Below are 56,317 nucleotides of genomic sequence, written 5' to 3' on the forward strand. Positions count from 1 at the left end.
TCAGCAATTTGAGTTTTTTCATCATTGCTTAATTCAATTTCTACAATTTTCTCTATTCCGTTGGCACCTATAATAGCAGGAACTCCCAAACAAATATCGCTTAAATTGTATTCGCCTTCCAGCATGGCTGAACATGGGAACATTTTCTTTTGATCGCAAGCTATAGCATGCACCATGGCACTAACAGCAGCTCCCGGAGCATACCACGCTGAAGTACCTAAAAGTTTGGTAAGTGTCGCACCACCTACCTTGGTATCTTCTTTTACCTGATTTAATCTTTCTTCACTTAAAAACTCTGAAACAGGAACACTGTTTCTTGTTGCCAATCTGGTTAATGGCACCATACCTGTATCACTATGACCGCCAAGCACCATACCGTCAACATCACTAATTGGGGCATCTAAAGCCTCGGCCAATCTGTACTTAAAACGAGCAGAATCTAAGGCACCACCCATACCTATAATTTTATTTTTTGGTAAACCTGTTGCTTTGTGAACAAGATACGCCATTGTATCCATAGGGTTACTCACTACAATAAGTATGGTATTTGGCGAATACTTGATTAAATTAGTTGCTACAGTTTTAACAATCCCGGCATTAATATCAATAAGCTCTTCTCTTGTCATACCCGGTTTTCTTGGAATACCGGAAGTAATAACACAAACGTCGCTATTAGCAGTTTTCAAGTAATCGTTTGTTGAGCCTGAAATTTTAGTATCAAAACCGTTAAGAGAAGCGCATTGCATTAAATCCATGGCCTTACCCTCGGCATAACCTTCTTTAATGTCTAATAATACTACTTCGCTTGCAAAATTTTTAATGGCGATATACTCTGCGCAGCTCGCTCCAACTGCTCCTGCTCCTACTACTGTAACTTTCATATAATTTAATTTAAAATAATTGTTGTACTATGCTTGTTTTGGAGTGCAAAATTACGAATAAATTAGTTATTTTTGAAGTTACTAAAGCGTTATTATTTGATGTTTTAGGTAAAAAAAGTTTATCTAAAGCTTAATGCAATACCTGCGCTAAGTGTGTTGAATTCCTGGAATGAATAATCAGCAAAAATCTTGAAAAAGCCTAAATTAAGTCTTGTACCCAAGGTAGCCCGCATCCCATTAATATCGAAACCTAAATTTAAAGGATCTGAAATACTTTCATTGACTGCTCCAACCACATTACCATTAGAATCTTCAACATCGTATGTTAAGGTGTAATCGCCTTTCATCTTAGCGGTTGTTTTGCCACCATTGTAGCCCAAACTACCATAAAATGTTATGATTTTAAAATCTAAAGAACCAATGGCCTGGATGGTGTACGTGTTTAATCTGAATTCTGCTTCGCCGTTATTGACGGAGACGTTATCTGTAAAATCTTCGTTATTGATAGCATAACTGGCATTTAATGTTGTGAATGCTGCCAACACTGAAATACTCAACGGTAATTTTTCCATTGTACCTAAATATTGGGTTATATCATGTTGGAGTCCGATACCAATTAATCCGCTATCAAAGTCGTCACCGAACGACATATTTGGAACGTATCTAATTTTTAAATCGGTTTTAGTGGGTAAACCCAAACCAAGCTGAACCATTGGCGTAGGCACTGCATTTAAAGGTAAATCAGCACCAATGCCACCGGGCATTGTAAAACTGCCCACTTTAAATGTTCCGTCGCCGTTTGGTATTCTAACATCTACTTCGGTTTCAAAAGTACTTTCACTCATTACAGTTGGAATTGTGGTCTCTCCATTAGGTAATGACAAAAAGTTATAATCGGACGGTATGAAATTAAAAAACTCAGCATTTGAAGGAACTAGCGAGGCATTAGCGCTTATGGTAATATCAAAACCAAATTTTTGATGAACTTTACCGGTTGTATACCAGCCACCATTCATACTGTGCATCAATCCTATCATTGCGGGATTAAGATAATTTTCGGTTAACAAACCAGCATCATCAGCGGCTAATAAGATTGATTCTAGTTCTTGCGATTTGATACTTTGTACCGTAATAATCAATACAAATATTACTATGATCTTTTTCATGACATCTAGATTTGGTGAAACTAAATTAATAAATTCTTTAAATTAAACGCATTTTACCGATATTAATTGCATTTTATCAGGGTGTCAAACAAAAAAACACCCCATAAAGGAGTGTTTTTTTATGATATACTTCTGCATTATGCGTCTATATTCGCATAGATAGCATTCTTCTCGATAAATTCTCGTCTTGGTGGTACTTCATCGCCCATTAGCATTGAGAAAATACGATCGGCTTCTGTTCCATTGTCAATTTGAACCAATCGCAAGGTCCTGAATTCCGGATTCATAGTGGTATCCCAAAGTTGTTCGGCGTTCATTTCACCTAAACCTTTGTATCGTTGAATACTCACATTACCTCCAAAAGATTCTGCAATAACATCTCGCTCTTTATCACTCCATGCGTATTCTTTTTTGTTACCTTTTTTAACCAAGTACAGTGGTGGCGTTGCAATGTATACGTGGCCTTCTTCAACCAGCTCTTTCATATATCTAAAGAAAAAGGTTAAGATTAATGTTGCAATATGGCTTCCATCGATATCGGCATCACACATAATTACTATTTTGTGATATCTCAATTTGGACAGGTTGAGTGCTTTACTGTCTTCCTCGGTTCCTATAGTTACTCCCAAGGCGGTAAAGATGTTTTTAATTTCTTCATTTTCAAACACCTTGTGCACCATAGCCTTTTCAACATTCAGAATTTTACCTCTTAATGGTAAAATAGCCTGAAAATTTCTGTCTCTTCCTGCCTTTGCAGTTCCACCGGCCGAATCACCCTCAACAAGAAACAATTCGCATTTTGCAGGATCTTGTTCTGAACAGTCACTTAATTTACCGGGTAAACCGCCAATACTCATAACGGTTTTTCTCTGCACCATTTCTCTCGCTTTTTGGGCCGCATGTCGCGCCTGAGCAGCAAGAATTACTTTTTGTACTATAATTTTGGCATCATCGGGGTGTTCTTCCAGGTAATCTGTCAACATTTCAGACACCGCCTGACTTACCGATGCTGAAACTTCTCTGTTACCCAACTTGGTTTTGGTTTGCCCTTCAAATTGTGGCTCGGCTACTTTTACTGAAATAATAGCGGTTAGGCCTTCACGAAAGTCGTCTCCGGCAATTTCGAACTTCAATTTGTCGGTTAAGCCTGATGAATCGGCGTATTTTTTCAATGTCATGGTTAAACCACGTCTAAATCCTGCCAAATGTGTACCACCTTCATGCGTATTGATATTATTTACATAAGAATGTAAATTTTCGGCATATGAGGTGTTGTAAATCATAGCGACCTCAACCGGAACGCCATTTTTTTCGCCTTCAAAAGCTATTACATCTTTCATTAAGGGTTCACGATTTCCATCCAAGAACCTGATGAATTCTTTTAATCCTTCATCTGAATGAAACGTTTGTACTTCAAACTCACCTTTCTCGTTTGGCTGTCTTTTATCGGTTAATGTAATGGTGATGCCTTTGTTTAAGAATGACAGTTCGCGTAGTCTGCTTGCCAGTGTATCATAAGTATATTCAACTGTTTGTGTGAAAATCGTGGCATCTGGTTTAAAGGTAACAACGGTACCTCTCTTATCGGTTTCACCAATTTGTTTTACAGGATATAAGGCTTTACCGCGCTCATACTCCTGTTGATATATTTTGCCGTCTCTGTAAACGGTTGCTGTTAAATGTTCAGACAGTGCATTTACACAACTTACACCAACACCGTGTAATCCACCTGAAACCTTATAAGAATCTTTGTCGAATTTACCACCGGCACCAATTTTGGTCATTACCACTTGTAAAGCAGACACGCCTTCTTTTTTATGTAAATCTACCGGAATACCTCTACCGTTATCCTCGGTAGTAATAGAATTATCTTCGTTTATAATTACATGAATGGTGTCACAATGACCGGCCATTGCCTCATCAATTGAGTTATCGACCACTTCATACACCAAATGATGCAAACCTCTTACGCCAACATCTCCAATATACATGGAAGGACGCATACGAACGTGCTCCATTCCTTCAAGCGCTTGAATACTATCAGCTGAGTAGTTGTTTTTATTAATTTCTTCGCTCATAAAATTATTTTAATTGTTAGATTTAGGTCATAAAAAAATGACGCTATTGCATCATTTTCCGATACCCACAAAGATAACAAATATGAATGCAATTTGAAACATTTTCAGATAGACAATGTATAAATTATCAACATTTGTTAAAAACTTAAAAGTGGCTTAAAACGTCTAAAAATGCCCTTAAAATTGATTTTGATTGATTTTTTGTTGTTCTAAAAAGCGGAAAAGTAAAAAAATAGCTTAGAATTGAAATTTTGAAAAACATCTGCTGAAAGAGATCAATTGAAAACAGTGAATTCGGTTCAAACGAGTCCTAATTATTATATCTAAAAATCTTAATTTATCTTTACCAAAAAATTACTAATTTGTGAAAATGAAAAACACTCTACTACTCACAACGTTATTGCTATTCACCTATAGTTGTAATAATATTCAAGAAAAAAATACCGTGACAACTACTGTAAATCCTGTCGATATTTGGGGCGAAAACCCCTGGCCGGACATTAGAAAAAAACGCATTAACACACTTTTACCCGAAGCATTAAAAGCTGCCGCAGTAGATTGTTGGCTGGTTGTTTGCCGGGAAAACAACAACGACCCAATGGCAGAACATATAGGCGGGGAAAATGCCGGTGGAACGGCTGTTTTTATGTTTTATAATGATTCTGATGGATTTCATTCATTGGTGTTTTCGCCCTCGGGTGAAAGTACTGCCTTAGACGAGTTAGATATTCATGATAAGGTAATCTCAGTTGAACGCGGTACTTCTGCCATTGATACGGCCATTGCGTTTATAAAAACAAAAGATTTTAAAAATATTGCTGTTAATATTTCAGAAGAAAATGCTCTTGCAGATGGTTTATCTCATACCCAATACCAGGAATTAGAAACCAAACTGGGTGAGCTTTCAAATTTGTTGGTTCCTTCAACCGAAGTAGTTTATGAATGGTTATCAATTAAACTCCCGGAAGAAGTCGAGATTATGCGCAAAGCCGCACAAATTACCGCAGATTGGCAAATTGAAGCTTACACTCAAGTAATTCCCGGCCAAACAACCGATGCCGATGTTGCCAAATTTCTAAAAGAAAAAATGAAAATTTACGGCGTTACAGATGGCTGGTCACCAGACCAAAATCCCAATGTAAACTCAGGTCCTGATCGCGGTCATTCGCATGCTACCAACAAGGTTATTATGCCTGGCGACGTTATTCAAATTGATTTTGGCATTAAAGTTCACAATCGCTGGGTAACCGATATACAGAGATTTGCCTACGTTTTAAAACCCGGAGAAACAGTGGCACCCGAAGACATTACACACTATTGGAACAGTAGTAAAGCAGGTAATCGTGCTGCCTTGGCTGCTATGAAGCCTGGCGTGAAGGGCGTTGATGTCGACAGAGCGCAACGTGTGTTAATGGAACAAGCCGGCTCTGAATATGTAATGTGGAGTACAGGGCATCCCGTGGGTTATGTGGCACATGATATTGGTCCAAACCTAGGTGGTTCTCAGGCTTCTCATATAAGACCTGCCAGTAACAAAATTCTTAAAGAAGGAATGACCTTTGCATTTGACGGTTTTCATGCCTGGAAATTAGATGACGGACAAATTAAGACCATTTCTGTTGAAGAAATGGCAGTGGTTACAGATGAAGGCGCAGAATATTTAATTTCACCTCAAGAAGATCTTATCTTAATTTCCTCAAAAAAATAAAAAAGACCACGAACATGTAGATTAGATAAAACTAAACTAATGGCTGTAATAATATGAAAAAACCATTTTTAGTTGTGTTCGTGACCTTATCGTTATTTGAATTTGTTTCAGGTCAAGAGGCAAAAAATAAGCCTAATGAAAAGCCGAATTTTATAGGTTTGAGTTTAGACTATGGATTTCTTATTAAACATGCGCCGTCGTTAAGACAGATTGATGATGCTTACCCGTCGGCCATAAGTGTAGATTGGAGTCAATTATTACTAACCCAAAGTGCCTGGGAATTTTGTAACTGCTTCCCCAGAGTTGGCATAGATGTGGCTTTATGGAATTGGGACAACAGAGAGGTTTTGGGTCACGGTGTTTTAGCCATGGGTTATCTGGAACCTTATTTCAATACTCAAAGCCGAACCAATCTTTTTTTTAGGTTAGGCATTGGAGGTGCCTACTTAACTCAACCTTATGATGAAGTCTCTAATATTTTAAACGAATCTTACAGCACCCATTTAAGTTTCGCATTAATGGTTGGTTTTGGCGTGAACTATCGGGTTACAGACTCATGGAATTTGCGTTTAATGGCCAAATACAATCATACCTCAAATGGTGGCGTAAGAACACCTAATAAGGGTCTTAATTTTCCATCATTAAGTTTAGGAGTCAACAAAAGTTTTAAGCCGGTAAGCTATCCAAACCTAGATAAAATAGGTAAGCGACAAGCACCAGAAGACAAACACAAATTTATCGTGGCCCACTTTTCGGGATGGAGCAATGCTGCAGTTGGAGATAAAGATAAATTTTATGTATTTGGATTTATGGGTAAATACAGCCGTTGGATTGGCGGCCGAAGCGCTTTAACAGCAGGAACAGAACTTATTCTTGACTACTCCAGACGCGAACAAATTAATTTAGACGGTGCAAACGCCAATTTTGCACAGGCCGCAGGGCTTTTAGGTCATGAATTTTGGTTTGGAAAAGTAACCTTTAGTCAAGAATTGGGCATATACTATTACAACGATTATCGCATCAATGACGATGTTTATCAGCGTTACGGTTTAACCTACAATTTCAACAAAAAGTTCTTTGCAGGCTTCAACCTAAAAGCGCACCGCCATGTAGCCGATTTTTTTGACCTGAGGGTTGGCTATGTGTTTTAGCAATATTTATTTAAGAGTATGCATCCGTATGGACCTTCGCCACGGCTCTTCCGCTAGGGTCGTTCATGTTTTTGAAAGCTTCATCCCATTCTAATGCTATCTTAGTACTGCAAGCAACACTTGGCTCCTGAGGAACGCATAGGGCCGCTGCATCGCTAGGGAAATGCGATTGAAAAATTGACCTGTAATAATATTCCTCTTTGTTTTGTGGTGTTTGAATTGGAAATCTAAAACGCGCATTTGCCAATTGTTCGTCGGTAACTTCTTTGTTGACTACTTCCTTTAGGGTATCTATCCAACTGTAACCAACACCATCGCTAAATTGTTCTTTTTGACGCCAGGCCACGCTGGCTGGTAATAAATCTTCAAATGCCTTACGCACCACCCATTTTTCCATGCGTTCACCATTAATCATCTTGTCTTGCGGATTGATAGACATGGCTACATCTATAAACTCTTTATCTAAGAATGGCACGCGCCCTTCAATACCCCATGCTGCCAAACTTTTGTTGGCACGCAAACAATCGTACATATGAAGTTTACTCAACTTTCGAACGGTTTCATCATGGAATTCCTGAGCATTTGGTGCTTTATGAAAATATAAATAGCCTCCAAATAATTCATCGGCGCCTTCACCCGACAACACCATTTTGATACCCATCGATTTAATGACCCTAGCCATTAAATACATAGGTGTTGAAGCTCTTACCGTTGTAATGTCATAGGTTTCAAGATTGTAAATTACATCTTTAATGGCATCTAAACCTTCCTGAATGGTGAATTTAATTTCGTGATGTACAGTGCCAATATGATCAGCAACTTTCCTTGCAGCTGCCAAATCGGGAGAACCTTCCAGTCCCACCGAAAACGAGTGTAATTGTGGCCACCATGCGGCTTGGGTATCGTCTGATTCTATACGCTTCTCGGCATACTTTTTTGCAATGGCCGATGTCACCGAAGAGTCTAATCCGCCTGAAAGCAAGACCCCATAGGGTACATCGCTCATAAGTTGGCGGTGAACCGCAGCTTCCAATGCATGCTTAATTTTTGCAATGCTGGTTTCGTTATCTTTCACCGCATCGTACTCTGTCCAATCTCTTTGGTACCATTTAACAAACTTACCGTCTTTACTACTCATATAATGACCCGGAGGAAATAATTCAATTTTAGTGCAGTAGCCTTCCAGTGCCTTTAATTCGGAAGCTACATAAAAGGTTCCATGTTGATCCCAACCAATATATAAGGGAATAATTCCCATATGATCGCGCGCAATAAAATATTCGTCTTTGTCAACATCGTAAATGGCAAATCCAAAAATACCATTCATCTCATCTATAAAATCAACCCCTTTTTCTTGATACAACGCTAAAATAACCTCGCAATCGCTTTGAGTTTGAAAATTGTATTTACCTTCAAATCTCTTTCTCAATTCACGGTGGTTGTAAATTTCGCCGTTTGCTGCCAGAATCAGCTTTTTATCTTCGCTAAATAAGGGTTGTTTACCGGAAGCCGGATCAACAATTGCCAAACGCTCATGAGCCAAAATAGCCTTATCATTGCTGTAAATACCACTCCAGTCCGGACCGCGATGACGAATAATCTTGGCCATCTCTAATATTTGAGGTCTTAAATCTTCAGATTTTTGTTTTAGTTCAAAAGCACAAACAATTCCGCACATAATTCTTTATATAATTAATTAGAATGCAAATGTGAGTTTATAGTTTCAATAATAAAACATAAACTCATATAATAATTACAAATTATAATATTTTATTACTATTTGATATCATTTAAAAAGTTAATAACATATTATTTGTTATTTATATTTACAAAATGAAATTGATAGCATACACATTACTTCTATTTTCTAATCTCTGCTGGTGTCAAAACTGGCAATCTACCAGTCTTTTTAACAATGGTGGCGGACAACGATTTGATGATGTTTTCTTTTTAGATGAGAACACAGGTTGGGCTGCCAACGGTTTTTTCGCAGCAGTATACAAGACAACCGACGGCGGAGAAACATGGCAAACACAATTAACCGAAAGTGATTTAGGAGGTGCTTTTTATTTCAGAAATATCGAATTTTTAGATGATCAAAACGGATTTCTTGGTACGCTCAACAATTTACTGTTAAAAACCACTGATGGCGGAAACACATGGCTCCCGGTTGATAACATTACCCCAAACCCAAATGCCGTTTGCGGATTATCAGCCTTAAACGCCCAAACTATTTTTGGCTGCGGCGCATTTTTCCAACCGGCTTTTATCATAAAATCCATTGATGCCGGACAGACCTGGACTTACACCAATATGTCCGACTTGGCGACTGCTTTGGTTGAAATCAAGTTTATTGACGAAACTACCGGATATGCGGGTGGTCAAAACGCCGGCGGTGCCTGCTTACTTAAAACTACTGACGGAGGTAACACCTGGATTGAAGTATACAACTCAGGTATACCTGGAGAATATGTTTGGAAAATTCAAATTTTAGATAATCCCAATGTAGTTTTTGGCGCTGTTTCTTCAGTAGCACCACATTTAGGAAAACTAATTAAAAGCTTTGACGCCGGAAACAGCTGGCAATCTTTTGATGCACCCGAAACCAATATTCAAGCACTTGGATTTATTTCTGAAACCAAAGGTTGGATGGGTGGTCATACCACCGGTTTTTATGAAACTAACGATGGCGGACAAACATGGACTAACACAGGTATAGGCAATAATTTAAACCGAATTATTGTATTAAACACTGGTTTGGCATATGGATGCGGCACCTCGGTATATAAATACAGCGATACATCTCTATCTATTGTAGATGACGAAATAAAAGGTAAAAATGTACTTGACGTAACACTAAAAGACAATCCGGTTAAATCATCGTTAGAGTTTTCGGTTACATTTGATTCGGCCGATAATTTAGTGATTGAAATTTATGATCTTTCCGGTAAATTTATTCAACAACTTTCAAGAGATATAGTCAATTCTAAGCAAATAAAAAGTTATAGTTTTAATGTTGATCATCTTGCGTCTGGCTCTTATTTTTTAAATTTCCACAGCAATACCGGCAGGCAATCGTTTAAATTTATCAAACAATAAAAAATCTTGATGCCTGACTTGGTTATATTTTAGGCTATTTTAAAGTAAAAAATTGTATTTTTAACACAAATAAAAAAATTATGAAATCAAATATTTTAAAATTGGCTCTAGTAGCCGTTGTATTATTTTCTTCGCAACATATAATATCACAGGAGTTTAGAGGCCTAGATAAAAGTCCGATGGATGCCGCGGCATTTCCAAGTGATTATAGAGTAGCCGATAAACTAGTTAAAATCACTTACAGCAGACCGCAATTAAATGACCGATTGATAAGCGATTTAGCACCAAACGGTAAAGTCTGGAGAACAGGTGCCAATGAGGCTTGCGAAATTACTTTTTATGTTGATATGAAATTAGGTAGCAGCACCGTAAAAGCTGGAACATATACTTTTTACACCATTCCGGGTGAAAAAGAATGGACTGCCATCATTAATAAAGACCTTAATGTTTGGGGCTCTTACTTCTACGACGAATCTAAAGATGTTGCCAGATTATCGGTACCTGTGAGCAACAGTGATGAAGCATTAGATGCATTTTCGATGGTATTTTCAGAAGCTGATAACGGCGTAACCCTTCATATAGGTTGGGGAACTATGCGATTGGCGGTTCCATTTAAAAAATAAATTTCACTCCATAAGACTTAAAGAAGCCCAATTTGATTATTTGGGCTTTTTTTATGGAATGTTTAAATACTTATGCGTTTGAAGTGAAATTCGCCATTTAGGATTTTTCATCACATAATCCACAATTAGCGGCATCATTTTTTCTCTTTTACTCCACTCGGGTTGTAAGTACAAAATACAATTGCCATTTACTTGAGTGGCTTGTTCTTCGGCAAATTGAAAATCGCTGTTATTGTAAACAATCACTTTCAACTCGTGGGCCTTGCTATAAATTTCGGTTTGAGGTAATTTTATTTTTTTTGGGGAGAGACAAATCCAATCCCAAACACCCGTCAACGGATAAGCACCTGAAGTTTCAATATGAATTTTCAATGCTTTTTCTTTCAACTTATTTGTTAGATAAGTCATATCCCAGGTAAGTGGTTCACCTCCGGTAATCACAATGGTGTCTGAATATTTTGCTGCTTCATTAACAATATCATCGGCCGATGTGGGCGGATGAATATCGGGATTCCAACTTTCTTTAACATCGCACCAGTGGCAACCTACATCGCAACCGCCAACTCTTATAAAATAAGCAGCTGTACCTTTATGAAAACCTTCACCCTGAATGGTGTAAAAAGCTTCCATTAAAGGCAGCATCTTACCTTGATTTACTAAATCTTGAATTTCTTTTTTCATGGGCTGCAAAGGTAATTTAAATACCTAAGTATTTTAAAAATTACCGTTTTAAAATTACCGTTTTACAGCCACTACTTCAATTTCAATTTTAGCATTGGCTGCAAGGCCAGAGGCCGCAAAGGTAGTTCTTGCGGGTTTTTGTTTAAAGTATTGAATGTAAATTTCATTAAATGCGGCAAAATCGTTGATGTCGCTCAGAATAACCGTACATTTAATTACATCTTTTAATTCTAACTCGTGATGCAGAAGTACCGCCTCAATGTTTTTTATAGTTTGAAGTGTTTCTGTTTGAATACCGCCTTCAACTAAAGTTCTTGTGCTGTGATCCATACCAATTTGACCGGAAAGAAACAACAAATCTTGGGTTTCAACGGCATCACTAAATGGTGCATTTTGTTTTTTAGGCTCGTGAGATTGATGAAAAACAGGATAATTATTCTGTTCTCCACAAGCAAAAAAAACGATTAACATTAAAAAAATAAATACTTTTAAAATATGTTTCATTTGAATTGAAATTTTCCTGAATCTAAAAAATAGTTAATAAAAGCCTAAATCAAACCGAAGTTTAAATTTTGAGCTTTTCACTTCTTTAAAATTAGAGTATTTTTGTTATAAATTAGTATTGCAACAACTAAAACTTTATTCACATCAAATTATGATCAAAAAACTTCTATTTTTAAGTGTTATAGCTATAGCAATCACCAGTTGTTCAAAACCGCAAGATCCTTTTGAAATAGGAAAACGTTATATTGGTTTACTTACCGATTCAACTCAAGTAAAAGACTTAAAATTAGCTTTCCCTGAAGATTCGATTACTTCAATTGTAAAAGCCATCAGTTTTTCATCAAGCAGTTCTCAAATTGAAATTTACAGCAACACAGGCGAAAAGTTACTGACACTTACGGCAACCCGACCAAATGATTCCACAGCAACCATTAAAACCGTAAAAATTGAAAGTCCGCTTTATAAAACCACTAACGGAATCAATAAAAAAAGCACATTTAAAGACATCAAAGACAACTTTAAAATTAATAAAATAGATAATCTTATTGGGAATGTAGTTGTTAGTGTTAAAGAAATTAATGCGGCGTTTACAATAGACAAAACAGAATTACCGGCAGAATTAAGATTTGATAACACCCAAACGATAGATCAACTACAAATACCTGGGAAAGCTAAAATAAAATATTTTATGCTACACTGGTAGTAAGGTTTTTTTGAATGAAGAAAAACAACAAATACACCATCCAAAACAAACCGTTTGTTGTGCCAACAACCGACGGTAAAGTTATTGAAGAACATTTTGGGTTAGCAACAGACGGTAATTCTCAAATTAGTGTGGCCCATATGATTGCACCACCCGGCTGGAGTGAGCCATTTCAAACGCCCGCATTTGATGAGATAACATATATTATTTCAGGAAAAAAACAGTTTAAATTTAACGAAGAAGCCGTTGTTTTAGAACCGGGACAATCTATTAAAATCAACAAACATACTCGCGTTCAATATTGTAACCCCTTTAATGAGCCCTGCGAATATATTGCTATTTGCACTCCGGCATTTTCATTAGAACAAGCCAATAGAGAAGATTAAATGAAAAAGCTCGTCATTAAAATAGTTGGCAATTACTACAATGCAATAAGCTACATCTCTCAAGATTATGCGGCTAAAAAAGCATTAAAATTGTTCACGACCCCAAGGAAGGGCCGCATTAACGAAAAACAAGCCGACTTTTTAGGTACTGCTTTTAAAGAAGAGCAATATCATGATAGCCTCTCAATTATGACCTACAGATGGCTTGGCGACAAGGGCACTATTTTATTGGCTCATGGCTGGGAAAGTAATGCTGCACGCTGGAAAAAAGTAATTTTAAAATTTAATAAATTAGGATACGAAATCATCGCTCTTGATGCCCCTGCGCATGGCCGCTCAGGTGGGAATGAATTTAACGCGTTGCTTTATTCTGAATTTATTGCTGTGGTTGCCAAAAGATTTAAACCTCAAATTATAATCGGTCATTCGGTTGGTGGTATGTCGGCTGTATTTTTTCAACACAAACACAAATTAGACAGCGTAGAAAAATTAATACTGTTAGGTGCGCCTTCTGAATTTAAAGATGTATTTGCAAGATATACCAATATGCTTGGGTATAATCAACGTATTATAAAACGGCTTGACGGTATTATTGTTGAGCGTTTTGGCAGACCATCCACATCATTTTCAACTTCAAGTTTAATGAAAGAAATTGAACAAAAAAGTTTGATTATACATGATAAAAACGACCAAATAATTCCGTATGACGATGCCTTACAAATTCATAAGAGAGCGATTAACGCTAAACTCATATCAACTGAAGGATTGGGACATTCGTTAAAAAACCATAAGGTTACAGCTTATATTGAAGAATTTATTATTTCAGATTAATGGAAGACAAGACCGTTAGAATCAATAAATTTTTAAGCGAAGTAGGTTACTGCTCAAGACGCGCTGCCGATAAGCTCATTGAAGCAGGTCGAATTACCGTAAACGATATCAAAGCTGAAATGGGTACCAAAATCACTTTGGATGATGTAGTAAAAGTTGATGGAGAGATTATTGCAAACTCTAAAGAAACCTTTACATATCTTGCTTTTAATAAACCTGTTGGAGTTGTTTGTACAACAGATACCAAAGTTGAAAAAAATAACATCATCGATTTTATTAATTATCATAAACGTATTTTCCCGATAGGACGCTTGGACAAAGCAAGTGAAGGATTAATTCTGTTAACTGACGATGGCGATATCGTTAATAAAATTTTGCGCGCTAGTAATAATCATGAGAAAGAATACTTAGTGACTGTAAATAAACCAATTTCACAAACATTTGTTGAAAGGATGCGAAATGGTATTCCAATTTTAAATACGGTAACAAAAAAATGTAAAGTGGAAAAAATTGACAATTTCACTTTCAGAATTGTGCTAACTCAGGGATTAAACCGACAAATAAGAAGAATGTGTGAGTATTTAGACTATCAGGTTGAAACCTTGAAACGGGTTAGAATTATGAACATTAAATTAGATGTCCCTGTTGGGACGTTTAGAGAACTTTCCAAAGATGAATTTTTAGATCTCAACCACTTATTAGAGTCCTCTGTCAAAACAGCAAAGCCAGCAAAACCGAAACCTTCACATAAAAAATAGAAAACAATCAAAGCAATTAAATAATATAAAATCATGAAAACCATTTCTCCATTTCATTTGGCAATTCCGGTTCATAATTTAGCTGAATGTCGCATCTTTTATCGAGACATCCTTAATTGTGAAGAAGGCAGAAGCAGTGACCATTGGGTTGATTTTAATTTTTTTGGTCATCAATTGGTGATACACTACAAACCAAAATCTGATGCTGAGCTACATACCAATCCCGTAGACGGAAAAGATGTTCCTGTACCACATTTTGGGGTAGTTTTAGATTGGGAGGTTTTTCATCAATTTGCGGATGATTTAAAAACTAAAGGCATTCAGTTTATTATAGCGCCTTATATAAGGTTTCAAGGACAAGTAGGCGAACAAGCCACCATGTTTTTTAAAGATCCGGCCGGTAATGCTTTAGAATTCAAGTCATTTAAAGATATGAGTCAGATTTTCGCTAAGTAAACTATCTAAGCAAATGACGCTCTCTTGCTAAAAGTGTATTTTTAAGCAACATAGCGATGGTCATTGGACCAACACCGCCTGGAACGGGCGTGATGTAGCTGGCTTTTTTGCTCACATTTTCGAAGTCAACATCACCGGTAATGTAATAACCTTTTTCAGTTGTTTCGTCAGGAACTCTGGTAATGCCTACATCAATAATTACGGCGTCGTCTTTAACCATTTCAGCTTTTAAAAAACCTGGAACACCTAATGCGGAAATGATAATATCTGCCTGTGAGGTTATTTGCGTAATATTTTTTGTGTGACTGTGAGTTAAAGTTACGGTTGAATTACCTGGAAAACCTTTTCTACCCATTAAAATACTCATTGGTCTGCCAACTATATGCGATCGACCAATAATAACGGTATGTTTACCATCGGTTTCAACACCGTAACGCTCTAAAAGTTCCAAGATACCAAATGGCGTAGCAGGAATAAAGGTACTCATATCCAAGGCCATTTTTCCAAAATTCGTAGGATGAAAACCATCTACATCCTTATCGGGATTTACTGTTAGGAGTACTTTTTGAGTATCTATTTGTTTTGGCAGAGGCAGCTGAACAATAAACCCATCGATATTGTCATCCTCATTGAGTTCCTGAATTTTATCCAGTAACTCTATTTCACTGGTAGTACTAGACATTCTTATCATAGTAGACTTAAAGCCAACGCGCTCACAAGCTTTTACCTTACTATTAACATAAGTAAGACTTGCGCCGTCATTTCCAACAATAACGGCTGCCAGGTGAGGTACTTTTTCGCCTCTGGCTTTCATTTTCTCCACCTGTGCGGTGATTTCATTCTTAATATCGTTGCTAACTTTTTTACCGTCTAGAATTATCATAATTGGTTATTTGTTGAATTTAGTTAGTTCTCTTAGACACGAATTACACGGATTTACACAGATTACTGTTCTAATTCTTTACGCGCTTATAGTTTGGTATATTGATTTTTCTTTCTCTCTTCTCTCTTCTCTCTTTTCTCTTTTCTATTTTTTTACGGCAGCCTTCACAGATTTATACAGATATCATTTATACATAAATACAGTGTGAGTCTTATCTCATATTATTCATCATTTGCATCATTTGCTTGCCTTTGCCTCCTTGCATCATTTTCATCATCTTACTCATTTGATCAAATTGTTTCATAAGTCTGTTAACTTCTTGAACTGATGTGCCTGAACCTTCACCAATTCGTTTTTTTCTGGAAGCATTAATAATTGCCGGATTAGAGCGCTCTTTAGGCGTCATTGATTGGATAATGGCTTCTACATGTTTAAAGGCATCGTCATCAATATCAACATCTTTAAGCATTTTACCGGCTCCTGGAATCATACCTAATAAATCTTTCATGTTACCCATTTTTTTGATTTGCTGAATTTGTTTCAGGAAATCATCAAAACCAAACTGATTTTTGGCAATTTTCTTTGAAAGCTTTCTGGCTTCTTCTTCATCATATTGTTCCTGAGCACGTTCAACCAAAGATACCACATCTCCCATTCCCAAAATTCTGTCGGCCATTCTCGACGGATAAAACACGTCAATGGCTTCCATTTTTTCGCCAGTACCAATGAATTTAATGGGCTTGTTTACTACAGATTTTATTGATAGTGCGGCTCCACCTCGGGTATCGCCGTCTAATTTTGTTAAGATAACACCATCAAAATTTAGAACATCGTTAAATGCTTTGGCAGTATTTACGGCATCTTGACCTGTCATAGCATCGACCACAAACAAGGTTTCCTGAGGTTGAATGGCTTTATGAATGTTTGAAATTTCATTCATCATCACCTCATCAACAGCCAAACGACCGGCAGTATCTATAATAACTACGTTGTAGCCATTCGCTTTGGCGTGGGCAATACCGGCTTGTGCAATGGCTACAGGATTTTTATTGTCTCTATCGCTGAAAACCTCAACACCAATCTGACCTCCAACCACGTGAAGCTGGTCTATTGCCGCAGGACGATACACGTCGCAAGCTACCAAAAGCGGTTTTTTAGTTTTTTTATTTTTAAGATAGTTAGCAAGTTTTCCCGAAAAGGTTGTTTTACCTGAACCTTGCAAACCAGACATTAAAATAACGCTTGGATTACCCGAAAGATTAATACCCTCGGCATCGCCACCCATAAGCGCCGTAAGTTCGTCTTTTACAATTTTAACCATTAATTGACCGGGCTGTAATGTGGTAAGTACATTTTGCCCGAGCGCCTTTTCTTTTACGGTTGTTGTAAATTCTTTGGCTATTTTAAAATTAACGTCGGCATCGAGCAGAGCTCTTCTTACTTCTTTTAAAGTTTCGGCAACGTTTACTTCGGTGATGCTTCCATGACCTTTTAATACATGTAATGCCTTATCTAACTTATCGCTTAAATTACTAAACATAATGGCGTTGTTTTTGAAAGTTGCAAAGTTACAAATTTACTTGGTCAATGTAAAGCAACCTGACAATAATGAAAAATACTTTATTAAAGAAAAAAAGACCGCCTGTTACTGCGGTCCTTTGAGACTATTGATGTGGATTAATTAATGGATTTTTTAATCACTTTTTTATACTTTTTCAAATACAAGTTGATCGCCGTCATCTTCCAGGCTTATTGTATTATCTGTTGTTTCCACTACATTCCAGTCTTCTTCCAATGCATCAAATAAATCGTCATCATCAGAAAAACTAAATACGAGCTTTAATTGACCTTGACTGTTTACAAAAGTAGACCAGCTACCGGTTTGAATAATTGATTGATTGTTTGATACTTCCACTAACCCGTTAGCATTGAATGTAAAGTTAAGGTTTTGATAATTAGAAGTTTCATCTTCATTATCATCTAGATAAAGCGCAACAAACCATTCTCCAGAAGTTAATTGGGTTTGTAAGTTTTGGGTTTCTTCGTTATTGGTAGCTGTGCAAACCTGCTCCAATTCAAGTTTGTCTTCAATGTGTCTAAATTTTACTTCAATTTCATCGTCGTCGTCATCGTCGTCAAATTCTCTAAATATCCAGCTTGGGTTGTTCAGATCCGGTAATCCATTGATTTCAAGATTTAACTTCACGCTAGTAGAGGTTTCCGTAAGACTCCAAGTGCCGTTAAAAACTGTACCATTTGGACTTGTGACTAACGCATTATTATTTTCCCGAAAATCTATTAAATAGCCTTCATATAAATCGTCTAAATCTTCGTCATCAATTTCTAGGTCATCAATTTTCCATAGACATTCCAGCAATAAAGCCTCAAGATCGTTAAGAGAAATATTCGTGTTACTATCATCGTCGCAATCGTCATCGTTTGCTTCAATGATGTTGTTTAATTCGTCATTGTTATTAACCGTAATTACGGTACCATCAAATAGTACAACATTAATTGGATAGTTGATAGCGGCAATCACATCTTCGTCATCAAAATCGTCATCAAGAAAATTAAATAATTCTTCATCATTATTAACAACAACGGTATTTAAAAATTGAAAGGCCGTGTTAAAAAGTGATAAGGTAATTGGATATTCAAATGTGATACAATCAATATCGTCCTCAACATTATAACTATCTAAACATTCTTCTATGTAAAACTCCAATTCGTCATTATTATTCACTTCAACTTCAGAATAATCAAATAAAATAAGCGTAACCGGATAGATGATTTGAAGTTCATCATCATCATCGTCAAACTCATCAAAAATAGTAGCCACAATATCGTAATCTTCTTCTGTCTCAATAGTTATTTCAATACCATTTACTACAACGTTAAAGGGCAACTTTATGGCTAAACAGCTGGTGTTGGTAACAATTGACGATGCACTGCTACTAAAAGTAGACATGTTAAAAATATTTCTGGCAAGTGGTGAATCTGGCACTAAGGCTTCTTGCTCTGTAGGCTGGGTGATTTCTGTAATTTCATCCTGGCACGATGACAATGAAATTAGGGCAAAAAAGGTGAAAAGTTTTAATAAGTGTACAGTTGCTTTCATGTTTTACAGTATTATCATTTACAATATAACAGATGAGTTTTAAAAAGTCCTACCTGTGTTTTAATTTTTTTATGTCGTGATGTAATAATTCCAGGCGTTTTCTTGTAGAAATGATTGATTTAAGCTGATTTAATTTTAGTTGAAATTTCATTTTTAGCACCTTATTATCCGGATTATTAATTAAGTTCTCCTTCAAGTTGTCTAAAGTTGAGATGCTTTCATAAAGTTTTTTGTCGTTATACTGTGACAAAATAATAATACCATAATCTAAAAACGAGTTTTTTAACTTTAAACTTATACAGCATTCCAACGAAGGCTTTATTTCAGACAACTGGGAGCGACAATAGTTCATGTTTTTCAATTTTTTAACTTATTTTCGAGAATGAATTTCTTGTTACTAAACAATTAAAAAGCTAATTTTCCTACCTGAAATTTTTATTAATGCCATTACCGTTAAATGACAATGTCTGCGCTGAAACCGTTTATTCGGCCATATTCAGAAAATATTCTAAAGACCTGCACGATTTTTTGTATTACAAATTTGGTGAGAATTTTAATCCAAAAGATAAAGTACAAGAAGCCTTTATCAAGCTCTGGGAAAATTGTAGTAAAGTGACACCCGATAAAGCAAAGTCGTTTCTGTTTACAGTGGCTAATAATTTAATGCTTAATGAGCATGCCCATCAAAAAGTGGTGTTGAAATATCAGGCAACCAAACCAAAGCATTACACCAATGAAAATCCGGAGTTCATTATGCAAGGCAATGAATATATGGATCAACTACAAAAGGCTATTGAAAGTTTAAGCGAAGCTCAACGAGTTGCCTTTTTACTGAACAGAATTGAAGGAAAAAAACATAAAGAAATAGCCGAAATGCTCAATATTTCAACCAAAGCCGTTGAAAAAAGAATTTATGGCGCTTTAAAAATATTAAAAGAACAGGTTGAAGGTTTAAATTAATTTTAAAGTAGGTAGGAGTTTTTTTAACTTACCTGTTATATAGTTGAAATACGTGAATTATGACACATGAAGAACTCATAAAAAAATGGTTAGACAACGAGCTAAATCAAACTGAATTCGAAGCCTTTACACAACTCGAAGACTACGAAGATTTAATTAAGTTAGACCATAGTATGCAGCGTTTTAAAGCACCACAATATAACGCCGAAGTTGAACTAAAATCTGCGCTACAACAGATTGAAAGCCGCAAAACCAAGAGTACAAATTGGCTAAAACCGATGATGCGAGTTGCAGCCGTTTTAGTTGTTGCTTTTGGTTTATATTTTTATGTTTCAGGTTTGGAAACCACCTATCAAACAACCATTGCTCAGCAAATTGACACCTATTTACCCGATGACTCTCAAATTACTTTAAATGCAGCCTCTTCCCTATCGTTTAACAAAAGAAGCTGGGATAAAAACAGATTGGTAAATCTAGAAGGTGAAGCATTTTTTAAAGTAGCCAAAGGCTCAAAGTTCAACGTGGTTACTTCTGCCGGAACAGTAAGCGTTCTGGGTACAGAATTTAACGTAAAACAAAGAGCTAATTATTTTGAAGTTTATTGTTTTGAAGGATCTGTTGGTGTTGAAACCAAAAACGAATCTTATGTTCTAAAACCAGGTGAAAGTTTTCGAGTAGTTGATGGCAATATTGAAAAACTTTCGGATGCTTCGGCAAAATTACCTTCATGGTTATCTAATGAAAGCTCATTTGAAAACGTACCTGTTCATTTGGTTTTTGAAGAATTAGAACGTCAGTATAACATTACAATTAATAGTTCTAATATTGAAAAATCTGTTTTATTTAATGGAACCTTTACGCATACCAATTTAGAACTGGCTCTAAAATCTATAACCATACCCTTAAATCTCACCTACAAAATCGACAATAATGTAATCACTATTTTACGTGAGTAAAACTTTAATAAAGTTAATATTTGTTATTATATTATTTGGTGTTTTCAATAATCATTTGAAAGCCCAAAATGACGAAAAAATCGCCTTAGAAGCTGTCTTAAGGTCGCTTGAAAAACGTTATGATGTAAGGTTTTCATACAACCCAAGCGCCATTGAAAATATGTTATCTGCCATTCCGGGTGATGAACTTAACTTAAACGAAGCATTAGATATTATTAAACTTAGCGCATCTGTTTCCTTCACCATTTTAAATGAGCGTTTTATTGCAGTAAAAGTCATCAACAAGTTAGAAACCTTTTTAGACCAAACTTTAGACGAGATTTTAGTTAGCAACTACATAACTTCTGGTGTTTCTAAAAAGTCGTTGGGTAGTTTCAATATTAAACCCGAAAAATTTGGAATTTTACCCGGTTTGGTTGAGCCCGATGTGTTACTCATTTTACAGTCTTTACCGGGAATTACAAGTACAGACGAAACGGTTTCTAACTTGAATGTACGCGGTGGAACCAACGATCAAAACTTAATTGTTTTTGACGGTATGAAGATGTACCAATCCGGACATTTCTTCGGGTTGATTTCTGCATTCAATCCGTACCTCACCAAAAATGTATCGGTTATTAAAAATGGTTCAAGTGCTTTTTACGGCGACGGTGTGAGCAGTATTTTAAACATGCAAACCTCAACCGAGGTTGGAGAAGAAACCAAAATTGGTGCCGGCATTAACATGATTTATGGCGATGTTTTTGCTGAAGTACCTCTAAATAAAAATATTGAATTTCAACTGTCGGCAAGAAGATCTATAACCGATTTAATTTCAACACCAACCTTTAACAACTATTTTGACAGGGTTTTTCAAGATTCTGATTTAAGTCGAACGGCTGCTTCAAATCAAACACTTACACAAGATGAAAATTTTTACTTCTATGATGTTAACGCCAAATTATTGATGAATTTGAGTGAAAAAGACAAAATAAACATGAGTTTTATCAACTTTTTCAATACCGTAGACTATCAGGAAACCGCAGCTATTAGTATTGGCGACCAATCATTAACAAGTTCACTAACCCAAAGTACGCTGGCCGGCAGCTTTACTTATAACCGTAAATGGAGTGACAAGATTAATACCGAGGCACAATTTTACATCACCGATTATCAATTAGACGCCACAAATTTCGATATCATCAACAATCAACGACTCATTCAGGCCAACGAGGTTTTAGATGGCGCTGTTAAATTAAATCTGAATTATAAGCCTCTTGAAATTCTTGATATAAATTTTGGCTATCAATTTAACGAAGTTGGTATTACCAATCTCGAAGATGTTAACAATCCGTTATTTAGAAGTTTTATAAAGGAAGTGATAAGAAGTCATTCAGGTTATGCTGAAGCAACTTTTAAATCTAACAACGGAAATACCATTATTAGAGGTGGCGGCAGAGTAAATGCCTTTCAAAAATTTGACACCTATCTTTTGGAACCCAGATTTGCCTTTAGCCAGCGGTTTGCCAACTATTTTAAATTTGAATTGTTAGGTGAATTTAAAAGTCAGACAACCACTCAAATCATAGATTTACAAAACGATTTTTTAGGGGTTGAAAAACGAAGATGGATTTTATCGAACAACTCCAGTATACCAATTGTAAAAAGCAAACAAGCTTCGGCAGGGATTTCATTTAAAAAAAATAATCTTTTTATCAATGCTGAGGGTTTTTACAAAGAAGTTACAGGTATAACTGCCCGAAGTCAGGCGTTTCAAAACCAGTTTCAATTTATAACAGATATTGGTGGTTATACCGTAAAGGGTGCTGAATTCTTGATTAACTACCAGAATGGCAAGCTGAGTTCATGGTTGAGTTATACCTTTAACGACAATCAATATCAATTTGCTAATTTAAATAATGGCGAACCTTTCAGAAACAATTTTGAAATTGAGCATTTGGTAAATTTCGGTATAAATTATAATGTCAATAACTTTAAATTATCATCGGGTGTTAATTGGCACTCGGGTTTACCAATTACCAGGCCGGTAACCGGAAATAAAGTATTCAACAATAGAATAAATTTTGAAAGCCCTAATAACAGTACAACTCAAGATTATTTAAGGGTAGATGCTTCTGCGAGTTACAGTTTAAATATTTCAAAAAGAACTAAGCTGGATTTAGGCGCATCGGTTTGGAATGTCTTTAATACTAAAAATGTCATTAACACTTATTATTACGTCAACGAAAGCAATCAACCCGTTAAGGTTGAAAATTTGTCACTTGGCATTACACCCAACTTTTTTGCGCGAATTACACTTTAATGTTTTAAAATTTTATGCATGACCAGAACATGCGGAAATGTAATGGCAGCTAAGAACGAAAAGAAAAAAGACAGCATCACCGTTGGATTGTCTTTAAAGAATTGAACCAACACAAAAAATCCCACAACCGAAAGTAACCAATAAATAAAAGAAGCCCTAATGTACCTTACAATTGTCTCTTTAGTTACTTCCTTATACAAAAACTCCACCTGATCGGCCAATGATGGTAAAGAATGCCAAAGAATAAAATATAACGTAAAAGACCATATTAACGAAGCTATAAAAAACACAACAGAAAAAAGTAACAAATAAAATAGTTCTAAAAACACATTGAACTTTTGTTTGATATAGACCATCGTCCCGGTTACTAGGGTAAGTATTGCAGATGCTAGTAAAGTCCATCGTAAAACATCAAGCACCACAACAACACCAATCATCTGATTGATAATACGCAAAGCATCACTTGCATTAAGATATAATATTAAGGTAATAACAAAAAGCCCATATCCAAAATAAAATAAATACGCACTGATGGTATTTTTAACTTGTAAAAAGTGAAAATGTTGTTCACCAAAATGATAAGCACTAAATACAATAAATATTATTAAGGCGAGCATAGGCACTAAAAAAAACAAGGCAGTACCTAAACCTATCAGCATTATATATGAAGTCAACACCTTAAAAAAAGTGAGATTTTCAGATCCATAAGCTCGTTTTATAAGTGTAATATCATTTGATCCATGCAAAATTCCGAGTGAAAATATGAGGAAAAAGGCTACATAATTTTCAAAACCTCCCAAAAGATAAGCCGATATCCACAAACCGAAAAATGTTGAAACTATGCGTATTGACTGTATTTTTTGATGTGTTGAACTCATTATTTTTCTTACGTTTATTTTTTTTCACAAAATTTTAAACATTTTGTGTTTAAACTTTTGTAAATTTACCTAAACAAAATAACTAATTAACAATATTATGAATAATTTATTTTATGCTATCGGTGATGTAAGCAAAATTGCAACCGATGATTACGTAGGCTTTACTTTTTTCGTAGGAAGTATGGCAATGATGGCTGCTTCAGCCTTTTTCTTTTTATCATTAAATCAATTTGATAAAAAATGGAGAACTTCGGTTCTAGTGTCAGGTTTAATTACCTTTATTGCAGCAGTACACTACTTCTACATGAGAGATTATTGGGATCAAGTAGGTGAGTCCCCAACATTCTTTAGATATGTGGATTGGGTATTAACTGTGCCATTAATGTGTGTTGAATTTTTCTTAATTTTACGTGTAGCTGGCGCGAAAGTTGGCTTAATGTGGAAATTGATTTTCTGGTCTGTTGTGATGCTAGTAACCGGTTACTTTGGTGAAGCTATCGCAATTGGTAACCCAACTATGCAGTGGGTATGGGGATTAATTTCAGGTATTGCATACTTTGTAATTGTTTACATCGTATGGTTTGGCGAAGCTAAAAAATTAGCCGAAACAGCCGGTGGCGCAGTATTAAAAGCACACAAGGTATTATGCTGGTTCGTATTAGTTGGATGGGCGATTTATCCATTAGGCTACATTTTAGGAACCGAAGGTGGTTTATTTGGCTTACAATTAGTATCAGACATCGATGCCGCTCAAATGTCAATGAACGTAGTTTACAACATTGGTGACGCCGTCAACAAAATTGGTTTTGGTTTGGTTGTTTATGCTGCCGCAGTGGCATCACAAACTAAAGTAGAAGCATAAAATATATCATTTATTAGTTAGAAGTTTAAAGGCTGCTCTTTTAATGAGAGTAGCCTTTATTCTTTAAGTCAAATTTTAAATTTATTAGTTATGTTCGGATTATTTAAAAAACAATCTCCTGAAGAAGCGCTTCAAAAAGAATACAAAAAATTACTAAAAGAAGCTTTTGAACTTTCAAAAACTAACAGAAGTGCCAGCGATAAAAAGCAAGCCGAAGCGCAAGCAGTTTTAGAAAAAATTGAAGCTCTCAAAAAGTAAATTACATTCTTTCGGGTACACTAATACCCAATAAGCTACAAGCCGATTTAATAGTATTGGCTACACAATTGGCTAATTGTACCCTAAATAGTTTCTCATTTTTGGAATCGGCACCCAAAATTGACACGTTTTGATAAAATGTATTAAACGATTTTACCAAATCGTAAATATAGTTGGCAACTAACGCCGGACTAAAATTCTGTGCGGCATTCTGGATTACTTCAGGGAACAATTGTAGCTGTTTAATAAGCTCTTTCTCTTTTTCATGTAAAACAACAGTCTCGTCATGGTAGGCTTCATCAAGATTAGCCTTTCTTAAAATAGACTGAATTCTGGCATAAGTATACTGAATAAACGGGCCGGTATTACCTTGAAAATCGATGGATTCCTTTGGATCAAATAAAATGCGCTTTTTCGGATCTACCTTCAATATATAATATTTTAAAGCGCCTAACCCGATAGTTTTATACAAATCTTGCTTTTCTTGCTCGCTATAGCCCTCTAGTTTACCCAATTCCTGAGAAATTTCGGCTGCGGTTTGCGTCATTTCGTCCATTAAATCATCGGCATCGACAACCGTACCCTCGCGACTTTTCATTTTACCGCTTGGTAAATCAACCATTCCGTAACTTAAATGATATAAATTTTTGGCCCAGTCAAATCCTAATTTTTTTAGAATTAAAAATAGCACTTTAAAATGATAATCTTGCTCGTTTCCAACGGTATAAACCATTCCTGTAACATCATGATGATCTTTAATTCGCTGAATAGCGGTGCCAATATCCTGAGTCATGTACACTGCGGTACCGTCTGAACGCAAGACTATTTTTTCGTCTAAACCGTCAGGTGTTAAATCGCACCAAACAGAGCCATCGTCTTTTTTATAAAAAACACCTTTTTTTAAACCTTCGGCAATAAATTCTTTACCCAGCAAATAAGTTTCGCTTTCATAATAATAACTATCAAAATCAACACCAATGTTTTGGTAAGTAACTTCAAAGCCATCATAAACCCAGTTATTCATTTGTTTCCAAAGAGCAACCACATCAGGATCACCGGCTTCCCATTGTCTAAGCATCTCTTGAGCTTCCAGTAAGATAGGCGCATTTTTTTTGGCGTCTTCTTCAGTGTAACCTTCAGAAATTAGTTGTGCAATTTGTTTTTTATATTCAGCATCAAATTTTACGTAATAATTACCTACCAGTTTATCACCTTTTAACCCGGTAGATTCTGGTGTTTCACCATTACCAAAGCGTTGCCATGCCAGCATACTCTTGCAGATATGAATACCTCTGTCGTTTATAATTTGGGTTTTGTAAACTTTGTGGCCAGCAGCATTTAAAATTTCAGAAACACTGTATCCCAACAACACGTTACGCACATGGCCCAAATGCAAAGGTTTGTTGGTATTAGGCGATGAATACTCAACAATTACAGATTGGCCGCTGTTATTTGAAAATCCATAATTCTGCAAATTCTTTATCTCGTTGAAAAAAGACAAATAATAGCTATCTGCAATTTCGAGGTTTAAAAAACCCTTCACCACATTAAAAGCCTTAACAACTTCAACATTTTGCTGCAAAAACTCACCAATTTGTTCTCCGATAACCTGTGGATTACCCTTAATAAATTTTAACAAACCAAAGACGACTACTGTAATATCACCTGGAAATTCCTTGCGGGTTGCTTGAAATTCGACCGTTTCAATATCTACCGAAAAAGTGGTTTTAACTGCTTTTTTAATTTCGATTTCCAGAACTTGCTGAAGCGTCATGTGAATGTTATTTAAGGCGTCAAAGATACTATTTTTATTAATATTTGATGTTTGAACACCTTTCAATCAATCGGCTCTTCCAGCATCAAAAATGACTAAAAAAGCAATTCTGAATTCATTCAAATTATAAACCTATGTGTTTGTTTTTGTGAGTTTTAAATACATTTATGCATTTCGCCGACAAAAGTGTATTTACTCTAATTTTTTGGCAGTTTATCGACATGTCGGATTTTTTTTATCATTCAACTTTCATTTTATCTAATTTTTCGGTATTAAATCCTCTAAATTAGTATATGTAATAATGTTTGTTGATTTTTGGAAGGCTATTAAATCAAGGTCCCAAACGTTGATGAATCCTAATGAAAAAACAATAACAGTTTTGTTATGGTTTTTTGTGAACTTACTTAACCATTCCCTCAAGGCAAGTTGGCATCACATTTATATCACAACTAAAACTAACCAGCCATGAAGCAGCAGTTAACGATTTTAACTGCCCTGTTGTTTGCTCTGTTTGTTCCTGCCCAGAACGAACAAGTAGATCAACTTATACTGGATATTGCCTTTCAAACTAAAGATTCTGCCAAAGTTGATAGTTCTATAAAACTTATTGAAGCACTTTATAAAGCCGAAGATTACAAAAAAGCCTTACTATATATAGATCAAACCCAGCAACTGGCTTCTAAAATTAACTACACCAAAGGAAATGCAGAGGCCAATTATTATCGCGCTTTGATTTATTCAGACAAGAACGACTATTTCAACGCTTTAGACAATTATAATAAATCCAGAAATTTTTACACGCAATTAAACGACACCTTAGGCATTGCCAAGGTTAGTAACAGTATTGGACTCATTGAAATTAAACGTGGAAATTACAGTACCGGCTTAAAAAATTCACTGTCGGCTATAGCTATTTTTGAAAAGAGAAATTTAAGAGACGAATTGAGCAAAGCCTACAGCAATTTAGCCGAAGCCTATCATCTAACCAATCAAATTGAAAAAGCACTTGAGTTTAATCAAAAAGCCTTGAAAGTTAGAACACAGCTTGGTGATAGCACCGGAATGAAATTGTCTACCAAAAATATTGCGCTGTTATATTCTAAAAGAAAAGAACATAGGAAGGCCATTGAGTTCTACGAACAAACGCTAAGTTTACTTAATCCTAAAACTGATCAGGACCTAAGAGGCGAAATATTACCAAGAATTGGATACGAATATTTACAATTTAGAGAATATGATAAGGCCACTAATTACCTACTTGAAGGTTTAGAATACAACCGAGAAACCAAAAACCAAGAAGGAATTTTAATTTCTTTGAATGCCATAGGAAACTTAAATATTGAACAAAACAAATTAAAACTAGCCGAAATACAATTGGCCGAAGCCCTTACAATTGCGGAGCAAACCAACAATAAAAACGAACTTCTTAAAAACTATCGTTTACAAATCGCACTAGATTCTACACGTGGTTTTTATCAAAATGCATTTAACTGGCAACGCAAATACTTTAACCTAAAAGAAACCTTAACTGCAGAAAGGCAACCACAAACCTTTGAAGAAACAGAAAACAGTACAGCCGAATCAATTTTAGACAGTTCAATAACTAACGAAACAGACCATATTACCTCAAAATCTGAGATAGACAAAAAATATGAAATAGCCACTTATTTGTTGGGAATTGGTTTGTTAATTGCTTTGATAAGTTTATTTGTAACCGGAACTCAATACAACAAAGCTAAACAAGCTCAAATTGGTTTGGCAGCAAAAAATAAACAACTTACAGAGCACAACGCTGTTATTTTAGAACAAACGCAGCACTTAGAAGAAATCAACAAAGTTAAAGACAGACTGTTTTCAATTGTGTCTCACGATTTAAAAGATTCAATCTCGTCAATTAAAGGATTTTTAGACTTACTTAAAGAAGACAGTATTACCAAAGAAGAGTTTAACGAATTGATACCCGAATTAAGTGAAAATGCCAACAACGCCTCATTGCTTCTTTATAATTTATTAAATTGGTCTAAATCTCAAATGCAAAATTTAGAACCAAAACCTGAATTATTTAATATACAAGAGGTTTTTCAAACAAAAATTAGTCTCATCGAACAAAAAGCAGAACAAAAAAGATTGGCTGTAATAGACGAGTCTCAAAGAGACCATGTTTATGCAGATCGCAGCATGATTGAAATTGTAATTCAAAATTTGCTGACCAATGCAGTTAAATTTAGCCGCGTTGGAGATGTCATTACTGTTAGCAGTCAAGATTTTGGTGATAAAGTAAGATTGAGCGTGGAAGATACGGGCGTTGGTATTTCAAAAGAAAATATGGATAAATTGTTTAAAAACGACGCCTTTACCACCATAGGTACCAAAAACGAAAAAGGTACCGGTTTAGGTTTAACGATTTGTAAAGAACTGGTTGAGCTCAATAATGGCAAAATTTGGGTTGAAAGCACACCTAATGTTGGCAGTAAATTTTTTGTCGAACTGCCTAAAGCAGTCAAATAAATCTCTTATTAAGACTTAGGCAGAAACACCTCAGCCATCATACAACGAGCACTGCCGCCGCCACAAGTTTCAATAGTTTCTAAAGACGAAGACACAATTTTACAGTGCTGTTCTATAGTCGTTTTTTGTTCTTGCGTTAAGCTATCGTGAGCAGATTTGCTCATCACTAATAAGTCTTGATTATTTAAACCTTTTAATTGCAACATATTACCCGCAAACTGATGCATTTGAGATTCGGTAATGGCAATAATTGTTTTACCGGTGTTTTTTAAATGTTGAAGTACTTGCTTGCGTTCTTTTTTATTGTCGATACTGTCTAAACAAATTACTGCAATTTTAGACCCAATACACATCATAACATTGGTGTGATATATAGGTAATCTTTGGTTATCTGCAGTTTGATAAGCTGTAAATACCACGGGAAAGTAATCGAAATCTTCGCAAAACTCTATAAATAAATCTTCATCGGCTCTTGGTGACAGTGCACAATAAGCTATTTTATTTTCGCGGTCCAAAACTAAGCTGCCGGTACCTTCCAAAAACAAACCTTCGTCTTCTGCGCTGCTATAATCAATGATGTTTTCAATTTTAAAACCTTCACGCTCCAGGGTCATAAAGACTTCTTCACGACGTTCCTTTCTACGGTTTTCAGCAAACATCGGATAGACGGCTACATCGCCATTTTCATGAAAACTCACCCAATTGTTCGGGAAAATAGAATCTGGTGTATCTAGCAATTCGTCATCGCTTTCAACTATCACATTAACACCATTGGATCTCAATACCTGCACAAAATCATCAAATTCTTGTTGCGCCTTTTTATTAATTTCAGCATTTTTTAAATTCAAATCTTCCTGAAAGTAATTATTTACCGCGGTCTGTTCATTCATTCTAAAATGAACAGGTCTTATCATTAAAATGGTATTGGTAGCTTGAGCCATATTTGTTAACGCATAATTTAAGATACAAAAATAAATTATTTAAACCCCATTGTATTGAAGTGTGACATAATTTTTACGAGCAAATTGATTATGTTTGATGTCAATTTTATAAAAAAGATGAAAAAATATTTATCTCTTGTAATTTTTGTGATGTTCAGTTGTTCTGAAAAAAATGATATAAATTTTGACTTTACAACCAAATTTGAAAAGTCAAACGGAATTGAAACAGCTACTTATCAAGAAACAATAAACTACTATAAAGCACTTGAAAAAACGTTTAAATCTATTAAAGTTGATAGTTTTGGAACCACCGACTCCGGGTTTCCTTTGCATCTTGTAACGCTAAATCCCGATGCCGAATTTAATTTTAGAACCATTGCAAAAGACAAAAGAATAATTCTTATCAATAACGGTATTCACCCAGGCGAATCAGATGGTATTGACGCGACCATGATGTTGTTTAGAGATTTGGCCAACGGTACTATTAAAATGCCAAAAAACGTAGTATTAACCACCATCCCAATATATAACATAGGCGGAAGTCTTAACCGAAACAACACCACACGAACCAATCAAAATGGTCCGTTAGAATACGGTTTTAGAGGCAACGCCAGAAATTATGATCTCAATCGTGATTTTATAAAAAGCGATACCAAGAACGCCAAAACGTTCGCGGAAATATTTCACACGGTAAACCCAGATGTTTTTATAGACAACCATGTAAGTAATGGCGCCGATTATCAATACACCTTAACCCATTTGTTCACGCAACACAATAAATTAGGTGGTGAATTAGGCATTTATTTGAACGATCAATTAATGCCCAAATTAGAACAATCTTTAAACAACAAAGATTGGATTATTACACCCTATGTAAATGTTTTTAACAGAACACCCGAAAGTGGATTTTCTCAATTTTTTGATTCACCGCGTTATTCAACCGGATACACTACACTTTTTAATTGCTTAGGAATGATGGTAGAAACACATATGCTAAAACCATATCAACAACGTGTTGAAGGCGCTTACGAGCTCATGGCATCAATGTTGCAAATTGTTGATAACGATAGTGAAGTCATTAAAGACTTAAGAAATAAACAGGCAATAAGCTATAATGCCGGAGATTTTTATCCGTTGAACTGGGAGTTAGACACCACTAAATCAAGCATATTAAATTTTAAAGGCTTTGAAGCTGAAAATATTACCAGCACAGTAACAGGATTGCCCAGATTAAAATATAATAGCAGCAAACCTTTTGAAAAAGAAGTGGTTTACAAAAATTATTTTAAGCCTTCAGATAGTGTAGCCATACCAAAAGCTTATGTTATTCCTCAAGGTTGGCATGATGTTATTGAACTTTTAGAAATAAATCACGTGGAGTTGAACAGATTCAAAACCGACACAATCATTGAAGTTGAAAGTTACAGAATTACAGACTACAAAACCAGAACATCAGCCTATGAAGGTCATTATTCACACTACAACACCAAGGTTGAAGTATTTAATAAACAAATAAACTTTAGAAAAGGAGATTACTATATAGAAACAAAACAAAATGCAGTAAGATATCTGTTGGAAACTCTGGAACCAAAAGCAGTAGATTCCTTCTTTAACTGGAATTTTTTTGATACCATTCTTCAGCAAAAAGAAGGATTTTCTCCTTACGTTTGGGAAGACAAGATTATAGAGTTATTTGCACAAAACCCAAGACTGCAAATTGCTTTTAATATGAAAAAATCTTTAGAACCTGACTTTGCCAAAAATTGGTACGCTCAGCTAGACTGGCTACATAAACAAAGTGATTTTTACGAAAAAGCACACATGCAATACCCAGTCTACAGAATAAACTAAGAAAGAATGTTATAACAAGCCTTTAATATTGGCATAACTATTAGATAAAACTTTTTCAATTTGGGAATTATCCAACCATTCAACACTTGTAATACCTTCACTCGTTTCGGGGACCAAGTTCCCTTTAAAATTAGTTTTCATTTCAAACCAAAATGTTTCTTTTAAAGCATGCTTTCCGTTGCGCTTAAAAATATGATAGGTGGTCTGCAAAGGTCTTGTTATCGATAAGCTTGAAACACCTGTTTCTTCTTCAATTTCGCGCATGGCTGCCTTCTCAAGGCTTTCATTTTTCTCGATTCGCCCTTTGGGTAAATCCCATTTGTCATTTCTATAAATGAAAAGCACTTTTTTATTTTCGTGAATTACCTTTCCACCAGCAGCTCTAATCATTGGCAATAACTTAAATAATTCGGGCAATAATTGATTTTTGTCGGGATGAATTAGATGAACGCTTTTTAGTTTGGTAACATTGAGCTGCTTTATAATATTACCAATTGGGGCAGATTTTATAAGGTAATTTTTAAAACCGTCTTCTTTAAAAATTTGATCTGTTAACATAATTGGTTTATCACCAACATATATCTGAATCATATTAAATACATTTATAAAGGTGCGCGCCTGCAATAGGTACGAAACACAATAATACATAAAATATCATTTAGTCAAATCAATAAATAATGTAATTTTGCCTTATGATAATCTCCAAAGACATAGCACAGCAAACTGCGGCGTTTTTATTACAAATAGAGGCCATTAAATTACAGCCAAAAAAACCTTTTATTTGGGCCTCAGGTTGGAAATCGCCTATTTATTGCGATAACCGAATTGTTTTATCCTATCCCGAAATCAGGTCTTACGTTAGTAAAACAATGGCAGAATTTTTACTTAATACTTACGGCAAACCGGATGTTATTGCCGGAGTAGCCACAGGTGCAATAGGTATAGGTATGTTGGTTGCAGAATTTTTAAAATTACCTTTTATTTATGTGCGACCCGAACCTAAGGGTCACGGCAGACAAAATCAAATAGAAGGTAAATTAATGCCCGGGCAAAAAGTGGTGGTCATAGAAGATTTAATTAGCACCGGAAAAAGCAGTCTAAATGCAGTTAAGGCACTAAAAGAGCACGATGCCAATGTGCTAGGAATGATTGCTATTTTCACCTATGGTTTTAGTGAAGCTGAAGAAAATTTTAAGCATTACAACGTAAGCCTCAATACACTTAGCAATTACAATCATCTTATAAAAGAGGCTAAAGAAACCAATTATATTTCGGCAGAAGATGAAGAATTCCTCTCTCAATGGAATGCTAATCCATCCGGTTGGTTGAATAAATAAAAATATTAATATGAATATTGAATCTAAAACAGTTAAAATAAATAAGTCGTCTCAAGAAACTTTTGATTTTTTGAATAACATTGAAAATTTTGAAAAGCTAATGCCTGAATCTATTAGTAAATTTGAAGTTTTAGATACTGATAAATTTTTGTTTGCATTAAAAGGCATGCCCGAAATTGTGTTAAAAAGAAAAGAAGTTGAATCGCCTAACAAAATTGTACTTGGCGCCGGTGGTGGAAAAATTGATTTTAATCTCACCGGACATATTATGGCTATCGATGATTCAACGTCTGAGGTGAAACTGGTTTTTGAAGGAGACTTCAACCCTATGATGGCTATGATGATAAAAAATCCGATTACAAAATTTATCGAAACTTTGGCCGAAAATCTACCAAAATCTGTTTAATACAATAAAGTTATTTCTTTAAAACCAAAAGATTTAATTACTTTATTTTCAAGTAAAACAAGTAAGTTACCTTGCTTGTCTGTACCATAAATATAACCAGCAAATAAGTTGTTGTTCTTATCCTTGAAAGTCGATGGTTTGTTTAATCTGAACAAAGTGCTGTTATAGTTTTTTTTAAGTTCATCAAACGCATGTTTTTCTTGAAGTTTAAGAAACGATGCTTTGATATTAATCAAAACTCTGTCTAATATTTCTTCCAAAGGAATAACTCTTCCAGTAATGTTTATTAATGACGAAGCCTGAGGAAGGTTATCAAAATTTGTTTGGTTTACATTAAGACCAATTCCTATGATAGACGCCTTTAATTGATTGTTCTTTATGATGTTTTCAATAAGAATACCGCCTAATTTCTTATTGTCTGACAAAATGTCGTTGGGCCATTTAATTTTTAAATTTATAATCATTAGCTCGTTGAGCGTTTGTATCAAAGCCAACGAAACCACTATACTTATAAAAAAATGATTTGAAATTCCTAGCCATGAAACATCCTTATAAATACTGATTGTAAGGTTTTTACCGGGTTGAGAGCTCCATACCGTACCCATTTGACCCCTACCTCTGGTTTGATTTAAGGTCCAAACTACCGAATAATCTTCCAACTCTTTAGTGGCCAAAAGTTGGCGCATATAACTGTTGGTAGAATGGGTGGCATTAAGTTTGATTATAGTCATTTAAGTTTTATAATTATCTTATGATTTTAAGAGGTTTAAAAGAAACAAAAAAATAATAACTTTGCACAAAATTTAAAGGATTTTAATGACGAAAAATAAAATAACGGCAGATCAATTAATTACAGCTATAATTGGTGGTATAGAAGATGTTAAAGGACAAGAAATAAACATTTTAGATTTACGCGAAATTGAGAACACAGTTTGCGATTACTTCGTTGTTTGCGAAGGAACATCTAATACACAGGTAAGTGCCATTGTAAATTCAATACAAAAAAAAGTTAGCAGAGAAGTTAAAGATAAACCTTGGCATGTAGAAGGTGAAGAAAATGCCGAATGGGTACTTATAGACTATGTAAACGTGGTTGTTCACGTATTCCAGAAACATATAAGAGCGTATTATGATATTGAAAGTCTTTGGGGAGACGCTAAATCCACACAAATACAAACAAGTTACTAAAATTGCATGAAAAAAGAAGATAAAAATTCAAACAACAAGCCAAAATTAAATCCAATGTGGATTTACGGCAGCATCATTGCCTTATTTTTGGCTTTACAATTGTTCTCTAGTGGCTTAAGCTCTCAGAGTGCTGAAAAAACAACTGTTGCCCAATTTATTGAGTTTCTTAAAGAAGGAGACATCAATAAAGTTGAAGTGGTAAATAAAAGAATAGCCAGAGTGTATTTAACCTCTGAGGCGCAGAATAAAGAAATTCACAGAAAAGCCATTCCAAGAAGTGTTTTCCCAACTACCGCTCAAGGTCCTAACTACACATTTGAAATTGGCAGCCTTGAAAATTTTGAAAAGCAGGTAACAGATACCATCACTGAATTTAATCTAAACACCAGGCTACAGTTCGAAACAGAATCAAATGTGTGGGGAGATTTGTTTCTATCCTTATTACCATTTATACTTATCATTGGTGTTTGGATTTTTATCATGAGAAGAATGTCGGCTGGTGGCGCAGGTGGTGCAGGTGGGCAAATTTTTAATATTGGTAAATCTCGTGCGAAGCTATTCGATGAAAAAATCGATACCAAAACATCATTTAAAGATGTTGCCGGACTGGAAGGTGCTAAAGAAGAAATACAAGAAATAGTTGATTTTTTAAAGAGTCCAGATAAATACACATCTCTTGGGGGTAAGATACCAAAAGGTGCTTTGTTGGTTGGACCTCCGGGAACAGGGAAAACACTATTGGCAAAAGCTGTTGCAGGTGAAGCTAAAGTACCTTTCTTCTCACTATCTGGTTCAGACTTTGTTGAAATGTTTGTTGGTGTTGGCGCTTCAAGAGTAAGAGACTTATTTAAACAAGCGAAAGAAAAATCTCCGTCCATCATTTTTATCGATGAAATTGATGCTATTGGTAGAGCTAGAGGAAAAAACAACTTTTCAGGATCAAACGACGAAAGAGAAAATACCCTCAACCAGTTATTAACCGAAATGGACGGTTTTGGCACCAACACAAATGTAATTGTATTAGCCGCCACCAACCGTGCCGATGTTTTAGATAAGGCATTAATGCGTGCAGGCAGATTTGACAGACAAATTTATGTTGACCTGCCGGATATTAGAGAACGTAAGGAAATATTTGAAGTACACTTACGACCAATAAAACGGTCAAACGACTTAGATGTTGATTTTCTGGCAAGACAAACACCGGGATTTTCCGGAGCAGATATTGCTAATGTGTGTAATGAAGCAGCATTAATTGCAGCCAGACAAGGTAAAAAAGAAGTGACCAAACAAGACTTTTTAGATGCTGTTGATAGAATTATTGGTGGATTAGAAAAGAAAAATAAAATTATCACTCCAGATGAAAAAAGAGCTGTGGCATTTCATGAAGCCGGACACGCAACTGTTAGCTGGATGCTTGAGCACGCAGCTCCATTGGTAAAGGTAACTATAGTTCCAAGAGGAAGATCGCTTGGTGCAGCCTGGTACTTACCAGAAGAAAGACTTATTGTTAGACCCGAACAAATGCTGGACGAAATGTGCGCCACCATGGGAGGTAGAGCTGCCGAAAAAGTTATTTTTGATAAAATATCAACCGGGGCCTTGAGTGATTTAGAAAAAGTTACCAAACAAGCTAGAGCTATGGTAACTATTTACGGCTTGAGCGATAAAATTGGAAATTTAACCTATTACGATTCAAGTGGACAGTCTGAGTATGGTTTTACAAAACCATATAGCGAGCAAACTGCTGAACTTATTGATAGAGAAATTTCAGAATTAATAGAAACTCAGTACAAACGAGCTATCAAAATTCTTGAAGAAAACAAAGATAAATTAACACAACTGGCAGAGGTTCTTCTTGAAAAGGAAGTGATTTTCAAGGATAACTTAGAAAAAATCTTCGGAAAGAGAACATTTGCCAGAGATCTTCAAGAAGAAGAATTACTTAAAAAAGAAGCTGAGGAAAAGAAAAAAACCGTTGAAAATTTGGAAACCGATAAAACCGATTCTGCTAACGAAAAAAATACCCAAGAAGCAGAAACAAATACCGAGAACCCGGTTTCAGAAGAAAAAGAAGAACAACCTTAATAATAATATTAGTGTTTGATTATTACAAAAAACTTAAATTAATCTTGCGTTAATTTAAGTTTTTTTATATTTGATAAATTCTCTGAGAGAATTTGATTAATAGCGCATAATACATGAGTTTATTTCGTAAAATTTTCGGTATAAAAAGTAGTTCCGAAAAAAATATACAAAACGAAGAGAGAGGAAAATATATGCCTCAAGTAAAACTCCCCGTAGATGAAAGATTTACCATAAATTTCAAGTCAAACGGTGGAAAGTTTTTGTATTGCGAAACTATGGAAGAAGTTTACCAAAGTCTTGAACATATATTGGAAGAAAACAATTGGGAAAATAAAAGGGCATTGGTTTATGATGACCGACTTAAAAAATTATTTTCTTCTTTTAATTTTCAATCTAATAAGCAATCATTAGACGTTGATTTCTTTATTACAACTTGTGAATATTTAATTTCTGATGATGGCTCATTGTTGATATCATCAAATCAAATAGCAGAAAAAAAATTAAAAGAATTGCCCCCTAATTTCATTGTTTACGCCACTACAAGCCAACTGGTTGAAAATATTGGCGACGGCTTAAAAGGAATTAAACATAAAAGCCATGAAAAAATCCCGACAAATATTACCACCATTAAACATTTTAAAGCTATAGAAGACAAAGATTTTATGTCTTATGGCAGTAGTAGCAAAAACCTATACTTACTTCTTCTTGAAGACCTTTAAATGAAGGATTTAGTAACCAGAGGCGTTTCGGGTATAATTTATGCAAGTTTATTGCTTTTTGCTTTAAATTGGCCGTATACCCTTGTTATTTTACTGTTTGTTTTTGGTATGATTTGCTTAATTGAATTTAAAAAACTTATCAATTTAAAGCACCCAATTTCTTATGTGATTTTTATTTCACTTTATGCTATTTTTGGATTTTGGAACGTGCTTTTCAGTTCTACAGAAGTTTTAGATGAAGCTATAAAAGTATTATTAGTCATTACCATTTTTGTGTTATTATTACTCATAAAGGATTTATTTTCAGAAAAAACTATCCCCCTTTTCCATTCAAAGCGCTTTATTTTAACTATTTTTTACCTTAGCAGTGGCTTTATTTTTTTGAGTCTAATAGGTAACTTCAACCATGAGTTTACACCTGTTTATGTGTTGGTAAGTTTTGTGCTAGTTTGGGTAAACGATACCTTTGCTTATTTAATAGGTAAAAATTTTGGAAAGCAAAAACTGTTTGAAAGCGTTTCTCCTAAAAAAACAGTTGAAGGGTTTTTAGGAGGTTTGTTTTTTGCCTGCGTCACCAGCTATATTGTTTATATTTTTAATAAAGATTTAAGTTCAACCAACTGGCTTTTTTTAGCAATTATTATAAGCGTATTTGGCACCCTAGGAGATTTAATTGAATCAAAATTTAAAAGGCAAGCTAAAGTAAAAGACAGTGGTGTATTGATGCCCGGACACGGCGGATTGCTGGATAGACTTGACAGCATTATATTTGCAGCACCTTTTATATATTTATTTTTAAGAATTGTTGATTATGTTTCATAAAGAAGGACAAAAAATAATATTTTTTTCGATGTTAATTACGGTGATACTGATTTTTACCATCGATTATTTTATAACAATCAGCTGGTTAAGAACTGTCACAATGCTCATTGCAGTATCATTTCTAGTTTTAATCCTGCAATTTTTCAGAAATCCAAAAAGAAATACACATGTTAACGATGATCATATCTTAAGTCCGGTAGACGGAAAAGTAGTGGTTATTGAAGAAGTTTTTGAAAATGAATATTTAAATGAAAAGTGCCTGCAGATTTCTGTTTTTATGTCTCCTATTAATGTGCATGTAACCAGATATCCAACTGGAGGTAAAGTAGTTTACAGCAAATATCATCCCGGTAAATATTTGGTTGCCTGGCATCCAAAATCTAGTGAAGAGAACGAACGCACTACTGTGGTTGTAGAAAATAAAGACTTTGGAAAGATTTTATACAGACAAATTGCAGGTGCTTTGGCAAGAAGAATTGTTAATTACGCTAAAGAAAACTCGCAAGTTAAACAAGGTGCCGATTCTGGTTTTATTAAATTTGGTTCGCGAGTAGATGTTTTTTTACCTTTACATTCTAATATTAAGGTAGAACTTAACCAAAAAGTTACAGGTGGCGAAACCGTTATTGCAACTTTAGAATGACAGAAGCAGAATTAGATAAAGCCTTTGATGACGCCGTAGAACGCGTTAACGCACATACAGATCCATTTCCAGCAGATTTGTTATTAAGACTTTACGCCTATTACAAAAAAGCAACTAATAATTACGAAAGACCCGGCAGTCGTAAACCAATAATTAACGCCTTTAAAACCAATGCCCTGTTTCAGGTACAAAATGTAAGTCCGTCTGAAGCAAAAATGGAATACATCAAACTAGTGGACCACTACTTTCTATATAGAAAATAGTTAATCTCTAATTAAAGGTAAGGTAGTACAACGCAACAACCCTTCTTGCTTGGCTATTTCGGCGTAGTTAACTTTTTCTACTGTAAACCCGAGTTCTTCAAGCCAATTATTTAAGCGAATAAAATTGACTTCAGAAATGACGGTGTTTTCATCAATTGAAAAGATATTACTATTCATATCATACATTTCCTGCTTGTCAATTTCAAAGACGTTTTTCTTTCCGAAGAAATCTAACAACCATTTATAATCTTCTTCGTCTAAAAAACCATTTTTATGAATAATGGCTTTGTCTTTTCCAACGGGTTGAAAACAACAATCCAAGTGCAGTGCATTATTATAAGGGTCGGTATTGGATTTCCTTAAATTAAAATATTTAATTTTTTTGTGTGGAAAATAAGTCTTTAGAGCGTTTATAGCTGCCATATTGGTTCTGGCAGTAATAAAATTTGCGTAGTCACTACCTAAATAAGTTCCTATAAAAATATATTCATTCCACAACATAACATCTCCACCTTCAATATGACAATCCTCTGGAAGTCTTATCCTATTTGATTTTTCAACCTGAGACCAAACATGCTCAATGGCATCTACTTCTCGTTCTCTATCGGGTAAAATATTAGCAAGAAATATTTTGTCTTCAATCACAAAACAAATATCTCTTGCAAAGATTTGGTTATAATTTTCAATAATCTTGGGTCTGTAAACTTCAACATTGTATTTTTCAAAAACTTTAGCAACTTCTTCTAATTCTCTAATCATATCGGCTTCCTTAGGATAGGTACCGTTTAATACATGAAGCCTACTTTTTGGGTCGTAACACGCTTCTGGCACCGGTATTGGGCCATTGTTATTAGCGATTCCTAAAACCACAGACCGGAGTCGCGAAGTTTCGTTTTTTATGTTTAATTTCATAACTACATGATACAAAAAAAACTTCATAATAAATTATGAAGTTTTTTTAAGCTAATATTTAATTAGCGTTCGTCTATAGATTTAAATTTCCTGTAAGTGGCACCGGTATAAATTTGTCTCGGTCTACCTATAGGCTCTTTATTAAGTCTCATTTCTCTCCATTGTGCAATCCATCCGGGTAATCTTCCCAAAGCAAACATAACTGTAAACATTTCAACAGGTATGCCCATAGCGCGGTAAATAATACCTGAATAAAAATCTACATTAGGGTACAACTTACGATCTACAAAGTATGAATCTTCTAAAGCTTCTCTCTCTAAACCTTTAGCAACGTCGAGAATAGGATCTTCAACACCTAAATTTGCAAGCACTTCGTCGGCAGCCTTCTTAATAATTTTAGCTCTCGGATCAAAGTTTTTGTAAACTCTGTGACCAAACCCCATTAATCTGAATGGATCGTCTTTATCTTTGGCCTTAGCCATGTATTTTTTGGTATCTCCTCCGTCTTCTTTGATAGCTTCAAGCATTTCTAAAACTGCCTGATTAGCTCCACCGTGCAAGGGACCCCAAAGCGCTGAAACTCCGGCAGCCAGAGATACAAATAATCCGGCATGTGAAGAACCAACAATTCTTACTGTGGACGTAGAGCAGTTTTGCTCGTGGTCTGCATGAAGAATTAATAATTTATCAAGCGCGTTTATCAAGATTGGGTTTAGAGTGTAATCTTCATTGGGCTGTTTAAACATCATTTTTAAAATGTTCTCAACATATCCTAGTGAACGGTCGCCATAATCTAACGGCAAACCATTCCTTTTACGCAGCGTCCAAGCAGCCAATACCGGGAATTTACCCATTATTTTAACTATGGCCTTGTACATGTCTTCTTCAGAATTCACATTAACCGAAGACGGATTAAAAGCAGTAAGAGCTGATGTAAGAGAGGCTAATACGCCCATTGGGTGAGCAGATTTTGGAAATGCGTCTAGAATTTTTTTGACGTCCTCGTCTACTACAGATTGCCCTTTAATATCATTGTGAAATTTGGTGAGTTGTTCCCGAGTTGGTAATTCGCCGAAAATTAACAAATAGGCCACTTCCAAAAAAGTTGCCTTTTCAGCTAATTCCTCGATTGAATAACCTCTATATCTTAAAATTCCTTTGTCACCTTCCAAAAATGTAATGGCACTTTCGCAACTGCCTGTATTTTTGTAACCGGGATCAATGGTTATGACTCCTTTGGTAGCTGATCTTAAATTTATAATATCAATAGCTAATTCATTTTCAGTACCTTTTATGACTGGTAATTCGTGTTTTTCTCCGTTAATTTCTAATATAGCTTTGTTTGACATATGATGATTTTATATAATTTAGTGTTGGATTGTAAAATTACGAAATATCTCACTATTTTTTTAACAACTTAACATCAGTTTTAGAGTTATTTGTTGGTAATAAAAGGATTTAAAATCAAATAAAAAATTAAGGATAATTTTTTCGTTACTAGAAAATAAAAAACCCTTTCAGCTAACTGAAAGGGTTTTTATAACTTAAAGATCTATTTTAAATTTTGAAAGCGTTTTTTCCTGGGAAATACGCTGTTGTTCCTAATTCCTCCTCAATTCTGATAAGCTGATTGTATTTGGCCATTCTATCTGTTCTGGAGGCAGAACCGGTCTTAATTTGTCCGGTATTCAGGGCCACCGCAAGATCCGCAATAGTATTATCTTCTGTTTCACCTGATCTGTGCGACATTACCGAAGTATATCCTGCATTATGCGCCATATTTACAGCTGCAATAGTTTCGGTTAAAGTACCTATTTGATTTACCTTGATCAAAATAGAATTTGCAATGCCATTTTTAATTGCTTTTGACAATCTTTCAACATTTGTTACCAGCAAATCGTCACCTACCAGCTGAACTTTTTTACCGATTTTTTCGGTTAAATATTTCCATCCGTCCCAGTCGTTTTCATCCATTCCATCTTCAATAGAAATAATTGGATATTTTTCCGACAACTCTGCTAAATAGTCTGCTTGCTCTTCAGAAGTTCTAATTTTACCAGATTCGCCTTCAAATTTTGTATAGTCATACTTTCCGTCTACATAAAATTCGGCAGCAGCGCAATCTAAAGCAATCATCACGTCTTCACCAAACTTATAACCAGCTTTTTCAACTGCCAAAGCAATTGTGTCCAGGGCGTCTTCTGTACCATCTAATGTTGGTGCAAATCCGCCTTCGTCTCCAACTGCGGTACTTAAGCCTCTATCGTGTAATACTTTTTTAAGGTTGTGAAAAATTTCGGTACCCATTTGCATAGCATGGGTAAAACTTGTAGCCTTAACAGGCATAATCATAAATTCTTGAAAAGCGATTGGTGCATCACTATGAGAGCCGCCATTAATGATGTTCATCATTGGTAAAGGCAAGGTATTACCGGAAACACCACCAACGTATCTAAATAACGGTAAATTAAGTTCATTAGCTGCTGCTTTTGCGACTGCTAAAGAAACACCAAGTATGGCATTGGCACCTAGTTTTGATTTATTAGGCGTACCATCTAACTCGATCATGGTTTGATCGATAAAATTTTGTTCAAAAACAGAAATTCCTAGTAATTCTTCGGCAATAACGGTATTGACATTTTCAACAGCTTTTAAAACTCCTTTTCCCATATAGCTCTTTCCGCCATCGCGTAATTCTACGGCTTCATGCTCTCCGGTTGAAGCACCTGAAGGTACTGCAGCTCTACCAAGAACACCATTCTCGGTAACTACATCAACCTCTACTGTAGGGTTTCCTCTTGAATCAAATATTTGACGGGCATGAATGCTTAAAATAATACTCATAATTTATTTTTTTTATTAATTACAAAATTACAAAATGGAAAAGTATATTAAACTGCTTAACATCATATTTACGGTAATATCTTACTTAAAGGTTTTAGTGAAATAAAATCCTTAGTTGAAAGCTTCATTTATTCAAAAAAATGCAAAATTTAATTCAGCATTGAAATAAATTCATCGAACAAATAAGTGGAATCATGTGGGCCCGGGCTAGCCTCGGGATGATATTGCACAGAAAAACATTTTTTAGATTTTAATTTAATGCCCGCAACCGTATCATCATTAAGATGCACATGCGTGATTTGAATATCGGGATGGCTTTCTGTTTCTTCACGACTAATGGCAAAACCGTGGTTTTGAGATGTTATTTCACCCTTACCTGTATGTAAATTCTTTACAGGATGGTTAATCCCTCTATGTCCATTGTGCATTTTATAGGTAGAAATACCATTTGCTAGCGCAATAATTTGATGTCCTAAACAAATACCAAACAGTGGTTGGTTTTCTTTAAGTACACATTTAGCAAATTTCTGAGCTTCTTTTAATGGTTCAGGGTCACCGGGACCGTTAGAAATAAAATAACCATCGGGTTTGAAGGCCTTCATTTCTTCAAAAGTTGCATTATACGGGAACACCTTAATATAAGCGTCACGTTTTGCCAGATTATTCAAAATATTTCTTTTAATACCTATGTCTAAGGCAGCGATTTTATATTTGGCATTTTCATTTCCGAAGAAATAGGGAGATTTAGTCGAAACTTTTGATGCCAACTCTAGGCCTTTCATTGATGGCTGCATAGCCAATTGTTTCTTCAGTTGATCAACAGCATCAACCTGAGTTGAAATAACTGCATTCATGGCACCATTATCTCTTATATAGCTTACCAATGCTCTGGTATCTACATCGCAAACCACAAAGGTTTGGTGTTTTTCAAAAAAAGATTCGAGAGATTCTTCAGCTGCCGGTCTTGAATAGTTAAAGCTGAAATTTTTACAAACCAACCCGGCAATTTTTACCGAATCTGATTCTGTGTCTAAATTGGTAGCACCATAATTACCAATATGGGCATTGGTAGTTACCATTATTTGACCAAAATATGAAGGATCGGTAAATATTTCCTGATATCCTGTAGTTCCGGTATTAAAACATACCTCACCAAACGATGTCCCGGGTTTACCTATGGCCTTACCGTGAAAAATTGTGCCATCTTCAAGGATGACCACTGCATTTAGTTTTTTAGAATACTTCATTTATCACTAAAATTTTTACAAAATTGCATAAAAAAAAGGATAACCTTAAACAGATTATCCTTTTTATATTCAATGCTTATTAACATTTATTCTTCTTCGTTTGAAGCTTCGGTTTTAGTTGTTTCGGCTACCTGTGCGGCTGCAACAGTAGCAGCAGTAGCAGCTGCATTACCACCTTTTCCTCTTCGGCTTCTTCTTGTAGTTTTCTTAGCTGGATTGGCTGCATTGTAGATTTCGTTGTAATCTACCAATTCTATCATGGCCATATCAGCATTATCACCTAAACGATTACCTAATTTTATAATTCTGGTATATCCGCCCGGTCTGTCACCTACTTTAGCGGCAACGTCTCTGAATAATTCAGTAACAGCTTCTTTTTGTCTTAATCTGGAAAACACAATACGTCTGTTGTGCGTAGTATCTTCTTTAGATTTAGTGATTAGCGGCTCAACAAATTGCTTTAAAGCTTTTGCTTTTGCAGTAGTTGTGTTGATGCGCTTGTGCTCAATCAATGAACAAGCCATATTGGCCAACATTGATTTTCTGTGAGCTGTTTTTCTACTTAAGTGATTTACTTTTTTTCCGTGTCTCATGACTTTAATTATTAATCATCATCTTGCATCAATCCGCCTTTTGCGGAGAGCAAACTATGATGAGTTAGTCTTTATCTAATTTGTATTTTGTTAAATCCATACCAAAATTAAGACCTTTTATATTTACAAGTTCTTCTAATTCGGTTAAAGATTTTTTACCAAAATTTCTAAATTTCATTAAATCGTTTTTGTTGAATGATACCAAATCTCCAAGGGTATCCACTTCGGCTGCTTTAAGGCAGTTAAGGGCTCTTACAGACAGATCCATATCAACTAATTTTGTTTTAAGCAACTGTCTCATGTGAAGTGATTCTTCGTCATAAGTTTCAGTTTGTGCTATTTCGTCTGCTTCGAGGGTTATACGCTCGTCAGAAAACAACATAAAGTGATGTATAAGAATCTTAGCAGCTTCGGTCAAAGCTTCTTTTGGACGAATAGAACCATCAGTTTTTATTTCAAAAACTAATTTCTCGTAATCCGTTTTTTGTTCAACACGAAAGTTTTCAATGCTGTACTTTACGTTTTTAATTGGTGTATAAACAGAATCTGTGAAAATAGTTCCCATTAAGGCAGAAGCCTTTTTGTTTTCTTCAGCAGGCACATATCCTCTACCTTTTTCGATAGTGATTTCCATGTTGATAGAAACTTTAGGATCTAAGTTACAAATTACCAAATCTGTATTTAATACCTGAAAACCGGAGATAAATTTTTGAAAATCACCGGCTGTAATTTGTTCTTGACCAGAGATTGAAATTGTAACAGTTTCGTTGTCAATTTCATCTATTTGTCTCTTAAAACGCAATTGTTTCAGGTTAAGGATGATTTCGGTAACGTCTTCAACAACACCAGAGATGGTTGAAAATTCGTGATCCACACCCTCAATTCTTACAGAGGTGATAGCAAAACCTTCTAAAGAAGATAACAAAACTCTTCTTAAGGCATTTCCCACTGTTAATCCATATCCCGGTTCTAAAGGTCTAAATTCAAATTTACCTTCAAAATCGGTTGAATCGATCATTATTACTTTATCGGGCTTCTGAAAATTTAAAATTGCCATAGTATGTTTTGTATCAGTTATTACTTAGAGTATAATTCTACTATATATTGTTCGTTGATTTGCTCAGGAATTTGAATTCTTGCAGGAACAGATACGAATGTACCTTCCATTTTATCATTATTCCAGGTAATCCATTCGTACACTTGACTTGCATTAGACAGCGAGTTTTGAATGGCCTCAAGAGATTTTGACTTCTCTCTAACAGCGATCACATCACCGGCTTTAACTTGGTAGGATGGAATGTTCACTTTCTCACCATTCACTGTAATATGTCTGTGAGACACTAGTTGTCTTGCAGCACTTCTGGTTGGTGCGATGCCCATTCTGTAGACCACATTATCTAAACGAGATTCACACAATTGTAAAAGCACTTCACCTGTAATACCTTTAGAAGAAGTTGCTTTTTTAAACATATTTCTAAACTGACGCTCTAACACACCATAAGTGTATTTCGCTTTTTGCTTTTCCATTAACTGGACAGCATACTCAGATTTTTTACCACGACGCTTGTTAGCACCGTGCTGACCAGGAGGATAGTTTCTTTTTTCGAAAGCCTTGTCATCTCCGTAAATAGCCTGACCAAATTTTCTAGCTATTTTTGTTTTAGGACCAATATATCTTGCCATTTTTACATTTTTTGAGAAATCTCTTTTGAATTAAGGTCTTATCTCATCCTTCAAAAGATTAACAATTTCTCTGTTATACTTAATTATTAAATTTTAAAAAAAATTATACTCTTCTCCTTTTTGGAGGTCTGCATCCGTTGTGTGGTAATGGTGTAACATCAATAATTTCTGATACTTCAATACCTGCATTGTGGATAGATCTAATTGCAGACTCTCTTCCGTTTCCAGGTCCTTTTACGTAAACCTTTACTTTTTTAAGACCTGCTTCTTTAGCCACACCGGCTGCATCCTCGGCAGCTAATTGCGCTGCATAAGGTGTATTTTTCTTAGAACCTCTAAAACCCATCTTACCGGCCGATGACCATGCAATCACCTCACCTTTTTTGTTAGTTAAAGAGATAATAATATTGTTGAATGATGCAGCGATGTGTGCTTCACCATTTGCTTCAACAATAACTTTACGCTTTTTTGTACTTGACTTTGCCATAAATTTTAGTTTGTAGTTGTTAGTTTTTAGTTGTTAGAATCCTAAACATTTCTATTTCAAGCAGATTCATCTAACACCAAACACTAATGACTAATGTCTATTATTATTTAGTTACTTTTTTCTTGTTAGCAACCGTTTTTCTTTTACCTTTTCTAGTTCTAGAGTTATTCTTGGTACGCTGACCTCTTAATGGAAGTCCGGCTCTATGCCGAATACCTCTGTAACAACCGATATCCATTAAACGCTTAATGTTTAATTGAATTTCAGATCTCAATTCACCTTCAATAGTGTAAGTACCAACAGCCTCACGAATGTTTCCTATTTCGTCGTCTGTCCAGTCCTGTACTTTGGTGTTCTCGTCTACTTTAGCATTGGCTAAAATTTCTTGCGCTCTGCTTTTACCTATTCCGTAGATATAAGTCAACGCAATAACTCCTCTTTTTTGTTTTGGTATGTCTACACCTGCAATTCTTGCCATAATTACCCTTGTCTTTGTTTGAACCTTGGATTCTTTTTATTAATAACGTAAAGTCTTCCTTTACGGCGTACCAACTTACAATCGGCACTTCTTTTTTTAACTGATGCTCTAACTTTCATCGCTTAATATTGTTTTTAGTTTAGATAATAATTAAAAATTAATATCTGTAAGTAATTCTTGCTTTTGTCAAATCGTAAGGACTCATTTCAAGTTTTACCTTGTCGCCCGGAAGCAACTTGATATAGTGCATACGCATTTTACCTGAAATGTGAGCAGTTACAACGTGACCGTTTTCTAATTCAACTCTGAACATTGCGTTAGACAATGCTTCTATAATAGTGCCATCTTGTTCTATTGCTGCTTGTTTTGCCATAATACTAAGCTATTGCTTTTCTATTTTTACCGCTTTTCATCAAGCCATCATAATGCTTATTCAATAAATACGCATTTATTTGCTGCATTGTATCAATGGCAACACCAACCATAATTAGTAAAGATGTACCACCAAAAAACAATGCCCATCCCGCCTGCACATCTACGATTTTCACGATAATCGCAGGAAATACTGCAATAATCGCCAAAAATATAGAGCCAGGTAAGGTTATTTGAGACATAATTTTATCTAAATACTCAGCAGTTTCAGTTCCCGGACGAATACCAGGGATAAATCCACCACTTCGTTTTAAATCGTCTGCCATTTTGTTAGTTGGTACTGTAATCGCAGTGTAGAAGTATGTAAACACAATAATTAACAATCCAAATACAATGTTGTAGGTTAAACCAAACATGTCAGAGAATTGTGTTTGCAACCAAGCACCAACGCCGGTATCTTTCAACATATCCGTACCACCAATTAAACTAGGCACAAACATTATAGCCTGAGCAAAAATAATTGGCATTACACCGGATGCGTTTAATTTTAATGGCAAAAACTGTCTGCTACCGAAAACATTTTTTTCAAAACCACCACCGGCAGTTCTTCTTGCATACTGTACGGCAACTTTTCTAACTGCCATTACCAACATAATTGAAGCCAATATAATTACGAACCAAATAACCAATTCTATTAAAATCATCATTAGTCCGCCACCACCTGTACCACTCAACCTTGAAAGGGCATTTTGAATAAATGATTGCGGTAAAGTTGCAATGATGCCTACCATAATTAATAATGAGATCCCATTACCAATACCTTTATCAGTGATTTTTTCACCAAGCCACATCGCAAAAATACAGCCTGTAACAAGGATAACTACCGAAGAAAAGTAAAAAACACCACCTTGACCAAGCAAAAAGGCATCAGGCGGAACACCTAGCGTAGTTAAACTTGCCAAATAACCCGGAGCTTGCACCAAACAGATGGCAATAGTTAGCCATCTGGTAATTTGATTGATTTTTCTACGACCGCTTTCACCTTCCTTTTGAAGCTTTTGTAAATAAGGAATGGCTATACCCATTAACTGCACTACAATCGAGGCAGATATATAAGGCATAATACCAAGAGCAAACACAGAAGCGTTTGCAAAAGCACCACCGGTAAAAGCAACAAGAAGTCCTAAAATACCTCCTTCAGTACCTTCGGCTAAACCGCCTAATTTACTTGCATCAATTCCTGGCAATACAACTTGAGCACCAAAACGATATACAAGCAAAAGACCTAATGTTAAAATAATTCGATCTTTTAACTCTGTTATTTTCCAAACGTTTTTAAGTGTTTCTATTATCTTCATTGCCAAAAGAATTATAAAGTTACTGCTTCACCACCAGCTGCTTCTACTGCTGCTTTTGCTGTTGCGGTAAATTTATGTGCTGTTACATTAAGTTTTGATTTTAGTTCGCCACGACCTAAGATTTTTACAAGATCATTCTTAGTGCAAAGACCAAGCTGGATAAATGTTTCAACTGTTACAGCATCTTTTATTTTTTTCTCGTCAACCAATTGTTGTAGCGTATCAAGATTAATACCTTGGTATTCTATACGATTGATATTATTAAAACCAAATTTTGGCACACGTCTTTGCAAAGGCATTTGTCCACCTTCAAATCCTAATTTCTTAGAATATCCTGAGCGTGACTTAGCACCTTTATGACCGCGTGTTGCAGTTCCGCCTTTGCCGGAACCTTGACCGCGACCAACGCGTTTCCCTTGATTTTTTACTGAACCTTCTGCAGGTTTTAAATTACTTAAATCCATTCTTATTAAGTATTATTTTGTTTCCTCTATAGAAACTAAATGTTCAACTTTTTTTACCATACCTATAATGCTAGGTGTAGCCTCGTGCTCAACAACCTGACCAATTTTTTTAAGACCTAAAGCAATTAGCGTGTCTTTTTGTCTTTTAGGGCGGTTAATAGCACTTTTTACTTTTTTAACTTTAATTGTAGCCATGATCCTTGATATTAACCGTTATAAACTTTTTCTAAAGAAATACCTCTATCGCGAGCAATAGTTCTGGCATCTCTTAATTGTAACAATGCATCAAATGTTGCCTTTACTACGTTGTGAGGATTTGATGAACCTTGAGATTTAGATAATACATCATGCACACCAACTGCTTCGAGTACCGTTCTCACGGCACCACCGGCAATTACACCGGTACCAGGTGCGGCAGGAATAATATTTACTCTAGCACCGCCGAATTTACCTTTTTGTTCGTGAGGCAGTGTACCTTTCACTAAAGGAATTCTAACTAAGTTTTTCTTAGCATCTTCGATTGCTTTGGCGATAGCTGTAGAAACATCTTTTGATTTCCCTAGACCATGGCCTACGATTCCTGCTTCGTCTCCTACCACAACTATGGCAGAAAAACCGAAAGCTCTACCACCCTTAGTTACTTTGGTTACGCGTTGCACACCAACCAATCTGTCTTTTAGTTCTAAACCACCCGGCTTTACAAGCTCTGCGTTTTTATATTTTTGATACATAATAGTTTAAAATTTAAGTCCGGCTTCTCTTGCGCCATCTGCTAATGATTTAACTCTTCCGTGATAAAGGTAGCCTCCACGATCAAATGAAATCGATTCAAGACCTGCTTTCACAGCTTTCTCTCCTAAAGATTTTCCCACTAAAGCAGCAATATCAGATTTGTTGCCTTTTGCCTTCGCAAAATCTTTATCTCTAGATGAAGCCGCAACAATAGTTTTACCGTTTTGATCATCTATAATTTGAGCATAAATTTCTTTATTGCTTCTAAAAACAGATAATCTTGGTCTGCTGGTTGAACCAGATACCACTTTTCTAATTCTGTTTTTAATTCTTATTCGTCTTTCGTACTTTGTCAATGCCATAACTAAACTATTAAGCTGATTTACCTGCTTTTCTTCTAATTAACTCACCAACAAACTTAACACCTTTACCTTTGTAAGGTTCTGGTCTTCTAAATCCACGTATCTTAGCAGCTACTTGGCCAACTAATTGTTTGTCGTGAGAGGTTAATTTTATAATTGGATTTTTACCTTTTTCTGAAATTGTTTCCACTTTCACTTCAGGTGCAACATCTAAGATGATATTGTGAGAAAATCCTAATGCTAAATCTAATTTATTACCCTGGTTTGAAGCTCTATAACCAACTCCAACCAATTCTAACTGCTTTGTCCATCCATTAGATACGCCTTCAATCATGTTATTGATTAAAGCTCTGTATAAACCGTGTTTAGACTTGTGATCTTTACTTTCGGTTGGGCGTTCTAAGGTAATCGTATTATCTTCTATTGAAATACTTACGTTTTCAAATTCTTGGGTTAATTCTCCCAGTTTACCTTTAACAGTAACTAGGTTCTCCTTTACTTCTACTGTTACTCCTTGTGGAATTGTTATTGGGTTTTTTCCTATTCTAGACATTTCTTTCCGTTTTTAGTATACGTAACACAATAATTCACCACCAACATTGTCACGATGTGCTTGTTTAGCCGTCATCACGCCATGAGAGGTAGATACTATAGCAATACCCAAGCCATTTAATATTCTTGGCATTTCGTTGGCACCGGCGTACTTACGCAAACCCGGTGTACTAATTCTTTGAATTTTTTTGATAACCGGTTCTTTGGTCTCTTTAGAATACTTAAGAGCAATCTTAATGGTTCCTTGAACACTAGAGTCATCAAATTTGTAACTTAAAATATATCCTTGATCGAATAATATTTTAGTTATTTCTTTTTTCAAATTAGAGGCTGGAATTTCAACCACTCTGTGGCCGGCATTCACTGCGTTTCTAATTCTTGTTAAATAATCCGCGATTGGATCTGTTGTCATAATTATAAATTTACGGTTTTGGTTTTCGAATCAGTTTTTTATCGAACCTTAAACCAGTTAATATTCTTTACCAGCTAGCCTTTTTAACTCCGGGAATTAATCCTTTGTTAGCCATTTCACGCAACATTACGCGCGAAATACCAAACTGTCTAACATAGCCTTTTGGTCTGCCGGTAAGTTTGCAACGGTTGTGCATTCTTACGGGAGAAGCATTTTTTGGTAGTTTTTGTAACGCTTCATAATCACCAGCTTCTTTTAAAGCTTTGCGCTTTTCGGCGTATTTAGCTACAGTTTTTGCTCTTTTAACCTCACGGGCTTTCATTGATTCTTTAGCCATAATTAATTCTTTTTAAAAGGTAGTCCTAGTTCTGCTAATAGCGATTTCGCTTCTTTGTCTGTTTCTGCAGATGTCACAAAAGTGATATCCATTCCTGATATTTTGTTGATTTTATCAATATCGATTTCAGGGAAAATGATTTGTTCAGTGATACCTAAGTTATAATTACCTCTACCATCAAATCCGGTAGCTTTGATACCACCAAAATCTCTTACTCGAGGTAATGCAGAAGTTACCAATCTATCTAAAAATTCGTACATGCGCTCACCTCTAAGTGTCACTTTAGCACCAATTGGCATACCCTTACGTAACTTAAAGGACGCAACGTCTTTTTTGGAAATGGTAGCAACCGCTTTTTGTCCGGTAATTTTAGTCAGCTCATCTACTGCGTAATCTACTAGCTTTTTATCAGCTACTGCAGCACCAACACCTTTAGAGACTACAATTTTTTGTAGTTTAGGTACTTGCATAACATTTTTATAACCAAATTCTTCTTTAAGAGAGGCTATAACTCTGTCTTTATATTCTTGTTTTAATCTTGGTACGTAACTCATAACTCTAAATTACTTCGTTTGATTTTTTAGCGAATCTTACTTTTTTATCGCCTTCCATTTTAAAACCAACTCTGGTTGTTTCACCTTTCTTTGTTAACAAAGACAAGTTAGAAACGTGAATTGGTGCTTCTTTTTCAACAATACCACCTTGTGGGTTTTGCGCACTTGGCTTGGTGTGTTTTTTTATAACATTAACACCTTCTACGATGGCTTTGTTTTTATCTAATAACACTTTAAGTACTTTACCTTCAGACCCTTTGTGATCTCCGGCAATTACCTTTACGGTGTCTCCTGTTTTAATTTTAAACTTTGTCATTTTGTTTAAATCTTAAAGCACTTCTGGTGCTAATGATACAATTTTCATGAATTGTTTGTCACGTAATTCTCTTGCTACGGGACCAAAAACACGTGTTCCTCTCATCTCTCCCTGTGCATTTAATAATACACAAGCATTATCATCAAATCTGATGTAAGAACCATCTGGTCTTCTAACTTCTTTTACGGTGCGCACAACTACTGCTGTTGATACTGAACCTTTTTTAACGTTTCCATTAGGAGTAGCCTCTTTAATCGAAACTACAATTTTATCACCTACAGACGCATAACGTCTTTTAGTGCCGCCCAATACTCTAATAGTTAAAACTTCTTTAGCACCGGTATTATCGGCCACCTTTAATCTTGATTCTTGCTGTACCATAATTACTTAGCTCTTTCAATTATTTCTACTAATCTCCAACATTTGTTTTTACTTAAAGGTCTTGTTTCCATGATCTTTACTGTATCGCCAATATTGCAGTCATTGGTTTCATCGTGCGCAACGTATTTTTTCGTTTTTAAAACGAATTTACCATACATGGGGTGCTTTACTTTTTTAACTTCAGAAACCACAATAGATTTCTGCATTTTGTTACTAGTAACAACACCAATACGTTCTTTTCTTAAATTTCTATTTACTTCCATATTTCAGCAGAATACTATTGTTGAAATTCTCTATTTGTTATTTCTGTTGCCAATCTCGCTACAGTTCTTCTTAAAGAACGCAGTTGAATTGGATTTTCTAACGGCGAAATACCGTGAGCTAATTTTAAATCGGCGTAGCCTTTTTTGCTTTCTACAAGTTTTTCTTGTAGTTCAGCTAACGAAAGCTGTTTAATTTCTGATTGCTTCATAATTCCTAAATATTAAGCTTCGTAATCTCTAGCGATGATAAACTTTGTTTTAACCGGTAGCTTTTGTGCAGCAAGTCTTAGTGCTTCTTTAGCTACATCTAAAGGCACACCTGCAACTTCAAACAACATTCTACCTGGTTTAACAATGGCCACCCAATATTCTACCGCACCTTTACCTTTACCCATACGTACTTCTAATGGTTTTTTGGTAATTGGCTTGTCTGGGAATATTTTTATCCAAAGCTGACCTTCTCTTTTCATATATCTTGTTGCAGCAATACGAGCAGCTTCAATCTGACGCGCTGTAACAAAACTTTCGTCTAGTGACTTTATACCGAACATACCGTTTGAAAGTAAATGACCTCTGTTGGCATTACCTTTCATTTTTCCTTTTTGGACTTTACGAAACTTCGTTCTTTTTGGTTGTAACATTGTCTTAAAACTTTAAAATTACTTTCTACGACGTGGTTTTGAATTGCTGGCACTTGCAGCTTTTCCACCTTGTTTTTTAGATAAACCTACTAACGGAGAAAGTTCTCTTTTACCATATACTTCGCCTTTCATGATCCATACTTTAATACCAAGTCTACCATAAGTGGTATGTGCTTCTACTAAAGCATAATCTATATCGGCTCTAAAAGTTGATAGAGGAATTCTTCCTTCTTTGAAGTGCTCTGAACGCGCCATTTCAGCACCGTTCAATCGACCACTAATCTGGATTTTAATTCCTTCAGCATTCATTCTCATTGTAGCTGCGATTGCCATTTTAATAGCACGCTTATATGAAATTCTACTTTCAATCTGGCGCGCCACGCTTGATGCTACAAGAAATGCGTCAAGTTCAGGTCTTTTAATTTCAAAAACATTTAACTGAACTTCTTTGTTTGTAATTTTTTTAAGCTCTTCTTTTAACTTGTCTACCTCTTGTCCGCCTTTTCCAATAATAATACCGGGTCTTGCAGTAGTGATAGTAACGGTTACAAGTTTAAGAGTACGCTCTATAATTACTCTCGAAACACTAGCTTTAGATAAACGTGCGTGAACGTATTTTCTAATCTTATCGTCTTCAGCGAGTTTATCGCCATAGTCGTTTCCACCGTACCAGTTAGATTCCCATCCTCTGATAATACCTAAACGATTTCCGATTGGATTTGTCTTTTGTCCCATACTATTCTCCTAGCTTTGTGTTTTATTTAATGCGTCTAATACAACAGTTACGTGATTAGATCTCTTTCTAATTCTGTGTGCTCTACCTTGTGGGGCAGGACGAAGGCGTTTTAACATAGTTCCGCCATCAACTCTTATCTCTTTTACAAATAAATCTGCACCTTCTACATCTGCATCTTCATTTTTAGCTTGCCAATTGGCAATGGCCGATAGTAAAAGTTTTTCTAATCTGCGTGAAGCTTCCTTTTGGCTGAATTTACAAATCTGAAGCGCCTTATCAACTTTCTGACCTCTTACCAAATCTGCAACCAAACGCATCTTTCTTGGTGACGTCGGACAGTCATTAAGCTTTGCCACAGCAATGTTTTTCTTTTCAGCTTTGATAGCTTCTGCCATTTCCTTTTTACGAGTTCCCATAGCGCTATTTATTTTTTACCTTTGTTTTTAGCACCGGCATGACCTCTAAACGAGCGCGTTGGTGAAAATTCTCCTAACTTATGACCTACCATGTTTTCAGTTATATAAACAGGTACAAACTGACGTCCGTTATGAACAGCTATGGTTTGACCAACGAAATCCGGAGATATCATAGAGGCTCTTGACCATGTTTTGATAACAGTTTTCTTGTTTGAAGTTACATTTTCAGCAACTTTCTTCTCTAACTTATAATGGATAAAGGGTCCTTTTTTTAATGAACGTGCCATATTACTTCAATTATTTCTTTCTACGTTCTACAATTAACTTACCACTAGCCTTGGTCTTAGTACGAGTTCTATAACCTTTAGCCGGAATACCTTTTCTAGATCTTGGATGAC

The 56,317-nt window shown here is 35.4% G+C and carries 67 protein-coding genes (2 of these 67 cut by a window edge); 24 read left to right on the top strand and 43 right to left on the bottom strand.

The annotated features are described in order from the left end of the window. The 3 genes from mdh to gyrB form a co-directional block, all read right to left on the bottom strand. Positions 1-881, bottom strand: the 5' portion of a protein-coding gene (gene mdh / locus FJ651_RS08105; RefSeq protein ID WP_140990006.1) for a malate dehydrogenase. 46 nt of this gene lie to the left of the window's left edge; the window shows 881 of its 927 coding nt (coding positions 1-881); it begins with the start codon at positions 879-881; the stop codon falls past the left edge of the window. 119 nt (positions 882-1,000) lie between these two features. Continuing rightward, positions 1,001-2,047 carry a DUF6588 family protein gene (locus tag FJ651_RS08110; RefSeq protein WP_140990007.1) on the bottom strand — a complete coding sequence of 349 codons (1,047 nt, stop codon included), beginning with the start codon at positions 2,045-2,047 and terminating at the stop codon, positions 1,001-1,003. A 137-nt stretch (positions 2,048-2,184) separates the two neighbouring features. After that, on the bottom strand, positions 2,185-4,125 hold the full coding sequence (gyrB, locus tag FJ651_RS08115; protein ID WP_140990008.1) for a DNA topoisomerase (ATP-hydrolyzing) subunit B: 1,941 nt from the start codon (positions 4,123-4,125) through the stop codon (positions 2,185-2,187). Between the two features lie 370 nt (positions 4,126-4,495). On the opposite strand from gyrB, the gene FJ651_RS08120 reads away from it, so the two are divergent. Both FJ651_RS08120 and FJ651_RS08125 read left to right on the top strand, forming a co-directional pair. Next, positions 4,496-5,833, top strand: a complete 1,338-nt coding sequence (locus tag FJ651_RS08120; RefSeq protein ID WP_140990009.1) for a M24 family metallopeptidase — start codon at positions 4,496-4,498, stop codon at positions 5,831-5,833. 53 nt (positions 5,834-5,886) lie between these two features. After that, on the top strand, positions 5,887-6,984 hold the full coding sequence (locus tag FJ651_RS08125; RefSeq protein WP_140990010.1) for an acyloxyacyl hydrolase: 1,098 nt from the start codon (positions 5,887-5,889) through the stop codon (positions 6,982-6,984). Positions 6,985-6,994: 10 nt separating this feature from the next. Here FJ651_RS08125 and asnB read toward each other — a convergent pair whose 3' ends face one another. Then, the gene (asnB, locus tag FJ651_RS08130; RefSeq protein WP_140990011.1) at positions 6,995-8,662 is read right to left on the bottom strand and encodes an asparagine synthase B; all 1,668 of its coding nucleotides are present in this window, start codon (positions 8,660-8,662) and stop codon (positions 6,995-6,997) included. Positions 8,663-8,817: 155 nt separating this feature from the next. Here asnB and FJ651_RS08135 point away from each other — a divergent pair, with 155 nt between their 5' ends. Next, the gene (locus tag FJ651_RS08135; RefSeq protein WP_140990012.1) at positions 8,818-10,083 is read left to right on the top strand and encodes a YCF48-related protein; all 1,266 of its coding nucleotides are present in this window, start codon (positions 8,818-8,820) and stop codon (positions 10,081-10,083) included. Positions 10,084-10,163: 80 nt separating this feature from the next. Continuing rightward, positions 10,164-10,706: a DUF2911 domain-containing protein gene (locus FJ651_RS08140; RefSeq protein WP_140990013.1), complete on the top strand. Its 543-nt coding sequence runs from the start codon at positions 10,164-10,166 to the stop codon at positions 10,704-10,706. A gap of 51 nt (positions 10,707-10,757) precedes the next feature. On the opposite strand, the gene FJ651_RS08145 is transcribed toward FJ651_RS08140, so the two are convergent. Both FJ651_RS08145 and FJ651_RS08150 read right to left on the bottom strand, forming a co-directional pair. After that, entirely contained in the window at positions 10,758-11,387 is a 630-nt protein-coding gene (locus FJ651_RS08145) for a 7-carboxy-7-deazaguanine synthase QueE (RefSeq protein ID WP_140990014.1), read from the bottom strand. Between the two features lie 54 nt (positions 11,388-11,441). Then, positions 11,442-11,891: a RidA family protein gene (locus tag FJ651_RS08150; RefSeq protein WP_140990015.1), complete on the bottom strand. Its 450-nt coding sequence runs from the start codon at positions 11,889-11,891 to the stop codon at positions 11,442-11,444. 151 nt (positions 11,892-12,042) lie between these two features. Between FJ651_RS08150 and FJ651_RS08155 the strand changes: the two genes are divergently transcribed. The 5 genes from FJ651_RS08155 to FJ651_RS08175 are packed head-to-tail and all read left to right on the top strand — an operon-like array spanning position 12,043 to position 15,025. Further along, a complete protein-coding gene (locus FJ651_RS08155) occupies positions 12,043-12,594 on the top strand; it encodes a hypothetical protein (RefSeq protein WP_140990016.1) in 552 nt (183 codons plus the stop codon). A gap of 14 nt (positions 12,595-12,608) precedes the next feature. After that, positions 12,609-12,980 (top strand): cupin domain-containing protein, encoded by a 372-nt coding sequence (locus FJ651_RS08160; RefSeq protein WP_140990017.1) that lies wholly within the window; start codon positions 12,609-12,611, stop codon positions 12,978-12,980. Next, on the top strand, positions 12,981-13,811 hold the full coding sequence (locus FJ651_RS08165) for an alpha/beta hydrolase (RefSeq protein WP_140990018.1): 831 nt from the start codon (positions 12,981-12,983) through the stop codon (positions 13,809-13,811). It abuts the gene before it with no gap. Next, on the top strand, positions 13,811-14,569 hold the full coding sequence (gene rluF / locus FJ651_RS08170) for a 23S rRNA pseudouridine(2604) synthase RluF (protein ID WP_140990019.1): 759 nt from the start codon (positions 13,811-13,813) through the stop codon (positions 14,567-14,569). Before FJ651_RS08165 ends, rluF begins: the two co-directional genes overlap by 1 nt. A gap of 33 nt (positions 14,570-14,602) precedes the next feature. Beyond that, on the top strand, positions 14,603-15,025 hold the full coding sequence (locus FJ651_RS08175; protein ID WP_140990020.1) for a VOC family protein: 423 nt from the start codon (positions 14,603-14,605) through the stop codon (positions 15,023-15,025). 1 nt (position 15,026) lies between these two features. Here FJ651_RS08175 and FJ651_RS08180 read toward each other — a convergent pair whose 3' ends face one another. The 3 genes from FJ651_RS08180 to FJ651_RS08190 form a co-directional block, all read right to left on the bottom strand. Continuing rightward, positions 15,027-15,908, bottom strand: coding sequence for a bifunctional 5,10-methylenetetrahydrofolate dehydrogenase/5,10-methenyltetrahydrofolate cyclohydrolase (locus FJ651_RS08180; RefSeq protein WP_140990021.1), 882 nt, complete (start codon positions 15,906-15,908; stop codon positions 15,027-15,029). A gap of 211 nt (positions 15,909-16,119) precedes the next feature. Continuing rightward, complete coding sequence (gene ffh, locus FJ651_RS08185; protein ID WP_140990022.1) at positions 16,120-17,448, bottom strand: signal recognition particle protein; 1,329 nt, start codon at positions 17,446-17,448, stop codon at positions 16,120-16,122. A 165-nt stretch (positions 17,449-17,613) separates the two neighbouring features. Further along, positions 17,614-19,026: a hypothetical protein gene (locus FJ651_RS08190; RefSeq protein ID WP_140990023.1), complete on the bottom strand. Its 1,413-nt coding sequence runs from the start codon at positions 19,024-19,026 to the stop codon at positions 17,614-17,616. Positions 19,027-19,467: 441 nt separating this feature from the next. Between FJ651_RS08190 and FJ651_RS08195 the strand changes: the two genes are divergently transcribed. From FJ651_RS08195 to FJ651_RS08205, 3 genes are read left to right on the top strand one after another with little or no spacing between them, the layout of a single operon-like run. Further along, positions 19,468-19,986 (top strand): RNA polymerase sigma factor, encoded by a 519-nt coding sequence (locus tag FJ651_RS08195; RefSeq protein ID WP_140990024.1) that lies wholly within the window; start codon positions 19,468-19,470, stop codon positions 19,984-19,986. Between the two features lie 59 nt (positions 19,987-20,045). Next, on the top strand, positions 20,046-20,942 hold the full coding sequence (locus FJ651_RS08200; protein WP_140990025.1) for a FecR family protein: 897 nt from the start codon (positions 20,046-20,048) through the stop codon (positions 20,940-20,942). Further along, the gene (locus FJ651_RS08205; protein ID WP_246085337.1) at positions 20,935-23,244 is read left to right on the top strand and encodes a TonB-dependent receptor plug domain-containing protein; all 2,310 of its coding nucleotides are present in this window, start codon (positions 20,935-20,937) and stop codon (positions 23,242-23,244) included. The genes FJ651_RS08200 and FJ651_RS08205 overlap by 8 nt, the downstream gene beginning before the upstream one ends. On the opposite strand, the gene FJ651_RS08210 is transcribed toward FJ651_RS08205, so the two are convergent. Continuing rightward, complete coding sequence (locus FJ651_RS08210) at positions 23,241-24,122, bottom strand: Brp/Blh family beta-carotene 15,15'-dioxygenase (protein WP_140990026.1); 882 nt, start codon at positions 24,120-24,122, stop codon at positions 23,241-23,243. The two genes, FJ651_RS08205 and FJ651_RS08210, sit on opposite strands and share 4 nt — an antisense overlap. A 97-nt stretch (positions 24,123-24,219) precedes the next feature. On the opposite strand from FJ651_RS08210, the gene FJ651_RS08215 reads away from it, so the two are divergent. Then, complete coding sequence (locus tag FJ651_RS08215; RefSeq protein WP_140990027.1) at positions 24,220-24,984, top strand: bacteriorhodopsin-like; 765 nt, start codon at positions 24,220-24,222, stop codon at positions 24,982-24,984. Positions 24,985-25,074: 90 nt separating this feature from the next. Then, positions 25,075-25,242 carry a Lacal_2735 family protein gene (locus tag FJ651_RS08220; protein ID WP_140990028.1) on the top strand — a complete coding sequence of 56 codons (168 nt, stop codon included), beginning with the start codon at positions 25,075-25,077 and terminating at the stop codon, positions 25,240-25,242. Between the two features lies 1 nt (position 25,243). Here the strand turns inward: FJ651_RS08220 and argS are convergent, their stop codons facing one another. Next, positions 25,244-27,016 carry an arginine--tRNA ligase gene (argS, locus tag FJ651_RS08225; RefSeq protein WP_140990029.1) on the bottom strand — a complete coding sequence of 591 codons (1,773 nt, stop codon included), beginning with the start codon at positions 27,014-27,016 and terminating at the stop codon, positions 25,244-25,246. Positions 27,017-27,481: 465 nt separating this feature from the next. On the opposite strand from argS, the gene FJ651_RS08230 reads away from it, so the two are divergent. Then, the gene (locus tag FJ651_RS08230) at positions 27,482-29,524 is read left to right on the top strand and encodes a tetratricopeptide repeat-containing sensor histidine kinase (protein ID WP_140990030.1); all 2,043 of its coding nucleotides are present in this window, start codon (positions 27,482-27,484) and stop codon (positions 29,522-29,524) included. An 8-nt stretch (positions 29,525-29,532) separates the two neighbouring features. Here FJ651_RS08230 and ctlX read toward each other — a convergent pair whose 3' ends face one another. Further along, positions 29,533-30,465, bottom strand: a complete 933-nt coding sequence (gene ctlX, locus FJ651_RS08235; protein WP_140990031.1) for a citrulline utilization hydrolase CtlX — start codon at positions 30,463-30,465, stop codon at positions 29,533-29,535. Between the two features lie 117 nt (positions 30,466-30,582). Between ctlX and FJ651_RS08240 the strand changes: the two genes are divergently transcribed. Next, positions 30,583-32,316: a M14 family metallopeptidase gene (locus tag FJ651_RS08240; protein ID WP_140990032.1), complete on the top strand. Its 1,734-nt coding sequence runs from the start codon at positions 30,583-30,585 to the stop codon at positions 32,314-32,316. Between the two features lie 9 nt (positions 32,317-32,325). Here the strand turns inward: FJ651_RS08240 and FJ651_RS08245 are convergent, their stop codons facing one another. Further along, complete coding sequence (locus FJ651_RS08245; RefSeq protein ID WP_140990033.1) at positions 32,326-32,907, bottom strand: NUDIX hydrolase; 582 nt, start codon at positions 32,905-32,907, stop codon at positions 32,326-32,328. Between the two features lie 101 nt (positions 32,908-33,008). Between FJ651_RS08245 and pyrE the strand changes: the two genes are divergently transcribed. Next, positions 33,009-33,653: an orotate phosphoribosyltransferase gene (pyrE, locus tag FJ651_RS08250; protein WP_140990034.1), complete on the top strand. Its 645-nt coding sequence runs from the start codon at positions 33,009-33,011 to the stop codon at positions 33,651-33,653. A gap of 10 nt (positions 33,654-33,663) precedes the next feature. Beyond that, on the top strand, positions 33,664-34,059 hold the full coding sequence (locus FJ651_RS08255; RefSeq protein WP_140990035.1) for an SRPBCC domain-containing protein: 396 nt from the start codon (positions 33,664-33,666) through the stop codon (positions 34,057-34,059). Here the strand turns inward: FJ651_RS08255 and FJ651_RS08260 are convergent. After that, positions 34,056-34,790: a biotin--[acetyl-CoA-carboxylase] ligase gene (locus tag FJ651_RS08260; protein ID WP_140990036.1), complete on the bottom strand. Its 735-nt coding sequence runs from the start codon at positions 34,788-34,790 to the stop codon at positions 34,056-34,058. The two genes, FJ651_RS08255 and FJ651_RS08260, sit on opposite strands and share 4 nt — an antisense overlap. Positions 34,791-34,875: 85 nt before the next feature. Here FJ651_RS08260 and rsfS point away from each other — a divergent pair, with 85 nt between their 5' ends. From rsfS to FJ651_RS08290, 6 genes are all read left to right on the top strand, one after another. After that, on the top strand, positions 34,876-35,247 hold the full coding sequence (gene rsfS, locus FJ651_RS08265) for a ribosome silencing factor (RefSeq protein WP_140990037.1): 372 nt from the start codon (positions 34,876-34,878) through the stop codon (positions 35,245-35,247). Positions 35,248-35,253: 6 nt separating this feature from the next. Then, a complete protein-coding gene (gene ftsH, locus FJ651_RS08270) occupies positions 35,254-37,332 on the top strand; it encodes an ATP-dependent zinc metalloprotease FtsH (RefSeq protein ID WP_140990038.1) in 2,079 nt (692 codons plus the stop codon). A gap of 113 nt (positions 37,333-37,445) precedes the next feature. Then, entirely contained in the window at positions 37,446-38,051 is a 606-nt protein-coding gene (locus FJ651_RS08275; RefSeq protein ID WP_140990039.1) for an LUD domain-containing protein, read from the top strand. Beyond that, positions 38,052-38,873: a phosphatidate cytidylyltransferase gene (locus FJ651_RS08280; RefSeq protein ID WP_140990040.1), complete on the top strand. Its 822-nt coding sequence runs from the start codon at positions 38,052-38,054 to the stop codon at positions 38,871-38,873. It begins immediately after the preceding gene. Next, positions 38,863-39,516: a phosphatidylserine decarboxylase family protein gene (locus FJ651_RS08285; protein ID WP_140990041.1), complete on the top strand. Its 654-nt coding sequence runs from the start codon at positions 38,863-38,865 to the stop codon at positions 39,514-39,516. The genes FJ651_RS08280 and FJ651_RS08285 overlap by 11 nt, the downstream gene beginning before the upstream one ends. Continuing rightward, entirely contained in the window at positions 39,513-39,779 is a 267-nt protein-coding gene (locus FJ651_RS08290) for an acyl-CoA-binding protein (protein WP_140990042.1), read from the top strand. Before FJ651_RS08285 ends, FJ651_RS08290 begins: the two co-directional genes overlap by 4 nt. Here FJ651_RS08290 and FJ651_RS08295 read toward each other — a convergent pair whose 3' ends face one another. The 29 genes from FJ651_RS08295 to rplB form a co-directional block, all read right to left on the bottom strand. Next, the gene (locus FJ651_RS08295; protein WP_246085338.1) at positions 39,780-40,691 is read right to left on the bottom strand and encodes a dimethylarginine dimethylaminohydrolase family protein; all 912 of its coding nucleotides are present in this window, start codon (positions 40,689-40,691) and stop codon (positions 39,780-39,782) included. A 62-nt stretch (positions 40,692-40,753) separates the two neighbouring features. Next, a complete protein-coding gene (locus FJ651_RS08300; RefSeq protein ID WP_140990044.1) occupies positions 40,754-42,040 on the bottom strand; it encodes a citrate synthase in 1,287 nt (428 codons plus the stop codon). Positions 42,041-42,248: 208 nt separating this feature from the next. Then, positions 42,249-43,535 (bottom strand): phosphopyruvate hydratase, encoded by a 1,287-nt coding sequence (gene eno / locus FJ651_RS08305; protein ID WP_140990045.1) that lies wholly within the window; start codon positions 43,533-43,535, stop codon positions 42,249-42,251. Between the two features lie 149 nt (positions 43,536-43,684). Then, complete coding sequence (carA, locus tag FJ651_RS08310; protein WP_140990046.1) at positions 43,685-44,782, bottom strand: glutamine-hydrolyzing carbamoyl-phosphate synthase small subunit; 1,098 nt, start codon at positions 44,780-44,782, stop codon at positions 43,685-43,687. A gap of 86 nt (positions 44,783-44,868) precedes the next feature. Next, positions 44,869-45,375, bottom strand: a complete 507-nt coding sequence (rplQ, locus tag FJ651_RS08315; protein ID WP_140990047.1) for a 50S ribosomal protein L17 — start codon at positions 45,373-45,375, stop codon at positions 44,869-44,871. A 64-nt stretch (positions 45,376-45,439) separates the two neighbouring features. Further along, positions 45,440-46,432: a DNA-directed RNA polymerase subunit alpha gene (locus FJ651_RS08320; RefSeq protein ID WP_140990048.1), complete on the bottom strand. Its 993-nt coding sequence runs from the start codon at positions 46,430-46,432 to the stop codon at positions 45,440-45,442. Between the two features lie 20 nt (positions 46,433-46,452). Then, positions 46,453-47,058 (bottom strand): 30S ribosomal protein S4, encoded by a 606-nt coding sequence (gene rpsD / locus FJ651_RS08325; protein ID WP_140990049.1) that lies wholly within the window; start codon positions 47,056-47,058, stop codon positions 46,453-46,455. Between the two features lie 103 nt (positions 47,059-47,161). Further along, positions 47,162-47,545 (bottom strand): 30S ribosomal protein S11, encoded by a 384-nt coding sequence (gene rpsK, locus FJ651_RS08330; RefSeq protein ID WP_140990050.1) that lies wholly within the window; start codon positions 47,543-47,545, stop codon positions 47,162-47,164. 103 nt (positions 47,546-47,648) lie between these two features. Continuing rightward, complete coding sequence (rpsM, locus tag FJ651_RS08335) at positions 47,649-48,023, bottom strand: 30S ribosomal protein S13 (protein ID WP_140990051.1); 375 nt, start codon at positions 48,021-48,023, stop codon at positions 47,649-47,651. A 2-nt stretch (positions 48,024-48,025) separates the two neighbouring features. After that, positions 48,026-48,142, bottom strand: coding sequence for a type B 50S ribosomal protein L36 (gene ykgO / locus FJ651_RS08340; protein WP_008269159.1), 117 nt, complete (start codon positions 48,140-48,142; stop codon positions 48,026-48,028). A 38-nt stretch (positions 48,143-48,180) separates the two neighbouring features. Then, positions 48,181-48,396 (bottom strand): translation initiation factor IF-1, encoded by a 216-nt coding sequence (gene infA / locus FJ651_RS08345; RefSeq protein WP_011710675.1) that lies wholly within the window; start codon positions 48,394-48,396, stop codon positions 48,181-48,183. Positions 48,397-48,400: 4 nt separating this feature from the next. Further along, positions 48,401-49,753, bottom strand: a complete 1,353-nt coding sequence (gene secY / locus FJ651_RS08350) for a preprotein translocase subunit SecY (RefSeq protein WP_140990052.1) — start codon at positions 49,751-49,753, stop codon at positions 48,401-48,403. A gap of 11 nt (positions 49,754-49,764) precedes the next feature. After that, entirely contained in the window at positions 49,765-50,217 is a 453-nt protein-coding gene (rplO, locus tag FJ651_RS08355) for a 50S ribosomal protein L15 (RefSeq protein WP_140990053.1), read from the bottom strand. 12 nt (positions 50,218-50,229) lie between these two features. Further along, positions 50,230-50,412 carry a 50S ribosomal protein L30 gene (gene rpmD, locus FJ651_RS08360; protein ID WP_140990054.1) on the bottom strand — a complete coding sequence of 61 codons (183 nt, stop codon included), beginning with the start codon at positions 50,410-50,412 and terminating at the stop codon, positions 50,230-50,232. Positions 50,413-50,423: 11 nt separating this feature from the next. Further along, on the bottom strand, positions 50,424-50,948 hold the full coding sequence (gene rpsE, locus FJ651_RS08365; protein WP_140990055.1) for a 30S ribosomal protein S5: 525 nt from the start codon (positions 50,946-50,948) through the stop codon (positions 50,424-50,426). 6 nt (positions 50,949-50,954) lie between these two features. Continuing rightward, a complete protein-coding gene (gene rplR / locus FJ651_RS08370) occupies positions 50,955-51,311 on the bottom strand; it encodes a 50S ribosomal protein L18 (RefSeq protein ID WP_140990056.1) in 357 nt (118 codons plus the stop codon). 10 nt (positions 51,312-51,321) lie between these two features. Then, positions 51,322-51,864, bottom strand: coding sequence for a 50S ribosomal protein L6 (gene rplF, locus FJ651_RS08375; protein ID WP_140990057.1), 543 nt, complete (start codon positions 51,862-51,864; stop codon positions 51,322-51,324). Between the two features lie 12 nt (positions 51,865-51,876). Then, a complete protein-coding gene (rpsH, locus tag FJ651_RS08380) occupies positions 51,877-52,275 on the bottom strand; it encodes a 30S ribosomal protein S8 (RefSeq protein ID WP_140990058.1) in 399 nt (132 codons plus the stop codon). Between the two features lie 67 nt (positions 52,276-52,342). Then, positions 52,343-52,612 carry a 30S ribosomal protein S14 gene (gene rpsN, locus FJ651_RS08385; RefSeq protein ID WP_140990059.1) on the bottom strand — a complete coding sequence of 90 codons (270 nt, stop codon included), beginning with the start codon at positions 52,610-52,612 and terminating at the stop codon, positions 52,343-52,345. A 2-nt stretch (positions 52,613-52,614) separates the two neighbouring features. Continuing rightward, positions 52,615-53,166, bottom strand: a complete 552-nt coding sequence (gene rplE, locus FJ651_RS08390; protein WP_140990060.1) for a 50S ribosomal protein L5 — start codon at positions 53,164-53,166, stop codon at positions 52,615-52,617. A 4-nt stretch (positions 53,167-53,170) separates the two neighbouring features. Next, positions 53,171-53,482: a 50S ribosomal protein L24 gene (gene rplX, locus FJ651_RS08395; RefSeq protein ID WP_140990061.1), complete on the bottom strand. Its 312-nt coding sequence runs from the start codon at positions 53,480-53,482 to the stop codon at positions 53,171-53,173. Positions 53,483-53,494: 12 nt separating this feature from the next. Beyond that, positions 53,495-53,863: a 50S ribosomal protein L14 gene (gene rplN, locus FJ651_RS08400; RefSeq protein ID WP_140990062.1), complete on the bottom strand. Its 369-nt coding sequence runs from the start codon at positions 53,861-53,863 to the stop codon at positions 53,495-53,497. A gap of 2 nt (positions 53,864-53,865) precedes the next feature. Then, positions 53,866-54,126: a 30S ribosomal protein S17 gene (gene rpsQ / locus FJ651_RS08405; RefSeq protein WP_140990063.1), complete on the bottom strand. Its 261-nt coding sequence runs from the start codon at positions 54,124-54,126 to the stop codon at positions 53,866-53,868. Positions 54,127-54,140: 14 nt separating this feature from the next. Then, positions 54,141-54,335 carry a 50S ribosomal protein L29 gene (rpmC, locus tag FJ651_RS08410; protein ID WP_140990064.1) on the bottom strand — a complete coding sequence of 65 codons (195 nt, stop codon included), beginning with the start codon at positions 54,333-54,335 and terminating at the stop codon, positions 54,141-54,143. 12 nt (positions 54,336-54,347) lie between these two features. Further along, on the bottom strand, positions 54,348-54,767 hold the full coding sequence (rplP, locus tag FJ651_RS08415; protein WP_140990065.1) for a 50S ribosomal protein L16: 420 nt from the start codon (positions 54,765-54,767) through the stop codon (positions 54,348-54,350). An 18-nt stretch (positions 54,768-54,785) separates the two neighbouring features. Further along, complete coding sequence (gene rpsC / locus FJ651_RS08420; RefSeq protein ID WP_140990066.1) at positions 54,786-55,502, bottom strand: 30S ribosomal protein S3; 717 nt, start codon at positions 55,500-55,502, stop codon at positions 54,786-54,788. A 9-nt stretch (positions 55,503-55,511) separates the two neighbouring features. Next, positions 55,512-55,919, bottom strand: coding sequence for a 50S ribosomal protein L22 (gene rplV / locus FJ651_RS08425; protein ID WP_140990067.1), 408 nt, complete (start codon positions 55,917-55,919; stop codon positions 55,512-55,514). 8 nt (positions 55,920-55,927) lie between these two features. Beyond that, complete coding sequence (rpsS, locus tag FJ651_RS08430) at positions 55,928-56,206, bottom strand: 30S ribosomal protein S19 (protein WP_140990068.1); 279 nt, start codon at positions 56,204-56,206, stop codon at positions 55,928-55,930. A 10-nt stretch (positions 56,207-56,216) separates the two neighbouring features. Beyond that, positions 56,217-56,317 carry the 3' portion of a 50S ribosomal protein L2 gene (gene rplB / locus FJ651_RS08435; RefSeq protein ID WP_140990069.1) on the bottom strand. Its footprint extends 727 nt past the window's final position, so 101 of the gene's 828 nt are visible here — the last part of the coding sequence; its start codon lies beyond the right edge, outside the window — the gene reads right to left on this strand; the stop codon is at positions 56,217-56,219.

The sequence above is a fragment of the Paucihalobacter ruber genome (genome assembly GCF_006494535.1).
Classification (GTDB): domain Bacteria; phylum Bacteroidota; class Bacteroidia; order Flavobacteriales; family Flavobacteriaceae; genus Paucihalobacter; species Paucihalobacter ruber.

Excerpts from the sequence above, each read along its gene's own strand:
- ykgO (WP_008269159.1), bottom strand. The coding sequence starts at position 48,142 with ATGAAAGTTAGAGCATCAGTTAAAAAAAGAAGTGCCGATTGTAAGTTG.
- FJ651_RS08145 (WP_140990014.1), bottom strand. The coding sequence starts at position 11,387 with ATGAAAAAAGAAATTCAAGATTTAGTAAATCAAGGTAAGATGCTGCCT.
- rplR (WP_140990056.1), bottom strand. The coding sequence starts at position 51,311 with ATGGCATTGACAAAGTACGAAAGACGAATAAGAATTAAAAACAGAATT.
- FJ651_RS08210 (WP_140990026.1), bottom strand. The coding sequence starts at position 24,122 with ATGAGTTCAACACATCAAAAAATACAGTCAATACGCATAGTTTCAACA.
- rpsH (WP_140990058.1), bottom strand. The coding sequence starts at position 52,275 with ATGACAACAGATCCAATCGCGGATTATTTAACAAGAATTAGAAACGCA.
- rpsD (WP_140990049.1), bottom strand. The coding sequence starts at position 47,058 with ATGGCAAGATATATTGGTCCTAAAACAAAAATAGCTAGAAAATTTGGT.
- FJ651_RS08230 (WP_140990030.1), top strand. The coding sequence starts at position 27,482 with ATGAAGCAGCAGTTAACGATTTTAACTGCCCTGTTGTTTGCTCTGTTT.
- FJ651_RS08150 (WP_140990015.1), bottom strand. The coding sequence starts at position 11,891 with ATGAAACATATTTTAAAAGTATTTATTTTTTTAATGTTAATCGTTTTT.
- FJ651_RS08165 (WP_140990018.1), top strand. The coding sequence starts at position 12,981 with ATGAAAAAGCTCGTCATTAAAATAGTTGGCAATTACTACAATGCAATA.
- ftsH (WP_140990038.1), top strand. The coding sequence starts at position 35,254 with ATGAAAAAAGAAGATAAAAATTCAAACAACAAGCCAAAATTAAATCCA.
- rpsN (WP_140990059.1), bottom strand. The coding sequence starts at position 52,612 with ATGGCTAAAGAATCAATGAAAGCCCGTGAGGTTAAAAGAGCAAAAACT.
- rluF (WP_140990019.1), top strand. The coding sequence starts at position 13,811 with ATGGAAGACAAGACCGTTAGAATCAATAAATTTTTAAGCGAAGTAGGT.
- eno (WP_140990045.1), bottom strand. The coding sequence starts at position 43,535 with ATGAGTATTATTTTAAGCATTCATGCCCGTCAAATATTTGATTCAAGA.
- FJ651_RS08195 (WP_140990024.1), top strand. The coding sequence starts at position 19,468 with ATGCCATTACCGTTAAATGACAATGTCTGCGCTGAAACCGTTTATTCG.
- FJ651_RS08190 (WP_140990023.1), bottom strand. The coding sequence starts at position 19,026 with ATGAAAGCAACTGTACACTTATTAAAACTTTTCACCTTTTTTGCCCTA.
- FJ651_RS08220 (WP_140990028.1), top strand. The coding sequence starts at position 25,075 with ATGTTCGGATTATTTAAAAAACAATCTCCTGAAGAAGCGCTTCAAAAA.
- FJ651_RS08255 (WP_140990035.1), top strand. The coding sequence starts at position 33,664 with ATGAATATTGAATCTAAAACAGTTAAAATAAATAAGTCGTCTCAAGAA.
- pyrE (WP_140990034.1), top strand. The coding sequence starts at position 33,009 with ATGATAATCTCCAAAGACATAGCACAGCAAACTGCGGCGTTTTTATTA.
- FJ651_RS08160 (WP_140990017.1), top strand. The coding sequence starts at position 12,609 with ATGAAGAAAAACAACAAATACACCATCCAAAACAAACCGTTTGTTGTG.
- rpsQ (WP_140990063.1), bottom strand. The coding sequence starts at position 54,126 with ATGGAAGTAAATAGAAATTTAAGAAAAGAACGTATTGGTGTTGTTACT.
- rpsC (WP_140990066.1), bottom strand. The coding sequence starts at position 55,502 with ATGGGACAAAAGACAAATCCAATCGGAAATCGTTTAGGTATTATCAGA.
- rplQ (WP_140990047.1), bottom strand. The coding sequence starts at position 45,375 with ATGAGACACGGAAAAAAAGTAAATCACTTAAGTAGAAAAACAGCTCAC.
- FJ651_RS08260 (WP_140990036.1), bottom strand. The coding sequence starts at position 34,790 with ATGACTATAATCAAACTTAATGCCACCCATTCTACCAACAGTTATATG.
- rpsK (WP_140990050.1), bottom strand. The coding sequence starts at position 47,545 with ATGGCAAAGTCAAGTACAAAAAAGCGTAAAGTTATTGTTGAAGCAAAT.
- ctlX (WP_140990031.1), bottom strand. The coding sequence starts at position 30,465 with ATGGCTCAAGCTACCAATACCATTTTAATGATAAGACCTGTTCATTTT.
- FJ651_RS08240 (WP_140990032.1), top strand. The coding sequence starts at position 30,583 with ATGAAAAAATATTTATCTCTTGTAATTTTTGTGATGTTCAGTTGTTCT.
- rpsE (WP_140990055.1), bottom strand. The coding sequence starts at position 50,948 with ATGTATCAAAAATATAAAAACGCAGAGCTTGTAAAGCCGGGTGGTTTA.
- rplF (WP_140990057.1), bottom strand. The coding sequence starts at position 51,864 with ATGTCTAGAATAGGAAAAAACCCAATAACAATTCCACAAGGAGTAACA.
- FJ651_RS08135 (WP_140990012.1), top strand. The coding sequence starts at position 8,818 with ATGAAATTGATAGCATACACATTACTTCTATTTTCTAATCTCTGCTGG.
- asnB (WP_140990011.1), bottom strand. The coding sequence starts at position 8,662 with ATGTGCGGAATTGTTTGTGCTTTTGAACTAAAACAAAAATCTGAAGAT.
- FJ651_RS08280 (WP_140990040.1), top strand. The coding sequence starts at position 38,052 with ATGAAGGATTTAGTAACCAGAGGCGTTTCGGGTATAATTTATGCAAGT.
- FJ651_RS08300 (WP_140990044.1), bottom strand. The coding sequence starts at position 42,040 with ATGTCAAACAAAGCTATATTAGAAATTAACGGAGAAAAACACGAATTA.
- FJ651_RS08155 (WP_140990016.1), top strand. The coding sequence starts at position 12,043 with ATGATCAAAAAACTTCTATTTTTAAGTGTTATAGCTATAGCAATCACC.
- carA (WP_140990046.1), bottom strand. The coding sequence starts at position 44,782 with ATGAAGTATTCTAAAAAACTAAATGCAGTGGTCATCCTTGAAGATGGC.
- FJ651_RS08120 (WP_140990009.1), top strand. The coding sequence starts at position 4,496 with ATGAAAAACACTCTACTACTCACAACGTTATTGCTATTCACCTATAGT.
- ffh (WP_140990022.1), bottom strand. The coding sequence starts at position 17,448 with ATGTTTAGTAATTTAAGCGATAAGTTAGATAAGGCATTACATGTATTA.
- FJ651_RS08140 (WP_140990013.1), top strand. The coding sequence starts at position 10,164 with ATGAAATCAAATATTTTAAAATTGGCTCTAGTAGCCGTTGTATTATTT.
- gyrB (WP_140990008.1), bottom strand. The coding sequence starts at position 4,125 with ATGAGCGAAGAAATTAATAAAAACAACTACTCAGCTGATAGTATTCAA.
- FJ651_RS08295 (WP_246085338.1), bottom strand. The coding sequence starts at position 40,691 with ATGAAATTAAACATAAAAAACGAAACTTCGCGACTCCGGTCTGTGGTT.
- rsfS (WP_140990037.1), top strand. The coding sequence starts at position 34,876 with ATGACGAAAAATAAAATAACGGCAGATCAATTAATTACAGCTATAATT.
- argS (WP_140990029.1), bottom strand. The coding sequence starts at position 27,016 with ATGACGCTTCAGCAAGTTCTGGAAATCGAAATTAAAAAAGCAGTTAAA.
- FJ651_RS08180 (WP_140990021.1), bottom strand. The coding sequence starts at position 15,908 with ATGATAATTCTAGACGGTAAAAAAGTTAGCAACGATATTAAGAATGAA.
- FJ651_RS08320 (WP_140990048.1), bottom strand. The coding sequence starts at position 46,432 with ATGGCAATTTTAAATTTTCAGAAGCCCGATAAAGTAATAATGATCGAT.
- FJ651_RS08175 (WP_140990020.1), top strand. The coding sequence starts at position 14,603 with ATGAAAACCATTTCTCCATTTCATTTGGCAATTCCGGTTCATAATTTA.
- FJ651_RS08290 (WP_140990042.1), top strand. The coding sequence starts at position 39,513 with ATGACAGAAGCAGAATTAGATAAAGCCTTTGATGACGCCGTAGAACGC.
- infA (WP_011710675.1), bottom strand. The coding sequence starts at position 48,396 with ATGGCAAAACAAGCAGCAATAGAACAAGATGGCACTATTATAGAAGCA.
- rplO (WP_140990053.1), bottom strand. The coding sequence starts at position 50,217 with ATGGATTTAAGTAATTTAAAACCTGCAGAAGGTTCAGTAAAAAATCAA.
- FJ651_RS08200 (WP_140990025.1), top strand. The coding sequence starts at position 20,046 with ATGACACATGAAGAACTCATAAAAAAATGGTTAGACAACGAGCTAAAT.
- FJ651_RS08285 (WP_140990041.1), top strand. The coding sequence starts at position 38,863 with ATGTTTCATAAAGAAGGACAAAAAATAATATTTTTTTCGATGTTAATT.
- FJ651_RS08245 (WP_140990033.1), bottom strand. The coding sequence starts at position 32,907 with ATGATTCAGATATATGTTGGTGATAAACCAATTATGTTAACAGATCAA.
- rplV (WP_140990067.1), bottom strand. The coding sequence starts at position 55,919 with ATGGGAACTCGTAAAAAGGAAATGGCAGAAGCTATCAAAGCTGAAAAG.
- secY (WP_140990052.1), bottom strand. The coding sequence starts at position 49,753 with ATGAAGATAATAGAAACACTTAAAAACGTTTGGAAAATAACAGAGTTA.
- FJ651_RS08125 (WP_140990010.1), top strand. The coding sequence starts at position 5,887 with ATGAAAAAACCATTTTTAGTTGTGTTCGTGACCTTATCGTTATTTGAA.
- rpmC (WP_140990064.1), bottom strand. The coding sequence starts at position 54,335 with ATGAAGCAATCAGAAATTAAACAGCTTTCGTTAGCTGAACTACAAGAA.
- rplE (WP_140990060.1), bottom strand. The coding sequence starts at position 53,166 with ATGAGTTACGTACCAAGATTAAAACAAGAATATAAAGACAGAGTTATA.
- FJ651_RS08275 (WP_140990039.1), top strand. The coding sequence starts at position 37,446 with ATGAGTTTATTTCGTAAAATTTTCGGTATAAAAAGTAGTTCCGAAAAA.
- FJ651_RS08110 (WP_140990007.1), bottom strand. The coding sequence starts at position 2,047 with ATGAAAAAGATCATAGTAATATTTGTATTGATTATTACGGTACAAAGT.
- FJ651_RS08215 (WP_140990027.1), top strand. The coding sequence starts at position 24,220 with ATGAATAATTTATTTTATGCTATCGGTGATGTAAGCAAAATTGCAACC.
- rplP (WP_140990065.1), bottom strand. The coding sequence starts at position 54,767 with ATGTTACAACCAAAAAGAACGAAGTTTCGTAAAGTCCAAAAAGGAAAA.
- rplX (WP_140990061.1), bottom strand. The coding sequence starts at position 53,482 with ATGACAAAGTTTAAAATTAAAACAGGAGACACCGTAAAGGTAATTGCC.
- rplN (WP_140990062.1), bottom strand. The coding sequence starts at position 53,863 with ATGGTACAGCAAGAATCAAGATTAAAGGTGGCCGATAATACCGGTGCT.
- rpmD (WP_140990054.1), bottom strand. The coding sequence starts at position 50,412 with ATGGCTACAATTAAAGTTAAAAAAGTAAAAAGTGCTATTAACCGCCCT.
- rpsS (WP_140990068.1), bottom strand. The coding sequence starts at position 56,206 with ATGGCACGTTCATTAAAAAAAGGACCCTTTATCCATTATAAGTTAGAG.
- rpsM (WP_140990051.1), bottom strand. The coding sequence starts at position 48,023 with ATGGCAAGAATTGCAGGTGTAGACATACCAAAACAAAAAAGAGGAGTT.